The sequence below is a fragment of the Desulfosarcina variabilis str. Montpellier genome (assembly GCF_048565275.1).
GTDB lineage: Bacteria > Desulfobacterota > Desulfobacteria > Desulfobacterales > Desulfosarcinaceae > Desulfosarcina > Desulfosarcina variabilis.
Map to the genome: position 1 here is coordinate 1,383,920 of NZ_CP159846.1, position 57,671 is coordinate 1,441,590.

Annotated in this window: 51 protein-coding genes (1 of these 51 cut by a window edge); 28 read left to right on the top strand and 23 right to left on the bottom strand. The window is 54.8% G+C overall.

What is annotated here, in order from left to right; translation table 11 throughout:
- The first annotated feature begins 52 nt into the window (after positions 1-52).
- Entirely contained in the window at positions 53-1,018 is a 966-nt protein-coding gene (locus Dvar_RS06080) for a hypothetical protein (protein WP_419660810.1), read from the top strand.
- Between the two features lie 101 nt (positions 1,019-1,119).
- Here the strand turns inward: Dvar_RS06080 and Dvar_RS06085 are convergent, their stop codons facing one another.
- The 5 genes from Dvar_RS06085 to Dvar_RS06105 all read right to left on the bottom strand — a co-directional run bounded on the left by Dvar_RS06085 (position 1,120) and on the right by Dvar_RS06105 (position 7,723).
- Positions 1,120-2,562, bottom strand: coding sequence for a diadenylate cyclase (locus Dvar_RS06085; protein WP_419660811.1), 1,443 nt, complete (start codon positions 2,560-2,562; stop codon positions 1,120-1,122).
- Between the two features lie 5 nt (positions 2,563-2,567).
- Entirely contained in the window at positions 2,568-2,990 is a 423-nt protein-coding gene (locus Dvar_RS06090) for a DUF2914 domain-containing protein (RefSeq protein WP_419660812.1), read from the bottom strand.
- Between the two features lie 250 nt (positions 2,991-3,240).
- On the bottom strand, positions 3,241-3,399 hold the full coding sequence (locus Dvar_RS06095; protein ID WP_419660813.1) for a hypothetical protein: 159 nt from the start codon (positions 3,397-3,399) through the stop codon (positions 3,241-3,243).
- Between the two features lie 116 nt (positions 3,400-3,515).
- Positions 3,516-4,682 carry a hypothetical protein gene (locus Dvar_RS06100; protein WP_419660814.1) on the bottom strand — a complete coding sequence of 389 codons (1,167 nt, stop codon included), beginning with the start codon at positions 4,680-4,682 and terminating at the stop codon, positions 3,516-3,518.
- A 38-nt stretch (positions 4,683-4,720) separates the two neighbouring features.
- Positions 4,721-7,723: a PEP/pyruvate-binding domain-containing protein gene (locus Dvar_RS06105; RefSeq protein ID WP_419660815.1), complete on the bottom strand. Its 3,003-nt coding sequence runs from the start codon at positions 7,721-7,723 to the stop codon at positions 4,721-4,723.
- Positions 7,724-7,905: 182 nt separating this feature from the next.
- Between Dvar_RS06105 and Dvar_RS06110 the strand changes: the two genes are divergently transcribed.
- From Dvar_RS06110 to Dvar_RS06165, 12 genes are all read left to right on the top strand, one after another.
- A complete protein-coding gene (locus tag Dvar_RS06110; RefSeq protein ID WP_419660816.1) occupies positions 7,906-9,240 on the top strand; it encodes an MFS transporter in 1,335 nt (444 codons plus the stop codon).
- A 283-nt stretch (positions 9,241-9,523) separates the two neighbouring features.
- Positions 9,524-11,233, top strand: a complete 1,710-nt coding sequence (locus Dvar_RS06115) for an ABC transporter substrate-binding protein (protein WP_419660817.1) — start codon at positions 9,524-9,526, stop codon at positions 11,231-11,233.
- A 24-nt stretch (positions 11,234-11,257) separates the two neighbouring features.
- The gene (locus tag Dvar_RS06120; protein ID WP_419660818.1) at positions 11,258-12,058 is read left to right on the top strand and encodes a vWA domain-containing protein; all 801 of its coding nucleotides are present in this window, start codon (positions 11,258-11,260) and stop codon (positions 12,056-12,058) included.
- Between the two features lie 54 nt (positions 12,059-12,112).
- Entirely contained in the window at positions 12,113-13,684 is a 1,572-nt protein-coding gene (locus tag Dvar_RS06125) for a phosphate ABC transporter substrate-binding/OmpA family protein (RefSeq protein WP_419660819.1), read from the top strand.
- Between the two features lie 49 nt (positions 13,685-13,733).
- On the top strand, positions 13,734-14,594 hold the full coding sequence (locus tag Dvar_RS06130) for a hypothetical protein (RefSeq protein WP_419660820.1): 861 nt from the start codon (positions 13,734-13,736) through the stop codon (positions 14,592-14,594).
- 38 nt (positions 14,595-14,632) lie between these two features.
- On the top strand, positions 14,633-15,844 hold the full coding sequence (locus Dvar_RS06135; RefSeq protein WP_419660821.1) for a toxic anion resistance protein: 1,212 nt from the start codon (positions 14,633-14,635) through the stop codon (positions 15,842-15,844).
- A gap of 169 nt (positions 15,845-16,013) precedes the next feature.
- Complete coding sequence (locus Dvar_RS06140; protein ID WP_419660822.1) at positions 16,014-17,066, top strand: putative urea ABC transporter substrate-binding protein; 1,053 nt, start codon at positions 16,014-16,016, stop codon at positions 17,064-17,066.
- A 175-nt stretch (positions 17,067-17,241) separates the two neighbouring features.
- On the top strand, positions 17,242-18,087 hold the full coding sequence (locus Dvar_RS06145; RefSeq protein WP_419660823.1) for an ABC transporter permease: 846 nt from the start codon (positions 17,242-17,244) through the stop codon (positions 18,085-18,087).
- A 12-nt stretch (positions 18,088-18,099) separates the two neighbouring features.
- Positions 18,100-18,987, top strand: coding sequence for an ABC transporter ATP-binding protein (locus Dvar_RS06150; RefSeq protein ID WP_419660824.1), 888 nt, complete (start codon positions 18,100-18,102; stop codon positions 18,985-18,987).
- 70 nt (positions 18,988-19,057) lie between these two features.
- Positions 19,058-20,092, top strand: a complete 1,035-nt coding sequence (locus tag Dvar_RS06155) for a hypothetical protein (RefSeq protein ID WP_419660825.1) — start codon at positions 19,058-19,060, stop codon at positions 20,090-20,092.
- 204 nt (positions 20,093-20,296) lie between these two features.
- Entirely contained in the window at positions 20,297-21,802 is a 1,506-nt protein-coding gene (locus tag Dvar_RS06160; RefSeq protein WP_419660826.1) for a sensor domain-containing diguanylate cyclase, read from the top strand.
- Between the two features lie 316 nt (positions 21,803-22,118).
- Complete coding sequence (locus Dvar_RS06165) at positions 22,119-23,219, top strand: hypothetical protein (protein WP_419660827.1); 1,101 nt, start codon at positions 22,119-22,121, stop codon at positions 23,217-23,219.
- A gap of 113 nt (positions 23,220-23,332) precedes the next feature.
- Here Dvar_RS06165 and Dvar_RS06170 read toward each other — a convergent pair whose 3' ends face one another.
- Positions 23,333-24,694 carry an MATE family efflux transporter gene (locus Dvar_RS06170; protein ID WP_419660828.1) on the bottom strand — a complete coding sequence of 454 codons (1,362 nt, stop codon included), beginning with the start codon at positions 24,692-24,694 and terminating at the stop codon, positions 23,333-23,335.
- A gap of 444 nt (positions 24,695-25,138) precedes the next feature.
- Between Dvar_RS06170 and bioA the strand changes: the two genes are divergently transcribed.
- Genes bioA through bioB form a run of 4 tightly spaced genes read left to right on the top strand, consistent with a single transcriptional unit; the run spans position 25,139 to position 29,218 of the window.
- Positions 25,139-26,431, top strand: a complete 1,293-nt coding sequence (gene bioA, locus Dvar_RS06175; RefSeq protein ID WP_419660829.1) for an adenosylmethionine--8-amino-7-oxononanoate transaminase — start codon at positions 25,139-25,141, stop codon at positions 26,429-26,431.
- A 3-nt stretch (positions 26,432-26,434) separates the two neighbouring features.
- Positions 26,435-27,631: an 8-amino-7-oxononanoate synthase gene (gene bioF / locus Dvar_RS06180; RefSeq protein WP_419660830.1), complete on the top strand. Its 1,197-nt coding sequence runs from the start codon at positions 26,435-26,437 to the stop codon at positions 27,629-27,631.
- The gene (gene bioD, locus Dvar_RS06185; RefSeq protein WP_419660831.1) at positions 27,628-28,251 is read left to right on the top strand and encodes a dethiobiotin synthase; all 624 of its coding nucleotides are present in this window, start codon (positions 27,628-27,630) and stop codon (positions 28,249-28,251) included. The genes bioF and bioD overlap by 4 nt, the downstream gene beginning before the upstream one ends.
- Positions 28,238-29,218, top strand: coding sequence for a biotin synthase BioB (bioB, locus tag Dvar_RS06190; protein WP_419660832.1), 981 nt, complete (start codon positions 28,238-28,240; stop codon positions 29,216-29,218). Before bioD ends, bioB begins: the two co-directional genes overlap by 14 nt.
- A 115-nt stretch (positions 29,219-29,333) precedes the next feature.
- Here the strand turns inward: bioB and Dvar_RS06195 are convergent, their stop codons facing one another.
- Positions 29,334-29,618, bottom strand: a complete 285-nt coding sequence (locus Dvar_RS06195; RefSeq protein WP_419660833.1) for a hypothetical protein — start codon at positions 29,616-29,618, stop codon at positions 29,334-29,336.
- 408 nt (positions 29,619-30,026) lie between these two features.
- On the opposite strand from Dvar_RS06195, the gene Dvar_RS06200 reads away from it, so the two are divergent.
- The 3 genes from Dvar_RS06200 to Dvar_RS06210 all read left to right on the top strand — a co-directional run bounded on the left by Dvar_RS06200 (position 30,027) and on the right by Dvar_RS06210 (position 33,478).
- Positions 30,027-31,346 carry an outer membrane beta-barrel protein gene (locus tag Dvar_RS06200; RefSeq protein ID WP_419660834.1) on the top strand — a complete coding sequence of 440 codons (1,320 nt, stop codon included), beginning with the start codon at positions 30,027-30,029 and terminating at the stop codon, positions 31,344-31,346.
- 334 nt (positions 31,347-31,680) lie between these two features.
- Positions 31,681-32,298 (top strand): HD domain-containing protein, encoded by a 618-nt coding sequence (locus tag Dvar_RS06205; RefSeq protein WP_419660835.1) that lies wholly within the window; start codon positions 31,681-31,683, stop codon positions 32,296-32,298.
- A 319-nt stretch (positions 32,299-32,617) separates the two neighbouring features.
- Complete coding sequence (locus Dvar_RS06210; RefSeq protein WP_419660836.1) at positions 32,618-33,478, top strand: outer membrane beta-barrel protein; 861 nt, start codon at positions 32,618-32,620, stop codon at positions 33,476-33,478.
- Positions 33,479-33,768: 290 nt separating this feature from the next.
- On the opposite strand, the gene Dvar_RS06215 is transcribed toward Dvar_RS06210, so the two are convergent.
- Genes Dvar_RS06215 through Dvar_RS06225 form a run of 3 tightly spaced genes read right to left on the bottom strand, consistent with a single transcriptional unit; the run spans position 33,769 to position 36,682 of the window.
- Entirely contained in the window at positions 33,769-34,776 is a 1,008-nt protein-coding gene (locus Dvar_RS06215; protein WP_419660837.1) for an ATP-binding cassette domain-containing protein, read from the bottom strand.
- Positions 34,773-35,459 carry a GTP-binding protein gene (locus Dvar_RS06220; RefSeq protein ID WP_419660838.1) on the bottom strand — a complete coding sequence of 229 codons (687 nt, stop codon included), beginning with the start codon at positions 35,457-35,459 and terminating at the stop codon, positions 34,773-34,775. Before Dvar_RS06220 ends, Dvar_RS06215 begins: the two co-directional genes overlap by 4 nt.
- Complete coding sequence (locus tag Dvar_RS06225; protein WP_419660839.1) at positions 35,456-36,682, bottom strand: ABC transporter substrate-binding protein; 1,227 nt, start codon at positions 36,680-36,682, stop codon at positions 35,456-35,458. Before Dvar_RS06225 ends, Dvar_RS06220 begins: the two co-directional genes overlap by 4 nt.
- A 382-nt stretch (positions 36,683-37,064) precedes the next feature.
- Here Dvar_RS06225 and Dvar_RS06230 point away from each other — a divergent pair, with 382 nt between their 5' ends.
- Complete coding sequence (locus Dvar_RS06230; RefSeq protein WP_419660840.1) at positions 37,065-37,271, top strand: TOBE domain-containing protein; 207 nt, start codon at positions 37,065-37,067, stop codon at positions 37,269-37,271.
- A 160-nt stretch (positions 37,272-37,431) separates the two neighbouring features.
- On the opposite strand, the gene Dvar_RS06235 is transcribed toward Dvar_RS06230, so the two are convergent.
- Positions 37,432-37,941: an HPP family protein gene (locus tag Dvar_RS06235; RefSeq protein ID WP_419660841.1), complete on the bottom strand. Its 510-nt coding sequence runs from the start codon at positions 37,939-37,941 to the stop codon at positions 37,432-37,434.
- A 250-nt stretch (positions 37,942-38,191) separates the two neighbouring features.
- Here Dvar_RS06235 and Dvar_RS06240 point away from each other — a divergent pair, with 250 nt between their 5' ends.
- The 6 genes from Dvar_RS06240 (at position 38,192) to Dvar_RS06265 (ending at position 44,174) form a co-directional block, all read left to right on the top strand.
- A complete protein-coding gene (locus Dvar_RS06240; RefSeq protein WP_419660842.1) occupies positions 38,192-38,494 on the top strand; it encodes a hypothetical protein in 303 nt (100 codons plus the stop codon).
- A gap of 182 nt (positions 38,495-38,676) precedes the next feature.
- Positions 38,677-39,909: a cation:proton antiporter gene (locus Dvar_RS06245; protein WP_419660843.1), complete on the top strand. Its 1,233-nt coding sequence runs from the start codon at positions 38,677-38,679 to the stop codon at positions 39,907-39,909.
- Positions 39,910-40,263: 354 nt separating this feature from the next.
- Positions 40,264-41,625: an MFS transporter gene (locus Dvar_RS06250; RefSeq protein ID WP_419660844.1), complete on the top strand. Its 1,362-nt coding sequence runs from the start codon at positions 40,264-40,266 to the stop codon at positions 41,623-41,625.
- A gap of 82 nt (positions 41,626-41,707) precedes the next feature.
- Positions 41,708-42,511 (top strand): methyltetrahydrofolate cobalamin methyltransferase, encoded by an 804-nt coding sequence (locus tag Dvar_RS06255; protein ID WP_419660845.1) that lies wholly within the window; start codon positions 41,708-41,710, stop codon positions 42,509-42,511.
- A 29-nt stretch (positions 42,512-42,540) separates the two neighbouring features.
- Positions 42,541-43,176: a corrinoid protein gene (locus tag Dvar_RS06260; RefSeq protein ID WP_419660846.1), complete on the top strand. Its 636-nt coding sequence runs from the start codon at positions 42,541-42,543 to the stop codon at positions 43,174-43,176.
- Between the two features lie 20 nt (positions 43,177-43,196).
- Complete coding sequence (locus tag Dvar_RS06265) at positions 43,197-44,174, top strand: uroporphyrinogen decarboxylase family protein (RefSeq protein WP_419660847.1); 978 nt, start codon at positions 43,197-43,199, stop codon at positions 44,172-44,174.
- Between the two features lie 454 nt (positions 44,175-44,628).
- On the opposite strand, the gene Dvar_RS06270 is transcribed toward Dvar_RS06265, so the two are convergent.
- Positions 44,629-45,579: an ATP-binding protein gene (locus tag Dvar_RS06270; RefSeq protein ID WP_419660848.1), complete on the bottom strand. Its 951-nt coding sequence runs from the start codon at positions 45,577-45,579 to the stop codon at positions 44,629-44,631.
- Between the two features lie 134 nt (positions 45,580-45,713).
- On the opposite strand from Dvar_RS06270, the gene Dvar_RS06275 reads away from it, so the two are divergent.
- On the top strand, positions 45,714-46,055 hold the full coding sequence (locus Dvar_RS06275; RefSeq protein ID WP_419660849.1) for a recombinase family protein: 342 nt from the start codon (positions 45,714-45,716) through the stop codon (positions 46,053-46,055).
- Between the two features lie 60 nt (positions 46,056-46,115).
- Here Dvar_RS06275 and Dvar_RS06280 read toward each other — a convergent pair whose 3' ends face one another.
- The 11 genes from Dvar_RS06280 to Dvar_RS06330 all read right to left on the bottom strand — a co-directional run.
- Complete coding sequence (locus tag Dvar_RS06280) at positions 46,116-46,814, bottom strand: energy transducer TonB (protein WP_419660850.1); 699 nt, start codon at positions 46,812-46,814, stop codon at positions 46,116-46,118.
- Positions 46,815-46,852: 38 nt separating this feature from the next.
- The gene (locus tag Dvar_RS06285; RefSeq protein ID WP_419660851.1) at positions 46,853-47,695 is read right to left on the bottom strand and encodes an ABC transporter ATP-binding protein; all 843 of its coding nucleotides are present in this window, start codon (positions 47,693-47,695) and stop codon (positions 46,853-46,855) included.
- Positions 47,692-48,918, bottom strand: coding sequence for an ABC transporter substrate-binding protein (locus tag Dvar_RS06290; protein ID WP_419660852.1), 1,227 nt, complete (start codon positions 48,916-48,918; stop codon positions 47,692-47,694). The genes Dvar_RS06285 and Dvar_RS06290 overlap by 4 nt, the downstream gene beginning before the upstream one ends.
- 67 nt (positions 48,919-48,985) lie before the next feature.
- Positions 48,986-49,987: a FecCD family ABC transporter permease gene (locus Dvar_RS06295; RefSeq protein WP_419660853.1), complete on the bottom strand. Its 1,002-nt coding sequence runs from the start codon at positions 49,985-49,987 to the stop codon at positions 48,986-48,988.
- An 8-nt stretch (positions 49,988-49,995) separates the two neighbouring features.
- On the bottom strand, positions 49,996-51,081 hold the full coding sequence (locus Dvar_RS06300) for an ABC transporter substrate-binding protein (protein WP_419660854.1): 1,086 nt from the start codon (positions 51,079-51,081) through the stop codon (positions 49,996-49,998).
- Positions 51,024-51,851 (bottom strand): ATP-binding cassette domain-containing protein, encoded by an 828-nt coding sequence (locus Dvar_RS06305; RefSeq protein ID WP_419660855.1) that lies wholly within the window; start codon positions 51,849-51,851, stop codon positions 51,024-51,026. The genes Dvar_RS06300 and Dvar_RS06305 overlap by 58 nt, the downstream gene beginning before the upstream one ends.
- Entirely contained in the window at positions 51,845-52,552 is a 708-nt protein-coding gene (locus Dvar_RS06310; protein ID WP_419660856.1) for a GTP-binding protein, read from the bottom strand. Before Dvar_RS06310 ends, Dvar_RS06305 begins: the two co-directional genes overlap by 7 nt.
- A 16-nt stretch (positions 52,553-52,568) precedes the next feature.
- Entirely contained in the window at positions 52,569-54,395 is a 1,827-nt protein-coding gene (locus tag Dvar_RS06315; protein WP_419660857.1) for a radical SAM protein, read from the bottom strand.
- A 10-nt stretch (positions 54,396-54,405) separates the two neighbouring features.
- Positions 54,406-56,658: a TonB-dependent receptor gene (locus tag Dvar_RS06320; RefSeq protein ID WP_419660858.1), complete on the bottom strand. Its 2,253-nt coding sequence runs from the start codon at positions 56,656-56,658 to the stop codon at positions 54,406-54,408.
- A gap of 93 nt (positions 56,659-56,751) precedes the next feature.
- On the bottom strand, positions 56,752-57,615 hold the full coding sequence (locus Dvar_RS06325) for a Rossmann-like domain-containing protein (protein ID WP_419660859.1): 864 nt from the start codon (positions 57,613-57,615) through the stop codon (positions 56,752-56,754).
- Between the two features lie 34 nt (positions 57,616-57,649).
- A protein-coding gene (locus Dvar_RS06330) for a methyltransferase (protein ID WP_419660860.1) crosses the window boundary here: on the bottom strand, positions 57,650-57,671 show its end. 1,052 nt of this gene lie beyond the right edge of the window; the window shows 22 of its 1,074 coding nt (coding positions 1,053-1,074); its start codon lies beyond the right edge, outside the window; the stop codon is at positions 57,650-57,652.

Genomic DNA, 57,671 nt, shown 5'->3' on the forward strand with positions numbered 1-57,671 from the left:
GAGAGGCTGAACGTTATGGGGATAGATACGGATCAGAAATAGGAGATTCATCATGAAGATCGCTCAATTGCTAATTGCCTTGCTGCTTACTTTCCCCGGTTTGAGTGATGCGGCAGACGACACGGTACTGCCTGCACCGGTTCGCTCGCAAATCGAAACCCAGGCCCGGGAGATGAGTGCCATGGGTGCCGATTACGAGGATGCCCGCAAGATGCTGACCACGATGCATCGCAATCAGTTTTCGGATGAAACGATCGCACGCGCCCGGCAGACGGTCATGCAATGTGCCAAGGCCGCACTGCCCACCGAACCGGTAATGAACAAAGCCATGGAAGGCATGGCCAAACAGGCCCGGGAGGCGCAGATTATCGCTGCTATGCAAGCCGTACGGAGCCGATATACCACGGCCAGTCGCATGGCCAAGACGCTTTCCAACAATAAAGCCCACACCACGGCCATGACGCACAGCATTGCAGACAGCCTGGCGGCGGGGATGACGGTCAAGGATATGGAAACCCTGACTACCCAGCTAAGGACCCAGTCCCGACAACAGACACGAAGCCAGGCAGAACAGCTGGCCTTGCAAACCATGCAGACTACCCGCACCATGGCAAGACTGAGGATTCATTCTGATGATGTAACCGATACCTTGTGCCAGGCCCTGCAAAACCGCTATACGTATCAGGAAATGAAACAATTGCGTAGTCAAATGGCCAGGCACGCCAATCAGTCTTCGGCGCAGCAGGTTGCCGCTAAACATGCCGGCTCCATAGGCAAGGGCTCAGGTATGGGGAATTCCAGCGGCAGTGGCTCTGGTGGTGGCGGTTCCGGTGGCGGTGGCTCTGGTGGTGGCGGTTCCGGTGGTGGCGGTTCCGGCGGTGGCGGTTCCGGCGGTGGCGGTTCCGGCGGCGGTGGTTCCGGCGGCGGTGGTTCCGGCGGCGGCGGTGCTGGTGGCGGCGGTGCTGGTGGCGGCGGTGCTGGTGGCGGCGGTGCTGGTGGCGGCGGCGGTGGCCGATAACAAGGGACCCAATGCGTCCACCTAACGGATGCGAAGATACAGACCGGTCACCCCAACAGCAGGGCTATCCTCCCGGCCCGGCAGGTGGGGTGCCCGGAGGATTATGAACTTGCCGGGCTCCGCCGTTTTACCCTGTAAATCACATCCACACGGTTCCTGGCACTGTTTTTAAGCTTTAACGATGAAGGCTGCAATACGAGGCCAACCGTGGTTGTACCGCCGGTGGCGATGGTTTCAAGGGAAATTTTTTCCGTGTAAATGGTCTCGATATTTTTGAGCATCAAGCTGGCTCCCACGACCTTGACCGTGTTTGGCACCAGCCTGACATCTTTAAGGATCAAGCTGGGTTCCAGCTTGCCGATCCAGTCCGCTTGAATGGGAAGTATCTTTTCAACGGGAACATCCACGTTGACTACCAGGACCTGAGGATCCACCTGCTTGAGTTTGATTCCCGGCGGCAGGAAGATCGTGTCCCGGGAAATAATCAGGTGGTTGCTTCCGGGCATTGTATTGGCCAGGTTCAGTTTGACCTTGACCTGATCCGCGCGCACGGATTTAAGCAGTGCGCCCGAGCCGCTGAGTTGAAGCTTGACGCTTGAGTTCGAGACATCGAAGATTTCCATGTGGGCATCCCGATTCATAAACTCCACTGGAACCTCGATGTTGATCAGGCTTTCGAGCCCCCGTGCAAAGCTGAACCAAACCGTTGTAATGCTAACCAGGCAGATCATGGCGGCAAGGCCCAATTCCAACGTCTGCCTTTTTAAACCGCGGACTTCCCCATCCTCCCCGGCATGTCCGCGCAACAATTGATCCAACTCGATATTGTCATGAATGTGGATAAAGGATTCGTCTTTGAATACCGTGACATGACCGCGTTCTTCGGAAACCACGATCACCAGGGCGTCGGTTTGCTCGGCCAGTCCCATGGCGGCACGATGCCGGGTGCCGAAATGGGTGGGCAGATCGCTCCTTTTTGACAGCGGCAAAATGGCGGCCACTTCCACGACACGATCTCCCTGGACGATGACGGCACCGTCGTGCACCGGGGTGCCATGCCAAAAAATACTGACCAGCATTTCCCGCGATAACTTTCCCTGCCAGGTGACACCGCTTTGTACCACCCCTTCCAACCCCTTGTTGAGTGGCAGAACAATCAAGGCGCCCAGTTTGCGGCGGGCCAGTTCATAGACGCTTTCCACGATGATGTCTACTGGTGTGCGGACTTGGCGTCGGGGGATGCCCCAAAAAAAAGACTTTAGGTTGCGGGTTTGCAGTACGCCTGCGATTTCATTGCGGAACACAATGATGATGATCAGCGCTGCCACGGCGATAATGCCTTGCATGGCCCAAGAGGTGACAATCAGACCCATATTGACGGCAAGGCGTTCGATCATCCAGAGCATGGCGATGGCCATGATCATACGGATGACATTGGTGCCGCGGAACAGCACGTAAAGGCGGAAAAGGATATAGCTATTGAGCAGGATGTCAGCGATATCCTGCCAGCGCAGTCCACTGAAAAATAGAATCAACGAATCCATTCGGACTAATCCGTGATGCTGAAGCGCAGGGTTTGCATGGCGTTGTCCTGCTCGTCGGTAATCACCACCCGCCATGGCCCCTTGTCGGCATCCCTGAGCTGAACACTGGTAAATGACGCCCAGCTGGGCGGATTGATCGTCAGTCGTTTGACTGTGATCAGGATGTCACTGCGGTACCATTTATGGTGAACAAAGGTTTTCTGGGGCACCGGATCAAATTTTGTGTAGCACGAGACCCGCCCCAGTTGGATAGAAAACACCACCGCCGAATTGATGGGTTCGTAGTTTTGGATGCTTTCGCACATCACCGCCTGGACCAGGATCGGTCGTTCGGTGATCGGCGCGTCCTCGGCATGCGCCGTCCATCCCAGGGCCATAACGATCAGCCCGACCAGGCCATAGTGCATCAATTGTCGTGTGGCTGCCATAAACTTACAGTAGCGCAACCACCTTTTTTTTCAAGAGGAAATTGATTTGTTGATGCCGATTCAGCTATCGCCCATTTGAAATCAAGCCTGAAAGATAATTGGCTCAAAACGGATTGGTGTGCAGATTACCCCTGATCGGCTGATCTATGGCACAGGCAGTGCCACTAACTGTATTGGAAAGCAGAAAAAGGCCGGATAAAATGGGGAGAGGACAGGATAAAAACGGTGTTCGGGGGGGGGAGGCGTAAGCCTATGTTGGATCTTCCTTGCGAAGCAATTCGCTGAGGGTATGCTTGAACAGAATTTCTTCAATGGCTTCCCTATCGCGAAGCCGCCTGATCTGCTTTTCTTCCATCAACCATCCGAAACCCAGGTCGTCGAAAAAGACGATTTCCATTTTTTTGGCCATATGACGGACTCCTTTGAACGGTGGCGGTCCGGACAGGCCCTGCCGCACTCACCGTTGTTGTTCGTTCTATCTAATATCGCCGTTTTCGGGTTTTGCTTTAGATCAAGACGTTTTTATCAGGTCGTCGGATTCGATATGGCGGCGGTCAACATGGGCAACACGGCATTCGCGATGATTTCAATTTCACTATCAATTTGCTGGTAGCGGATGTCGCTGACGTCCAGATAGATTCGTTTTTCGTGGGGAAAAATATCGTTATCCGGGTCGATTTGCATGGCACGGTAAACGTTTTTGCCCAGTACAATCACCACGAAATCGGCTTTGGGGCAGACGTTTTCAATCACCCGGCCGGCATTTTGGGGATGGATTACCATGGGACGATAGGGGGTGATGAAGGCCGGCTCGGCAAGTCGTTCGGCAGCCGGGCCCCTTTGACGACCGCTGCGCTGCAAACCGATTAAAATATCCTGCTTGAGTTGATCGACGAGTTGCCGGTACTCCGGTGATGGCACAACATCACCGTTGGTTGCCTCGAACAACGCGTTCATGGAGGGTAAAATGGCAATGGTTACTGGGGATTTTTTCCCGGTGGGAGTGGTACTTGACACCTGGCGGTAGTTGGCCATCTGGTCGGCAAGCAATGAAAATGTGTCCTGCTGGGCCACACCGATTCGTTTCAGGGTGCTGACCAGAAACGGGTGCTGCATATACTGCAACAAGGCCGGTTCCGACTGCAACACATCCTTGAGAAAGTGAAATTCCCCATCCGTGAGATTCATCTCGGCCAGGTCCGCGGGGTGCGGCGCGCGGCTGCCCGGCGCAAACAAGGCTTGGTGGCGGACCAGGGCGGCCATACCGACCGTTTCCCCGCGCATTTGTTTGTGAATCAGCAGCAGGCGAATGGCCATTAATTCGGCGCAAGGGTAAAGGCTGTCGTGCTCACCGGTGCCTTTGAAAAGGTTCAGGCGGCGGTCGTAGTGATACAGCACCTGGGATAGCCCCAGAATATTGGTATCCAGTACCATCAATTCGGCGCGCAGGGGAACCGGGCCGAACATGCGCTCTTTTACCAGGGCAAAATCAAGGGGCAGGTCACTGCCCCGGGTGGCCCATTCCTGCCGCATCGGCAGGGGGCCGGCTTTGCCAAGGACCACTTCCATAAGATAAGCCATGATTTCACCGGCAACTTGCTCGGAGGCAGTCAGCTTGGTCGTGGGGAGGGCTTTTTGCGCTTTGTAATAAAGGTGCATGGGACTGCAAGCGGCAAGGATTAAAATAGTCACCCATACGCCGATCCTGTTTATTCTGAAACAATGCATGGTCATGGTCGGGCAGGGTCCTCCAATAGAATAACCGCCAGGGATTGCTTTCCATCGCACTTGATTACCAATGGGCGCTGCAGCCGGACATGGGTCAGGTATGGATCGCTTTGAAGAATGGGAAGGCCTTGCAAAATGTCCCAGCGAATCCGATCCCCACCGTCTTCGGTAACGGTCAAATAAGGGATGCCGTTGGCGGTGATATGATGAAAAAAATGAGAGCCGTGGGAAGGATCGGCCTTGAGCGATGCATTGCGGATTTCAACCATGGCGCCCACCTTGCTGATATCGCGCCATTTAACCGGGATTCCCAGCCAGCGATCAAAGGATCCCCATCGCCCGGGGCCCATGAGCAGGTAAGGCCGGTTTTCGGCTGACAACCGTTCGTTGACTTCGGCAATGGCCTTGGCGATGGTCTCTGTGTACTTTGGGTCGAACGTATCGGGGCGCACAAAAACAATGTCTGCCATGGTCTCTTTTCGGCCATGGCCCAGGGCCTGGGTGGAATAGCACACCGCTTCGGCCACATCCGCTGCCGAGATGGCCACGTCCAGGTGGTCTTCACCGGCGGACATGGGACGCATCTGCAAGATGTTGAATGAACCGGGCTTGTCTGCTTGATCGCTCAGGTTGACGGAAAACTCGAATTCAACCGGACATCCCATGCCTTCGCGGCCCAGTGCCAGCAGATCCTTGAGCAGGGCGGGCAGGGGAAAGGTATTGTACTTTAGAAGCGGCGCAAAGGTAAGCACCCGAGGGCCCGGCACATGCACCGTATCCCGGATGCGGTGTTCTTCGGGAACATAGGTACTGGCCAGGCGCATTACCGGTGCTTCGTCGGCCGCTTCGTCCACGTGCCGTTTTTCCACATTGAACCCGCGCTTAAAATAAAGATCATCCGGGATCCCTTCCATTGCCAAGGCCCAGAACGAAGTCTGCGCATTGGTCAGGATATCATCGATTTTGGAGAACTGTGGCAGTACCTGGGGATAGGCGGGGGAAAAGCGCAATGACGGCTCTCCCTCGGGAATGCCCCGTCCAAATCCCATGACGATGCGCGCCACCCCGTCTTCGGTGGTCAAGGGGGCCACCGGGTAAAAATTGTGGGATTGGGCGATGCCCGATATGTCCGGGTAGAAAAAAGCGCCATGCCGGCTGCCCACCAGGCGTTGGATGATGACCGCCATCTGGTCGCTGCGAATATGGTAGGCTGTCCCACTTAAAAAAGTGCGCGGCAACCGGAACCAGGTGGAGGCGTAAACCAGCTTGACTGCCGTAATCAACTGGCGGCAACGCATAGAAAAGCCGGCATGGGTGTTGGGCACCATATATGTCTTGTAGACACCGGTAAACGGATGGTTGTGAACATCTTCCAAAATACCGGAACTGCGGATGGACAGTGGATGGTGAACCGTTTCCAGGTAGCGGCACAACTGGTCTTCAAAAAGGGGGGGCATATCGGCCTGTACAAATGCCGCCGCAATCTCATCATCAGACTGCCTGGCCATGGCCGACGGATCCAGATTGTTATGGGACACAAAGGCGTCGAATCCCTCGGTGGTGATCACCAGGGTCTGGGGCACGCAAATGGTGATGTCCGGATAGCGTTCCTGTAACTGGGGGGTTTTTCTGAGCAAATTGGTTACGAAGGCCAGCCCCCGGGCTTTGCCGCCCAGCGACCCGTTGCCGATCTTGGTGAATTCGGAAATTTCCGGATCATAATCCGTGGATTCAAATTGCACCACAACACCACGTTGGCGCCATTTGCGCAAGGCGTGAATATGATCGATGATAAAGCGGCGAATGGCGTCCACACCGGTAAAATCGGCGGCCCGGGCTTTCCTTAAGCGTGAGGCCAGGGCGATTTCCCCCCGGGCCATGATCCAGTTGGAAAACCGGTTGCGGGTGGCGTGATAGAGCAGCGACTCATCGGGTACCTGTGGTAAAATGGCTTCCAGCGCTTTTAGATTGGCGGCCCGGATGATTTCACTGCCGCCGGGCCGACGGAAAATGAAATCTCCGAATCCAAGGCAGTTCAGGAAAAAGCGGTGCAGCTCAGCCATCAGGGTATCGCTGTTTTTGTCCAGGAAGGTCGCCGGAATCTGCTTGGCCAGTTCCCGGTTGGCAGATTCATTGCTGATCAATAAGACCGGCAGATCAAAAATGGCTTTGCGTACCTCAGAAAGGAAGGTCAACCCCGCATCGGCCGTCAGTCGGCCGTTTTTCGGATAGCGGGTGTCGGAAATGATGCCGAACAGATAGTCCGCGTACTGCTGATAAAGCGCCATGGCCTGCTCGTAATTTTCGGCCACGAGGATTTTGGGCCGGGCACGCATCTTGAGCAGCCGGTGTTCCTGGTTCAGGCTTTCCTCGAGCACCTCCTGGGTCTGATTGACCACCTCTTTATAGATCAGCGGCAGGAAATAAGAAATATAAAGGGGCGAGTCCTCCACCAGAATCAACACCCGCACCATGGCGCTTTGGGTGTCGGCCGCCACGTTGAGCCGGTCTTCCATGCTTTTGATGATGGCTAAAAGCAGTTCCGAGTCACCGGACCAGATGAAAAACTGATCAATCCCTGAGCGATCCTTGCCTTCGGCAGGCGGGTAGATGCCTTTCAGGTCATGGGCCAGGCAGACTACGGGAAGCTCGGGATGGGCGTGTTTGATTTCCAGTCCCAGCGCAAAGACATCCATATCATCCAGATGGGGCATGGCGATGACCAGATGAAAGGCCTTTTCCGCCAGCATGGTCATGGCCTGGGCGGCGGTGGCGGCCTGGGTGATACGAGGCGGTCGGCTAAGGTTCAGGCCGCGATATTCACCTATGATTTTGGATGCCAGGGAGCCGTCTTCCTCCAGAATGTAGGCATCATAGGGGCTGGCCACAAGCAGGACCTCGGTGACCTTGTTTGACATCAATTCATGGAATACTTTAAAGTGAGTATCGAAATCCTCATCCTGGAAGGATACGGGGAGGGTGAACTTGTTGTTTTCAACCGTCATCTGGAAGATCCGATCAGCTTATGGGCCCGGTATTGACGACTTTTTTCCGGTGTTCGTCCGAGAACTTGAAACGCGAGCTTTTGATCAAGGCACTTTCTGGCTGGACACTATACAAGGATACGGTTGGCCCTCTGTTTTTTCAAGAATAAATCGTTTCTGCATAGTGAAGGAGCGTTAACCAAATGTCACCTACCAAAAAAGCGGTCTGGGGCTGGGCCATGTACGACTGGGCCAATTCCGCATTTGCCGTTACCATCATGTCCGGTTTTTTTCCTGTTTTTTTTAAACAATACTGGAGTGCCGGTGTTGACGTAAACCTGAGTACGGCACGATTGGGTGTGGGCAATGCCGTGGCCGGCATGCTGGTGGCGCTGGCTGCGCCGGTGCTGGGCGCCGTGGCCGACCGCGGATCCGCCCGCAAGCGGTTTCTCGCCTTTTTTGCCTATCTGGGCGTAGTCAGCAGCCTGTCGCTTTTTTTTGTCGGTCAGGGCCAATGGATTCTGGCGGCCACGGTTTATGTCCTGGGCGTGATCGGATTTTCGGGATCCATTGTGTTCTACGATGCGATGCTGCCGGTGGTGGCAGATGAAAACGAGGTGGATGTGGTATCGAGCCTGGGCTATTCCATGGGGTATCTGGGCGGCGGCCTGCTGTTTCTGATCAATGTTCTCATGGTTATGATGCCCCATCGCTTCGGTCTGGCCGATGCGGGCCAGGCGGTTCAGGTAGGGTTTTTTACGGTGGGGCTGTGGTGGGGCGGGTTTACCCTGTTTATTTTGTTCTGGGTTCCCGAGCCGTCGGCCCCCAAAAGCGATGCCACACCATCCGGCATATGGATCGGGGGATTTGCCCAACTCAAAGCCACGTTTAAGCGTATCCGGCATATGAAAACCGTTTTTCTTTTTTTATGTGCCTACTGGCTGTACATTGACGGCGTGGATACCATTATCCGCATGGCTGTGGATTACGGTATGAGTATAGGCTTTGCCGCCAACGATCTGTTGCTGGCCCTTCTGATCACCCAGTTCGTGGGCTTTCCGGCAGCCCTGGTGTTTGGCCGGCTGGGAAAGCGCTGGGGGCCGCGCCGGGGCATTTACATTGCCATCGGTGTCTACGCGGCTGCCACCTGTTTTGGTGTGACCATGACCCGCAAAGAGGAATTTTACATCCTGGCGATTATTATCGGACTGGTGCAGGGGGGTATCCAGGCCCTTTCCCGGTCCTATTATGCACGTCTGATCCCGGCGGATAAGCCCGCTGAATTTTATGGATTCTATAACATGCTGGGAAAATTTGCCGTGATTATCGGCCCGCTTCTGGTGGGCGGGGCGGGACTGTTGATGCGCCATGTCCTTATGCCGGACAATCCCACCGCTGCGGACATGGCCCGGGTGGGCAGCCAGGCTGCGCGGTGGAGCATCGCCTCGGTATTGATCCTTTTTGTTGCCGGTGCCGTGCTGCTTTATTTTGTGGATGAGGAAAAGGGCCGGGCACAGGCAGCCAGGCTGGAAGGTTGAAAGATCCAATTTGCTTGACGGATACATAAAATAATTTATGGAATTTCCCTTTTGCCCGAAAAAAAAGGTAGCCGTGCCGCCATCAACCGTCGACGCCACGCGTTGACAATTCAGGCGGCCTTCGATACATCATAATAAAAATTACGGATACATCAATCGTCACAACCCATTTGAAAATAAAGCACATCAACCAAGCACCAGCACCACCGACCGATGGCACTTCGTCAACCAAAGACGGGGATTGCCCACTTCAAGCAAGAAATCGATGCCCATGGAGGAATATATGAAACCGATACGATGCGGAAGGGTCTGCCGTTATTTGTTTTACAGCCTGATTTGCACCCTGCTTTTCTGGAGCACGGCGGCGGCCGTTCAGTCCCCCCCGCTGGCCACGCAAATCAAGACCCCGGTGGGGGACGTCAAATCCGGCAAACAGCTTACCGTCCCACTGATTACCTGGGGCGGGGATATGGCGACGATTCTGGCTAACGGCAACAGCGCCCGGACCGCCGATGGCAGTATCTTTGCCAAAAAGGGGCTTTCCTTGAACCTGGTCCGCCAGGATGTCTTCAGGAATCAGGTGGAGAGCTACATGCGGGGGGACAGTCCGTTTTTACGCGGCACCATGGGGATGATCAACCTGGCGGCCGATGTACTCAATCGTGATCCGCGTACCAAACCGGTGATTGTCTATCAGTTAACCTGGAGCAGTGGCGGCGACTGCCTGGTGGTCAAGGAAGGCATCCGTTCGGCCAAGGATCTGAAGGGAAAAACCGTTGCGCTTCAGGCCTATGGCCCCCATGTGGATTATCTGGCTAAAATATTGAAAGATGCCGGGCTTTCCATGAACGACATCAATATCCGCTGGACCAAGGACCTTTCCGGAACCGCCGATACGCCGGCCGAGGTCATCTTCAACAAGGATGTGGATGCGGCCTTTGTGATTATCCCCGACGGCTTGATGCTGACATCCAACGGAACCGTTGGGACCGGTGCCGAGGGGTCGGTGAAAGGTGCCCGCATCATGATCTCCACAAAAACGGCCAATCGGATCATTGCCGATGTCTACGCCGTGCGCAGCGATTTTTTTCAGTCCCATCAGGATCAGGTTCAGGCGTTTGTGCATGGTCTGTTGCTGGGAACCCAGGAACTCAAGTCGCTTTTTAGCAACAAGCAGAAAAATCTTGCCGGCTATCAAGCGCTTCTCTCAGCGTCGGCGTCCATCCTGCTGGACAGCCCCCAGGCAACGGCCGATGCCGAAGCCTTGTACGGTGACTGCGAATTCGTCGGATTCAGAGGCAATGTCAGGTTTTTCGGCGATGAGAAATGGCCACGCGGGATGGCGCATCTGGTGGATGAAATCCAGTCATCGTTTGTCACTTTCGGGCTGCTTGGCAAAAAATCCCCCCTGGATCAGGCCCGGTGGGATTACGATGCCTTGCGGGCCGGGCTCTCGGGTATCGATGATGTGGCGGCACCGCGCTTCAAGTCGGCTGCCGTGGCCCAGGTGGTGGCCCGAAAACAGGCCATGGGAACGCTGGGGGAGGGAGAATTGTTCAGCCTGGAAATCAATTTTCAACCCAACCAGAATGACTTCCCCGAGGATCTTTATGCGGATGGGTTCAAGCGTATCGTCGATCTGGCATCGACCTATGGTGGGGCCGTGATTACGGTCGAGGGGCATAGTGATCCGCACAAATATCGCCGTCTGGAACAAAAGGGCGCCAGTCCTGTTCAATTGAAACGCACCAAGCAGGCCGCCAAGAATCTGAGCATGAACCGGGCCATTGCCGTTCGTGACAGTGTGATCCAATTTGCCACGAACAAAGGCGTGCCCCTGGATCAGAGTCAGTTCACGGTCATCGGCCATGGCATTGCTCAGCCCAAATACCCAAAGCCCCAGACCAAGGAAGAGTGGTTGAGCAACATGCGGGTGGTGTTCCGAATTATCCAGATTGAAGCCGAGGATGAGGCGTTTGTCCCCTTGGATTAACCAGACGGATCAGCGGAGGACCCAATGACAAGCAAGTTGTTTCTTCTTTTTTTTATCGGATTGACGCTCATGGTGGCAGGCTGCTCCGACGAGCCGCCTCCTGCCAAAAAGGCCGCTAGTCAACAGCAACCGGCCCCGTCTCCACCCCCTGCGCCTGCGCCTGCCCCAGCGCCAAAGCCGGCCGCCCGATCCGCTGTGTGGCCCTTTTTGTCCGAGGATGCGCCTGTAGGCGGCCTGGCCGAGAATTTGACGGCCAAAAACTATCTGCTGATTTTCGACGGCTCCGGCAGCATGCAGGACAAAAAGTGCTCCGGCAACAGTCAGAAAATCGAAGTCGCCAAAAAAGCCGTCACTGCCTGGTCCAAGAGCATACCGGCCAATGCCAATCTGGGCCTGTTTGCTTTTCATAACCTGGGGACCTTGACCCTTCCCCTGGCCACCGGCAACCGCGATGCCTTCAACCAGGCCATCGGACAGATCCAGGCCGGCGGCAAAACGCCCCTGTCAGACGCCATCATCTATGCCTACAACACATTCACCGAACAGGGGCAGCGCCAGTTGGGGTACGGCGAATACACCATCGTGGTGGTTACCGACGGTTACGCCAATTCCATCTCCCGACTGAATGATGTTGTGGGCAAGGTGTTGTCCCGGTCACCGATCATCATTTACAGTATCGGTTTTTGCATCGGCGAAGAGCACTCGTTGAACCAGCCGGGACGAACCATCTATAAATCGGCGGACAATCCCGAGCAATTGCAAAAGGGGTTGCAGGAAGTCCTGGCGGAATCGGAATCCTTTGACGAAGACGCCTTTACAAGGTAACCGTCCGCCATCCGTAAACGAATTCAATACACAGACGTTTAGGAGTTTTCCCGAATGAACCGAAATGTCGTGGGGGCCCTGTTGCTGGTGGTCATCGTTGTTGTTGGCGCCCTGGCGGTCAAGTTTTTGCAGCCTTATTTCGAAAAGAGCGAGCAGCGGGCCACCACCGATGCAGCCAAAACAAAAGGCAAGATCGTCGTGGCGCTGGACAACTGGGTGGGGTATTTCATCCTCCGGTCTCCGGAGATGGAAGAGGCCATGCGCCGGACCGGCTATATCCTGATCTGCGAGGACGACCAGGCCGACTATGCCCGCCGCATGGACCGTCTCAAGGACGGCGAGATCGATCTGGCCGTGGCCACGGTGGATTCGTTTATTCTCAACGGGAGCCCCAGAAATTATCCGGGGGCCATCGTCATGGTCATCGACGAGTCCAAAGGCGGGGACGCCATTTTGGCCCGTGCGGACAAGGTGGCCGGTCTGGATGCGCTCAAGGGCGCGGACGATATCCGGGTGGCCTTCACACCGAACAGCCCGAGCCATCATCTGGCCAAGGCCGCCGCCGACCACTTCAGCGTGCCGGAGCTGCTGCCTCGCGGTAAATTGCGTATGGAAACCAGCGGTTCGGGGGATGCCGTGGACAAACTGCTTGCCGGCCGCACCGATGTCGCGGTGTGCTGGGAGCCCGACGTCTCGCGGGCCCTTGGCGAGAAAGGCATTGTCAAACTCTTGGGGACCGAGGACACCGAACGCCTGATCGTGGATATTCTGGTGGCCGGGCGAAAGATCCTCAAAAAGAAACCCGAGGTGGTCCAGCTTTTGATCGGCACCTATTTCCGGGTGCTGAAAAAATACCGGGACAATCCGGATCTTTTAATCAAGCAGGTCCGCTCCGAAACCGGATTGGGCAAGGATGCCGTCGCGGCCATGCTCAAAGGTGTTGAATGGGCCAACTTCAGCGGCAATTGCGAAAAATGGTTCGGCATTTCCGCACCGGGGCAATTCGCCGACGAAGGGCTGGTGGATGCCATCCTGGCCAGCGCCGAGATCCTGGTGAATGCGGGCGATTTTTCCAACACACCGATTCCGGACGACGACCCTTATCGATTAGTCAACAGCCGTTTTTTGAGCACCATTTTTTCCAAGGGATTGGCCGGTTCGTTTTCTACGGCCGGTGGCAAAAACAGCGGTTCGGGAATTGTCAATTCACTGGAAGCCCCGTTTTCCGCCTTGAGTGACAGCCAGTGGAACCGATTGAAAGAGGTGGGAACCCTCAAGGTCGATCCCATCGTATTTCAGCAGGGCACCTCGCAGCTCGATACGATTGCCAAAAAAGTGATCGACCAGGCTGTGGAGCGGTTGAAGCACTATCCCAATTTTCGGATTATCATCAAGGGACATACGGACGTGCGCGGGGATGACAGCCAGAATAAGAAACTCTCCAAGGAACGGGCCGATGCCGTGGCCCGCTACCTGCAAGTTGTTTATAACATCGATGTCGACCGGTTGCGCGTACTCGGCTACGGCGGCAGCCAACCCTTGCCCCAGGCGCCCGGAGAATCCCGCCGGACATGGATGTACCGACTGCCCCGGGTGGAAATAGTGTTGGCACGGGAAGATTTTTAAGCGCCCGTTTGAGAAACCCTATAGCCTCAGCTAGGTACTATTTATTATAATGGATGCACAACCAGCAGACCAGCGTGTGGAACCTCCTCATACCAGCGATTATCTTCCCGCGGCAATTCAGAAGGCCGTGGTTCAAAGCGGCCTGAAACATCCGGTGACCATCTATTCCATCGCCCTGGGCATCAGCGCCGGCGTGGTGGGCAGCCTGTTCGATGTATCGATGCTGCTGGGCACGGCCATCGGCCTGACCCTGCTCGGGCCGGTGTGGGCCGTGCTGCAGATTTTTTTCAGGCATGAGGCCGTGGGCAGCCGCTATCTCGACTCGCTTCATCAAAGGCAGAAACAGTACGAGATCCAGCTGATCGATAATATTGAGCGTGGTCTGCGCTCTTGCGCCGGGGTCGTCGGGCTCGACCGTACCGCCGCAACGGGCATTGCCCAGCTCAAGAGCATCCGGATCAAGCTGGACAATGTCAAGGAGCTGCTGGGAATGAAACTGCGACCCAATGAAATCACCTACGGGCGGTTCATGGGGGCCGCGGAACAGGTCAGTCTGAGTGTGCTGGACAATCTGAACACCGTGGCCGGTATTCTGAAAAGCGCCACATCCATTGATTTAGCCTATATTCACGGGCGGCTGCGGGAAATCGATGAAAACCCGCAGTCCGGCCCGGAAGCGCTGGACCAGCGCCGGTCGCTTGAGCAGCGCCTGGATCTGTGGAACCAACAGATCAAGAAAATCGACCGCTTGATGGCCGGCAACGAAGCCGCCATGACCGAGATGGAGACCATTTCCGCAGCCATCGCCCAGTGGCCCCAGGACCGCAAGTTTTCAAACAGCGACATCGAATCCGCCATCGCCCAATTGCATGCCCTGGCGACCCAGGCGCATGATTACGAAAACCTGTAATACCTTGAATCCCGATCAAAATTATAAAGGAGGAATAAATGACGACAACCACCAGCCAGGAACTGGTTCTGGCCGATCCGCTCGCCATACAGCAGGACGTGGGACTGGTCGATCCCCAGGCCATATCGGTTCCGGATACGCCCGATCCGCAGCTTGACCAGCAGGCCTCTGCCTTCGTGCAGGCCATTTTGGGCCTGAATCCCGAGGATCCGGCCAATTTTGATGCCTGGCAGCAGAATAAGGTAGCGGTGGAGCATCTGGGCAGCAAAAGTCAAAAGGATGCCGCCCATCGCTCCGCCATGCTCAAGGAACCCATCAGCAAACTGGCCGCCAGAGGCGAGGACGGCGGGGAGGTGGCAAACGCCCTGGTCAATTTGAAACTGAAGGTCGAAGAACTGGACCCCGGCCAGTTCGACTTTAAAGCCGGTTGGTTTTCCCGTACCCTGGGATTCCTGCCGGGCGTCGGCACGCCGCTGAAACGGTTTTTCACCCGCTTCGAATCCTCGCAGACCGTGATCGACGCCATCATGCGCTCCCTGGAAGAGGGTAAAAAAGTGCTGCAACGTGACAACGTGACCCTGAACCAGGATCAGAAAGCCATGCGCGAGTTGACCCACCGCCTGCAAAAAACCATTGAGCTGGGCATGCTCATCGACCAGAAAATTGACTACGCCCTGGAACGGGAAATCCCGGGAGAGGATCCGCGGCGGCGGTTTATCGAGGATGAAATCCTGTTTCCCTTGCGTCAGCGTATCCAGGACCTTCAGCAGCAACTGGCCGTCAATCAACAGGGCGTACTGGCCATCGAGATCATCATCCGCAACAACAAAGAACTGGTCAAAGGGGTCGATCGTGGCATGAATGTCACCGTCAATGCCCTGAACGTGGCCGTTACCGTGGCGCTGGCGCTGGCCAACCAGAAAATCGTTCTGGATAAAATCGACGCGGTCAACAAAACCACCAACCGCCTGATCGCCCAGACCGCCGCGCAATTGCGCACCCAGGGAACCGAGATCCACAAACAGGCCAGCAGCACCCAACTGGACATGGAAACCCTGAAAAAAGCCTTCGTGGACATCAATGGGGCTCTGGACGATATTTCCGATTTCCGTAAAAAAGCCCTGCCCCAGATGGCCCAGAGCATTTTGGAGATGGATACGCTGACCAAAACCACGGAAGCCGCCATCCTGCGCATGGAGAAGGGCACTCAGATGGAGCCGGTGTTCTCCCTAGACATCGACGCATCCTAATTAGTATCCATCCAGAAACGGCGCCTCTCGCCCGATTTCGGCGTTGGGCAGCAAATCCAAATCCTCGAAATATTAACTATATGTCTCCGGTTTGAATTCGCTGCCCGCCTTGAACTCAGGCGAGATTCACCATTTCTGGACAGACACCAAAAGGAAGGGAAGATCCGTCATGATGAAGAAAATGATTCAATGGAGTGGGGTTCTTTTTCTGCTGGCCGTGGTGGTCATGCCCCCGATGGCGCTGGCGGAGAAACGTTACCGGGTGGCATGGTCGCACTACACGGGCTGGGAGCCCTGGGAGTACGCCCGCAGCAGCGGAATTCTGGACAAGTGGGCCACCAAATATGGCATTAAGATCCAACTGGATCTGATCAACGATTATATTGAAAGCATCAACCTTTACACCGGCGGTGCCTATCAGGGATGCGTGATGACCAATATGGACGCCTTGACCATTCCTGCCGTGGGCGGGATTGACTCCACCGCGCTGATCGTCGGGGATTTTTCCAACGGCAACGACGGGATCGTGATGAAAGGCGGCAATCAGGTCGCACAGATGAAAGGACGCCGGGTCAAGCTGGTGGAACTCTCAGTGTCCCACTATCTGCTGGCCCGGGCCCTTGGCATGAACCAGATGAAGGAACGGGATGTTAAACTGGTCAACACCTCGGATGCCGATATTGCCGCCGTGTTCGCCGCCGACAAGGATGGGGTCGTCGTGACCTGGAATCCGCCCCTGATGCAGTGCCGGAATGAGAAGGGCGCCGAGCTGATTTTCGATTCCAGCAAGATTCCGGGTGAAATCATCGATATGATGGTGGTCCGCACCGATTCGCCGGACGAGTTCAAAAAAGCCCTTGTGGGCGCATGGTACGAAACCATGGCGGTCATGTCGGCCAAGAGCAAGGCCGGTATGGACGCCGTTGCCGCCATGGCCGACTTTGCCGGCGGCACGGTGGCCGAATTCAAGGCCCAGTTGCGCACCACGGCCATGTTTTACAAAGCCAGTGATGCCGTGGCCTTTACCACCGGTGAACAGCTCAAGCAGACCATGGCCTATGTTCGTGATTTCTCGTTCGACCATGGGCTGTTCGGCGATGCCGAGTCCAAGGATGCCGTGGGCATTGCCTTTCCCGACGGCACGGTGCTGGGCAATAAATCCAATGTTCGTCTGCGATTTGATGCGGGCTATATGAAAATGGCGGCGGACGGAACCCTCTAAGAGACTGTTTGATGAATCCGTCTCAGGCCCGCTAACGGCGTTGGAAACTGTCTCAAAATGCTCACATATTACATATATGCTCCGCTTTTAAGCCACTTTCCGCCTTGTTATCGGGCCTGATCCAGACTTCTCAAACAGCCTCTAAGGCACCAGTCCAGGTGCGAGGAAAACAATCATGATCATGCAATCCAAACCACCCAAATTCTTGGGCCTGCACGCCGATCCGCCGACCGGATTGCGGATTCTGCTGGCGGTATTGCCGTTTATCCTGCTCTTCTCCGTCTATCTGGTTGCCTCCAATATGCGCTACGCTGAAAATCCCCAGGATAAACTACTGCCCACGGTGTCAAAAATCGGCAAGGCCTTTAAAAAAGTAGCCCTGGAAACGGACCGGCGCAGCGGCACCATTTTGCTGTGGAGCGATACCCGCGCCAGCCTCAAACGGCTTGTTATCGGCATGGGCGCAGCTGCCGTCGTCGGTTTTCTACTGGGACTCAACATGGGGATGCTGCCGGGGCTCAGATACCTTGGCCTTTCGTTTGTCACCTTTATCGCCAATATACCGCCCCTGGCGATCCTGCCCATCCTCTTCATCAGTTTCGGCGTGGACGAAGTGGGCAAAACCATGCTCATTTTCCTGGGGACGTTTCCGCTGATCGCCCGGGATATCTATCTGGCCGCCGGCAAGATCCCCAGGGAAAACATCGTCAAGGCCCTGACCCTGGGCGCGTCCCAGCCCGGTGTGATCTACCGGGTGGTCTATCCACAGATCATCCCGCGACTGATCGATACGGTACGGCTTTCATTGGGGGCGGCCTGGCTTTTCCTGATCGCTTCGGAGGCCATCGCGTCCCAGGACGGATTGGGATACCGTATTTTCCTGGTCAGACGGTACCTGTCCATGGATGTGATCATCATTTATGTGGCCTGGATTACCGGATTGGCCTATTGTCTGGATTTAGGTCTGCGCTGGTGGGTCGCTTATCGCTATCCGTGGTACAACCCCACATCCGACGGGTAAAGGACAACCGACATGCAAACCTTCCAGAACGAGTACCTGCTCTATCTCGAAAACGTGACCAAGGCCTATGGACGGAAAACGGTTTTAAATGACATTGATCTGGCCGTGCGGGAACATGAGTTCTGCACCGTGGTGGGGCCCAGCGGGTGCGGCAAGTCCACCTTGTTGCGGCTAATATTGGGACAGGAACGGGCCAGCGGCGGGCAACTGCTGATGCAGGGCCGCCCCATTCAAACCCCTGGTCCGGACCGGGGGATTGTTTACCAGCGCTATTCGCTTTTCCCGCATCTGTCCATTCTTGATAATATTTTGCTGGGCAAGCGGCTGGGCCTGCCGTTTTTCAAGGCCCTGGGCGGTAAAAAGGCCGATCGCGAAGAGGCCATGCATTACCTGGACAGCGTTCAATTGGCCGACCATGCCCATAAATACCCGCATCAGCTTTCCGGCGGCATGCAGCAACGGGTGGCCATTGCCCAGGCGCTGATCATGAGACCCCGAATTTTGATGATGGATGAACCGTTTGGTGCGCTGGACCCGGGAACCCGCGAAATGATGCAGATTTTAATCCTTGAGCTGTGGGAACGCCATAGCATGACCATTTTCTTCGTTACCCACGACCTGGAGGAGGCCGTTTTCCTGGGAACGCGGATTCTGGTGCTTTCCCAGTTCTATACCCATGAACGAGACGATGCGCCGGGCGTCACCATGGGCGCCCGCATCGTTGCCGATTATCCGCTGCAGCGGGATAAGGCCCCCTCCACGACACTCAAGGCCACCGCCCAGTTCGGGCAGTTCATTCAGAAAATCCGCGCCGAAGGCTTCGATCCCGAGTATCTGCAACAGGCCCGGTCGTTCAACCTCAATCATCCCGATTCATTTATTACCTTTGCCGATTCGTGAAAACGCAAGGCATCAAGGCATCGCGATCCAGCGTCTTAAACATTCCGGCAAGGGGAAGGAGAACCTTTACATGAGTACATCCGATACCGTCAAAAGGCAGATTATTTACGGCAACGACAAAGCCGGCAAGACGTATGCTTTCAACCAGAACCACGACCCTTCACAGATTGCCCAGATGTGGTTTCAGACCTCGCCCGAGGGATTGGTGCTGTTTGTGGTTTTCTACACCCAGGCCTGTCGCTGGTCACGCTGTCTGGGGTGCAATTTGCCGTCCAAGGTGTCCCAGGAGCATGTCGACTACCGATCGTTGATGCAGCAGGTGGACAACCTGTTTGCCGATCCCGAGGTGCAGCGGCGCCGGAATGCGGTCCGCAAAGTGATCCTCAGCAACAACGGATCGGTGCTGGATGAAGACACCTTGTCTTCCACGGCGCTCATGTATCTCATCGCCCGGCTGAATCAATATTTGCCCAATCTTTCCATGCTGTGCATGGAATCCCGGCCGGAGTACGTGGAAATCGCTGAATTGGAGTTCATCTCCCGGGCCCTGGCCGAGGGCGATACCCCCACCAGCCTTGAGATCGCCATCGGGTTCGAAGCCTTCGATGATCATATCCGCAACGATGTTTTCGACAAGGGCCTGACCCTCAAGGTTTTTGAATCCCTGGCCGAAAAACTGGCCCGCTATCATTTCTCGTTAAAATGCTATTTTATGCAGAAACCCGTACCGGGAATCAGCGACCCTGACGCCGTGGCGGACATTCATAACGCCATCGATTATCTGAGTCGCGTTTCCAAAGAATTCGGCGCCACCATCAACATGCATCTCAATCCCACTTATGCAGCCACGGGCACCGCGCTGGAAACCGCCTTCAAGGCTGGTGATTATCTGCCCCCCCGCCTTGAGGATGTGGCCCGGGCAGCCGAAGCGGGCCGGGGCAAGCCGCTTTCCATCTTTATCGGCTTGTCCGATGAAGGTCTGGCCGTCCCCGGCGGTTCATTTTTAACGCACGACAATCATTGGATGATCGACCCGCTGGAAGAATTCAACCGAACACAGAATTTTGATATCCTGAACACGATCACGCGCACTGCGGCGAAATAGCCATGTGGTGATAATGTAAGATTTTTATTAATCTTTGGTAATGTCAAAGAAACAGTCAAGGAAACCGTTGACCCGATTCATGCATATCCGGTAAAAAGAACCGTTTCTCAGATATTGGTACGGTACCAACGTCAGGCGCTTGTAATAAGCTGGATGGTTAAATAAATCCTGACGCATCAGGCCTTTTTTGCCAAGGAATCGGTGATGCCGGAAAAATCCCACAAAATTGAAACAGCCATTTCAGAAATTGATGCCCTGCGCCAAGAGCTGGCGCGTCTAAAAGGTATTGAACAACGCTGCCAAAAGGCCGAGGAGGCCTTGAGGGCCTTTGAAGAACGAACCCGGTTGATTGGTGACAGTGCGCCGTTGGGAATCTTCATTGTCGATATGCAAGGCGGGATTACCGGCATCAACCGAAAAATGCGCCAGCTTTTTGCCTGGCCGCCTGACCAGGATCTGACAACAGTAAATATCATGGCCTGTGAGGCCCTGGCCGATTCAGGGATTCGCACGGACATCGCGCGTTGCATCGATCAGAAACGACCGGTCGTTGCCGACCATCCCCACATCGACCCCCAGGGGAACCCGATCCATTTACGTTACTATCTCAGTCCCATATCGGACAGTGATAACGTTGTTACCGGTGTCCTGGCCATGGTAGAGGACTATACCCATCTCAAACGGGCTGAGGAGGCGCTCAGGGACAGTGAAAAGCGGTATCGTCAGTTGTTTCAGTCCGCCCCTATCGCCCTGATCGAATGGGATGTCAGTGATCTAAAAGAACATCTGGAACAGCTTCGGGCCGACGGCATTTCCAATTTCAGGCAATACCTGGACCAGCAGCCCCAACAGATCCATCATTGCTGGTCGCTGATTAAAACGGCCGACTACAACCAGGCGTTTTTAAAATTGATGGGTATCTCCGTCCATGAGCTGCCCGACGGTGCGTTTCTTCCCACCGACGCGGAAGAGTTCCGGCATATGGCCCGGGAGGTCATTCTGGTTGCTGCCGATGGCAACCCGGCTGTCGAGCGGGAAGCCGCGCTGGTGACCACCAGCGGTGAGCGGAAAATCGTGCTGGGAAAATCACTGGTCGTTTCCGGCCACGAAGAAACCCTGGAACGGGTGGCCATCGCCATGGTGGACATTTCCGAGCGCAAAGCCGCGGAAGCGGCCCTCAGGGAGAGCGAGCGCCGATTCCGGGAGCAGGCGTTCCGGGATGGCCTGACCGGTTTGTACAACCAGCGCTACCTGTATCAAGCGCTGGATAAATGGGTCGAGCACGCCCAAGACACCGGTACGCCGGTGTCGGTCATCTTCATGGATATGGACCATTTCAAACGGGTCGTGGACACCTACGGACATCTTAATGGCTCCCGTGCCATCCTTGAGGTGGCACGTTCCATTGACGGCTGCCTGCAGCAGCCGGCTTTTGCCGTGGCCTATGCCGGCGATGAATTTGTCGTCGTGCTGCCGGGGATGGATATGGATCGGGCCCTTTTAAAAGCCAATGAAATCCGTAAGACGGTCAGGGATACGGTTTATGTCCTGGACGCGGGCATTGAAGTCAGACTCACGGCCAGCTTTGGGATTGCCACACTACCCGACCACGCCACCGACCTGAATGCGCTGATCGCCGCCGCCGACCAGGCCCTGTTCGCCATCAAGGAAACCGGTAAGGACGCGATCGGGCGGTTTCAAGCGGATTAGCGCCCCCTGGGTGTAATTGAGACGTCTCCTCATTTCCTCTCGTTTCGAAATACAAAACGCCAATCTCTACTGCAATTGAAGTGCCAGGAAAAGTTTGAATAAACTTATGCCAGGCATAAGTTTAATTGCTTTGACTTGCAGTCAAAGCTTTTCCTAAGGATAGAAGTAATCACCCTTTTCTGTTTTTCTTCAAAAATGAGCACCATCAAAAATTCGAATACATTTGAAACGCCCGGTTTCGGTGGGCGTCTGTCCCGGCGGTGCAACGTTTTGGAATGGTATTGATTACTTTTATTCAAGGAGAGGAGGACGCTTGATGGATGAACAAAAGATTGGGATTGGCCCTAACGGTTCGGTATCAGGATTGCTTCAGCTGCTTTTACTGACAGTCATTGGTATTTTTGTTTTTGTCTACTTGGTGCCATTGGACATCGCCATTTTAAAGATTATGCCTGCCACGCTGATGATGCTTGTCGTTTTGGGGCACCTTTCACTGCTTGGCGACAATTTTCCCTTTTCTCCACCCGGCGGCGGCTGGACGCCTCAGAAATCAAGGGTTATGGCCGGTCTGGGAATGACGCTGATCTGGGTATTGGGCACCGCGGCATTGCTGGCGTTTTTACTCTACGTCTATCCGCGCTGGCCTATGGGCCCGCTGTATCTATGGTTCGGCGTCATCGCTTTCTGGCTGACGCTTTTATATGGAATCAACTGGAATGGGTGGCCGTTTAAGGGAACCCTTCATCCCTGGGCGACCATGGCGGTCAGTTTCGTAATCATTCTGGTATTGTCGATTATTATCTGGAGTACGTTGACCAATCTCGATGGAACGCCTTTTGCCGAGACGCCGTCGAATCACCACGGGCCGCTCAATGCAGATTGGCTGACCGGTTTTCTGGTTTGGAGCATTGCCTGGTTCTTCATTTTCAATCCGGTGTTCACGACCCAAGGTTGGCCTTTTCTCAATCTTGGACATCCCGGAGGCGCCATTGCTCAGACCATTACGGCCCATGTTTTAGGGTATGTATGCTGGACAGGTAGTCTGGCCCTGGGGCTCAGCCCGAGCTTTTCTTTTGCCGCCGTTGCCTCGTCAATCATTTTCTGGGCACTGGTTTACTCCTGGCACCTTCAGTTCTGGGGGATTACCCGGTTGACCTTTTTCAAGAGAGCCATCAGTGCGCTGGTGATGCTCAGTGTCTTGATTACGGCCTGGATTCTTATCCTGAGACTGCTGCTTGCGCCGGCGGCCACATCCCTGGCTGCGGCCAATATACCGGCGGACATCAATATCCTCATCATTTATGTAAATTTGTGTATCGTCGGCCCGGCCTTGATTGCCCACAATGCATTTTGGTTGCGTTGGCCGTTGACCATCCCGGAACCTCCCGGGACGCCTCCTCCCGATGTACGCGCCTGATTGCCTGAAGTGTACTTAGGATTGAAAAAAAGGATGGCTTCATCTCATACGGTGTGACGTCATCCTTTAGTATCTTTATATCTCGACCGGGTGCTGCTGTTTCCGGCCTGTGACTAGATAACGCGGATGTGCTGCCAGCGTCCCTGCCGAAATCGCCAGAAAGAAACCAGAAACAGAAATATCACATAAACGGTCAATGTGATCCAGCAGGCGACCAGACCCAGTTTCAGATAGGCGATAACGATCGACAGCGGAACGATCATCACGAATATCGTTCCAACGGCCATGCTCCACATGATAAAGCGTGTGTCGCCGGCGCCTTTCAACACACCGATAAAGGTAAAATAAAGCGCGTCAAAGGCGATAAAAACCGCCATGGTGCGCAGCACGGCAGTTGCATGGTCCAGTATCTGGCTGTAAGCCGGATTGCCGGCCTCGGCGGCCAGGAAAAGCCCCAAGACCTGGCGGGGTGCGAGAAAAAAAATGGCATCAAGGCAAACAATGTAGGTCATGAGCACATATATGGTCTGCCGGGTGAAACGACGGGCGGCCGGTACATCGTCGCGTCCCAGCGACTGGCCGACCAGGGTGGACAGCCCCAATGAAAACCCCACCGCAGGCATGAAGGCGATGGACTCCAGGGAAAAGATAATATTGCTGATGGCCAGCTCGGTCTTGCCCAGCCGGCCCACGGCAAAGATAAAGAAGGTGAAGGCAAATACATCGATGGTGAACTGAAGCGATGCAGGCACACCTTTGCGCAGGATTTGCAGTGCCAGCCGGTTGTCAAATTCGCGCCGGGATAGCACGCCGTAAGGCTGGTCATTGGCCTTGTTGAAGATCAGCAGGGCATAAAAAAGCGTGATCAGCGTCCAGGCGCCCACCGTAGCGATCCCGGCGCCCTGTATGCCCATTTCCGGAAATATCCAGGCGCCGTTGATCAGGGCATAGTCCAGCGGGATGTTAAACAGCATCCCGATCACATTGACGATCATCACCGGCCTGGTCTGACCCCTGCCTGAAAAAAAGCAGGACAGGGCAATCCCCGCCACGTGAATCCCGCCGCCCCGGCAAAGGATGCGGAAATAGCTGCACTCCAGTTGCTGAATCTCCGGCGGGTGGCCGCCCAGGCGAAAGATCGGTTCGGCCAAGAAGGACACACCCGTCAACAAAATGGTCGCCAATGCCGAAAAATAAAGCCCTTGCCAGATGCAGGGGCCGATACGCGCCGGTGCCCCGGCGCCGGTATATTGGGCGATGAAGACGTTCAGGTAGCCGGCGACCCCGGTGAAGAAGGTCAGGATGAGAAATGTGGCCACCCCGGCGGGCATGGCCGCGGCAATGGCGTCCAAATCGTAATTGGCCAGGAAGACCCGGTCGGTAAATTCCATGACCGTGGTGGCCGCCATGGATAGAACCAGGGGCAGGCTGACGGAGAACAGTTCTTGGTAGCGATGGCGGCGATGATGATTCATGGTGGCCTTTTCTGGTTGCGGCTGCTTTTGATGAACCCGCCACCCTTAAACCATTCTTACCCTGATTGCAAACCGCCTGCCGATTCTTTTGCAATTGTAATTGTGGAGATGTTCAGCGTGGATTTCATCGATCGATAGTAAAAAATAATGATCGATTACGATTACGAGCACGAGCACGAAAAATGCCAATGCCTGTCGTGCTCGTGCTCAGCGAAGCGGTGCTCGTTATCGGAATGTTCGATATGGCATAATTACAATTGCTGCCGATTCTTTTGCTCTGATTGTCTGCCCCCTTAACGGCCGTGAGAAACGTGGCAGGCGCCCGGGCTAAGAACATTATTGCCGAAACCATGACCTAAGTCCCGGCAACTTCCTGTTGACGAACAGAGAATATTTGGTTAACCTCTGCGGAAATTTTAGTTAACGAATTGAATCGGGAGCGCAATGAACCAGCAGATACGAGATCTTCTCACTTTTGACAGCGCCCATATCTGGCACCCCTATACGTCGCTGGAACGTCCGCTGCCCGCCTATCCGGTGGCGTCGGCCAAGGGGGTACGCATACGGCTAACAGACGGCCGTGATCTCATCGACGGCATGGCATCCTGGTGGTGCGCCATCCACGGATACAACCATCCTCGATTGAACGCGGCCGCCAAAGCGCAGATGGAGAACATGGCGCATGTCATGTTCGGTGGGCTGACCCATTTTCCGGCGGTGGAACTTTCCCGTCTGTTGGTGGAATTGACCCCGGAAGGGTTGGAGACGGTGTTTTTATGCGATTCGGGAAGCGTATCCGTTGAAGTGGCCATGAAAATGGCCCTGCAATACTGGCAGGCCAAAGGAGAACCGCAGAAAAAACGCTTTGCAACCATCAGAAACGGCTACCACGGCGATACATTCGGGGCCATGGGTGTCTGCGACCCGGATACAGGTATGCACTCCCTTTTTTCTGGTTTTCTCGTGCAAAATTATTTTGCCGACGCGCCCCGCATCACCTTTCAGATGCCTTGGGATGAATCCGATATCCAGAGTCTTACGGATATCCTCGATATGCACGCCCAGCAGACGGCGGCCATCATCCTGGAACCCGTGGTTCAGGGCGCCGGCGGGATGCGGTTTTACCATCCCCGGTACGTGGCCCGGGTAAGACAGCTGGCCGACCAGTACAAGGTGCTCTTCATTGCTGACGAGATCGCCACGGGATTCGGCCGCACCGGGAAACTGTTTGCCTGTGAGCATGCCGGGGTCTGCCCCGACATCATGTGCGTGGGCAAGGCCCTGACCGGCGGCACCCTGACCCTTGCTGCGACACTGACAACGGCCGACGTCGCCCGGGTGGTCGGCTCCGGTGATCCCGGGGTGTTCATGCACGGGCCGACATTCATGGGTAATCCGCTGGCCTGTGCCGTAGCCGTGGCCAGCACGAGACTGCTACTGGAATCTGACTGGGAGCAAAAGATCCGGTCCATCGAGGCCCGCATGCGGGAGGGGTTCGCCCCGATCGCCGGCCTGCCCCAGGTGGCGGACGTTCGCGTGCTGGGCGCCATCGGCGTGGTCGAGATGAACGCTCCGGTGGACGTGGCTCGCATGCAGGCATCTTTCGTGGCGGCGGGGGTGTGGGTCAGGCCCTTCGGAAAGCTGGTTTACATCATGCCCCCTTACATTATTTCCGATACCGATCTGGATCGGCTGTGCGCGGCCATGTGCCAGGTCATCGAACGATACGAGCCATGAGCGATGAAAAATAAAATCTTCGGCCAGCCGCCTGGTACCGACAAATACGGATTCATCGACGCTGCCATGCAAAAGAGAAAAGATGGGCATTTGCTGCGCAGCCTGCGGCCACTGGTTCCCATCTCGCCAAGCGAGGTTGATGCAAACGGACGCGCCCTGGTCAATTTTTGTTCCAACGACTACCTGGGGCTTTCCAAACACCCTCGGGTTATCGAGGCCGCCAAAGATTATGCCGACCGGTTCGGCGCCGGTGCCACAGCCTCACGGCTGGTGTGCGGCAGTTTCTCCTGTACCCACGATCTGGAGAAAAAGCTGGCCGGGTTGCTGAATGCCGAGCGCGTGCTGGTATTCAATTCCGGTTTCCAGGCCAACACAACAGTGATTCCGGCCCTGGCCGACCGGGACTCGCTGATCATTTCCGACAGCCTCAACCATAACAGCATTATCCAGGGGGCCAGATTGGCCCGCTGCACGGTACGGGTGACCGCCCACAACGATGTGTCCGCCGTGCGCCGCATCCTGGAAGCATCAAGAAAACGATATCGCCGGGTGCTTATCGTCACCGAAAGCGTTTTCTCGATGGATGGTGACCGAGCCGACATCGGTGGTCTGGCCGCGCTTGCAGGTGAATTTTCCGCGCTTTTGATTGTGGACGAAGCCCATGCCACCGGTTTACTGGGTAAGCGCGGGATGGGGGTGTGTCCGGGCAAGTCGGTGGATCTGGTGGTCGGCACGCTGGGAAAGGCATTGGGGGCCTTCGGGGCATTCGTTGCCTGTTCCGAAAAAATGGCCCGATACCTTATTAATTATTGCACGGGGCTGATTTATTCCACGGCCCTGCCGCCGGCCGTGATCGGGGCCGTGGATGCAGCGCTGGATCTGGTTCCCAGGATGCACCGGGAAAGAGAAGAACTGTGGGCAAAGGTCCGCTTCCTGCGCCGGCAGATCAAGCTGGCGGGGTTCGATACCGGCCTTTCCTCCACCCAGATTATTCCCGTCATTGTCGGCCAGGAGGATCAGACCATGGCTCTGGCCGCGTACCTGGAACAAAACGGGATCATGGCATCGGGCATTCGCTTCCCCACGGTCCCGGCCGCCATGGCCCGCATCCGGCTAACCCTGTCGGCCGCCCACAGTTGGGCGCAGATCCGGCATCTGGCGTCGGTCATCCTCGACTGGAAGGCGTCGGTGGCCGCATGAACAGCAAAACGCTTTTCATTACCGGTACGGACACGGGGGTGGGTAAAACCCTGGTGGCGGCGATTCTCATGGCCGGGATGAAAAGTGCGTGCTACTGGAAGCCCATTCAAAGCGGACCGCCGGGGGATACGCGAACGGTCCGGGAGATGACCGGCCTGCCCGGGGATCGTTTTCTTCCGGAAACCTACCGGCTGAGCCATCCCTTGTCTCCCCATGCGGCAGCCCGGCGCGAGGGGATTCGCATCCGCCTGGACGACTTCCGTATCCCGGCGCAGGCCGAGGGATTGGTCGTGGAGGGTGCCGGCGGGATCATGGTGCCCATCAATGCAAACCATCTGATGCTGGATCTTGTCAAAAAGCTCGCTTTGCCTGTGATCCTGGTGGCCCGCAGCAGCCTGGGGACTATCAACCACACGCTGCTCTCGTTGGACGTGCTGAATCGAAACGGCCTTGAGGTCATCGGTGTGGTCATGAACGGCCCCAAGAACCAATCAAATAAAAACGCCATCGAGACTTACGGACGAGTACGCGTCATCCTTGAAATCGAACCGATGCGGAAGATTACCCGGGACGCGCTGGCCAAACACTTCAATGCAATGCAATGGAATGGCTGTGAATAAACAACAATGCCTGGATATAGCGGCGGCCATTATCGATGGAAATCCGCCGGACGATGAAACATACAATGAGCTGGCCCGCATGCCCGAACAAGATGTTTTTGCCATGCTGCCCGGGGCGAATGCCGTTCGTGAACATTTTTTCGGGCAGAGGGTGCATCTTTGCTGCATCCTCAACGCCAAATCAGGCAAATGCGCAGAAGATTGCGCCTTTTGTGCCCAGTCGGTTTACGCAAAGACCAACGTCCCGGTGTATCCGCTCATGGACGGCCAAGCGATTCAAAAAGGAGAACAATACGCCACAGCTAATCGTATCCACCGATTCTCCGTGGTCACTAGCGGTGGCCGTTTGTCCGAAAAAGCGGTGGGGCGACTGGCAGGTGCCATCGCCGATCTGCCCAAGCAGGATTTGCGCTTCTGCGCATCTTTAGGAACCCTGGGATCCTCGGATTTCGAGGTGTTGAAACAGGCCGGGATTACGCGCTACCACCACAATCTGGAAACCGCCGAAAGCCATTTTGAAAAGATCTGTACCTCTCATACCTATGCGGACCGCGTTAAAACGATCACGGAGGCTAAAAAAGCGGGAATGGCGGTTTGTGCCGGTGGTATCTTCGGGATCGGAGAATCTGACGCGCAGGTCCTGGAATTGGGGGTGGCCTTGCGGCGACTGGATGTGGACGCCGTGCCGGTGAATTTTTTAATTCCCGTTGCTGGAACCCGCTTGGAGAAAACGCCAGGGATTTCCGCCTTGCGGTGTTTGAAAATCATCGCTCTTTTGCGCTACCTTTTATTCGATAAACCGATCCTCGTTTGCGGCGGCCGAACGACCAACCTGGGATGCTATCACGACCGTGTATTTCAAGCCGGTGCCTCGGGCATCATGACCGGCAACTATCTCACGGCGCCGGGCTGCGAGCCTTCCGACGATCACCGCATGATTCATGAATTGGGGCTCATTGCCAAATAATCGTAACCCGGCGGCTAAATCGTCGGTACAGCATTATGCTATACCGATGACGTCTCCTTTGCGATGAACCATACAATACAGCCAAAATTTCGCACTATCTCGTTTTGCCACGCTTCTATGATTGGGGGGGCGGATCACCCGGGCCGCCATCTTTTGGTTTGGCCTCCTCTTTGGTGATCTCGCCATCACCATTGGCATCCAGCTTATCGAACAGATCTTCAGGCCCCTTGAATTCATCCTTGGTGACCTTGCCGTCATTGTTCACGTCATCCTGCTCAAAACCGCCGCCATTGGGCGGCGGGCCCTGACGGTCTGCAAATACCAATGTGTTCAAGCCGAATAACAGCATCACCATCATGATTCCACAGACCAGATACCTGCCGATTCCACCTGTTTTCATGCTATCTCCTTTTGATCAACATTTTTGATGTTCCGGGATTTTATAGTTATCCCGAAGGGGTATAGATACCTTCCGAATGTGGAAAAAATATGGAGGAATGATATATTTGCCGGGTAAATTGACTATTTGTGTTTCCGACGCTAAAAGCAACCATTATGATAGAGACAAATGTTATCGACGACAGCTTTCATCATCAACTGAAAGCCTTCAAACCGGGAACGCGGGATGAGGGCGCAGGAAAAAAATAATTACCCCATCTTGCTTGTCCTTGCGCCCGTCTACGGCGTTCCATCCGTCGGCACAGATTCCAGATATGCACCGGCGGATGCGCCTTGCAGGCGAACACCAATCCGACGCAATCTGGTGTAATTATTTTTTACCTGCACCCTGAAACGCTAAGGAGAAAGCATGAAACCGAAGGGGGGCATTGCGGTAGGCATTATGAAAATAACCGTTGTATGTCTGGTTGTCCTTTTATATGCCTCAATGGTTTTCGCTGGCGAAGGCATTCATTTGGGCATGGATTTGGGCATGCTCAAACCCCATGACGACTTGGTGGCAGAGACTTTTTCCGATGATTTTTACATTGATGGATTCTTGGGATATGAAAGTGCGATGGGGCTCGAAATACGTCTGGGATTGGGCCACTATTCAGAATACAGTCATCACCCGGACGATGAAGGGTTCGATACGAAAATCAGCATCACGCCCCTGCATGTGGATCTGATTTACAATTTTTTTCACCGATCAAAGATCAGACCATTTCTTGGGGGTGGGGTTGGGGCTTATTTTTATAAGTTCAGTGATAATTTTGCCGGTACCATTGAAGATGAAACCGTTTTTGCCCCCAGTCTGGCGGCCGGCGTCAATTTTGAGATTCATGAACGCTTTGTTGTCACGGTCAAGTACGCCCGCCATTTCATCCCCGCCATACCGGAGATCATGTTCAGCGACACCAATGATTTTGAAAGTTCGGTTTTTACCATCGGGTTTGCATTCAACCTGACACCAGTACATCAAAAGCACCCTTCCAAACGGGCTGCATCGCCCGTGGGCACGAGTTCCTCCAGGTCCTATCGATACACTCAAGCCCAGGAGTATCTGTTGGTTAGAATCGAACAGGCAGAAAGGGCACTTGAAAACAAGGAAGCAGAAAAACAGCAAATCGAGACCGATATCGATGCGCTTTCAAAAGATCAGGACAATCAAGCCGGATCCGACGATTCGTCCACTCCATCGTTGGACCGACTGACCGAATTACAACAAAAGCTGTCCGCGGTTGAAAAGGAGATTGCGGAATTGGAAGACGAATTGGATGCCTTGAATGAAAAATGGGAATTGATCGCCTATGATGGAAGCCCGATTGTGGAACATATCTATTACCTGAGACAGCACTGTTCCGATTCTCCCTGGGGGTTGAGGTGTCGCTATGGCTATTTCTACTATCTGGGGCAACCTTATGGTCCCGACTACTTTTACGACGGCTATCATCACCATCCACCCCACCATGAGCCTCCCCAACCCACACCGGAGCAACTGCATGAGTATATAGAAAAGAGAAAGGAACATATTCGTCGCTACAAGGATCGCAAGCCGATCGGGCAAGACGTGAATTCCGGGGGGCAGCGGACCCGTGAAGAGGAAACGCGGAGGGAGGCGCCGCAACCGGCTGAACCGGGTCAAGATGAGAAAACGAAACATATCGAACGGTATCTGAACCGTAATTAGGGGCTTTTTCCATCAACGATCTCACGGTGTCGGGCTGTCATCCCCCGGGCAATCACGCAGTGATCCGATGCCGGATGTAAGAGCCTGCTTTGTAAATCCGTCTAAGGCCCGCTAACGGCGTTGGAAAGTGTCTCAAAATGCTCACATATTACATATATGCTCCGCTTTTGAGCAACTTTCCGCCTTGTTATCGGGCCTGATCCAGACTTCCAAAGCAGGCTCTAAGAGCGGGCCATGCACGCGAAGAAACAAAAATCAATCCAAAGGCGATTGACCTGTAAAAAAAACTTCTTGAGTTGACTACTTGTTTTACCGACGCTAAAAAACAACAATTATGGTAGAGAAAAATTTTATAGACGGAACCTTTCATTTCTCGAAGATCGACCCTGCCTATCAAGACATCTTCAAGGCGGCGATCCCTTATCTGGAAACCAGGCAAAATCTGATCCACACCTTCATCGTTTACCAATATGCAGGCCTGCTGTTAAGGCATGAGCCCGGTGCGCCGGAGATTATCTTGCCCGCCATTATTTTGCATGATGTCGGGTGGTCGGCCATCCCGGAACCGGATCAACTGAAAGCTTTCAAACCCGGAATGCGCGATGAAACGCTCAGGCGAAAGCATGAAATCGAAGGGGTTGTCATTGCGGAAGGCATTCTGACGACGCTGGATTGTTCAGAAACGCGAATCCATAAAATCACATCCATCATCGATGGCCATGACACCACCTACGGGGCCAGATCGCCTGAAGACGCCGTGGTCAAGGATGCCGACAAACTGTGGCGATATTCAAAGGTGGGCTTTGGTATCGACATTGAGCGATTTGATTTTTTGCCCAGGGGTCATTTCGGCTATCTCGTGAAAAGCATTGATCGCTGGTTTCTAACGCCCAGCGGCCGTGCCACCGCCATTGATGAGATAAAAAAACGAGAACTTGATTACGGATTATAATTGATGTCGGTGATCAATATATACCGACAGCTACGACACCTAAAATGTGAACTTTCTGTAACTTTCTGTTTGCTTGGATACCTCGGGACTTGTGCAGAAGGGGATGCATTTTTTAAGAGAGGAGGTTAGAATTTAAAAGAAAATACTGATGGTTAGGCAGATGGATCAGACCTTACGGCGATGATGGTATCCATTTTGCTCTCTTGAGAACATTCATTGGATGTCGTTTCCAATACGGAAGTTCGATGTCGTGGAGCGTGCGTCAGCCGATCTACGGATTGGCCCCTGACGGTTTCTCCAGGTTTGAAGAGGAGGCAAAATGAGAATAATCGTATTGTGTCTGGCTGTGCTTTTGCATTCCCCAATGGTTTTAGCCGCCGAAGGCGTTCATTTGGGTGTGGATTTAGGTATGCTCAAACCCCATGACGATTTGGTGACAGAGACCTTTGCCGAAGATTTTTTCATCGATGGTTTCTTGGGCTATGAAAGCGCCATGGGACTCGAGATCCGTCTGGGGCTGGGGCACTATTCGGAACACAGTCACCATCCGGCCGATGAGGGGTTCGATACGAAAATCAGTATCACGCCCCTGCACATGGATCTGTTCTACAATTTTTTCCCTCGATCAAAAATCAGGCCCTTTCTGGGAGGTGGCCTCGGAGCTTACTTCTATGCGTTCAGCGATAATGTTGCCGGCACCATTGAAGACGAAACCGTTTTTGCCCCCAGTCTGACGGCAGGCGTCAAGTTTGAGGTCAATGAACGGTTGGTCATTACGGCCAAGTACGCCCGCCATTTCATTCCCGCCATACCGGAAATCATGTTCAGCGATCCCAATGATTTTGAAAGCTCTGTCTTTACCATCGGGGTTGCGTTCAACCTGACACCGGGGCCAGAAAAGAGATCTTCCGATGATTCCGACTACTTTTATAGTCGGCACCGTCATTACTATCCACCTCACTATGAGCCGCTCCATCACCCAAGGTCACGGCAGCGTGGGCACACAGAAAAGAGAAAAGAACATGTTCGTCGCTATGAGAATCGCGAGCCGATCGCCCAAGGCAATTCCAGGGCTCGGCAGGCCCGTAGAGAGGAAACCCGAAAGGAGAAGTCACAACGGGCCGAGACGGACCAAGATGAGAAACAAAAGCATATCGATCGGTATCGGAATCGTAATTAGTGCCTTTTCCAATGTTTCTTTTTCAATAATTTCCCATCTCATTTTTTCTTTTCTGCGGTATAGTTTCCGAATCATTGGGGTCTCGAATGGATTTGCCGATTCTGGCTCGATGTTATTTCGGAAACAATTGAAGATGCAGGATAACTGGGAATAGCGGACCCGTTTGGTACATGGATTGTTGCCCTGTACGTATTTGCTTCCGCGTCCAATTCTTTACGATTTTACATAATCCCGTCTATCACAACATTTGGCAGGGTTTGCAAACGCAAGGTTAAATCCTGCTTTAAACATCATTCACCAATGGCAACGATCCGCTCCCCCATCCGGATCTGGTGACGCAGATGGGCCAGCCGGGCATCCAACCGGTCGAGCTGGTCAAGGACGGTTTTTTCTTCTTCCGTGGTTGCAAGCATTGCAGCGATGCCCCCGTTGTGAATGATCAGACGCCGACTGCCCGACAGGGCCAGCAGGGGATCGTGGGTGGCCATGAGAACGATCTTCTCTTTTTTGACTAGCAGGTTCAGGGCCTGGCGGCGATCGACCCCGGCGTTTTCGATTTCGTCGATCAGCACGATGGGTGAAGCGGAAAGGCAGGCCACATCGGCGATCATCAGCGCCCGGGACTGACCGCCCGACAACGCGGTGATCGGTGTGTGGCCGTCAAAAGGCTCGCCGGCCAGGCTCACGGCGGTCGACAGGATCTGGCGCACCACCTCGTCCACGTCTTCCACCAGGCGGCTTTCGGCGTGCAGCATCAGAAAATCATGCACCGACAGATCCATGACAAAATTCATGTTCTGGGAGAGCTGGGCCACCAGGCGATGCTCACCGGAAAGGCGCTGGGTTTCATCCGGCGTCTGCCCGTTGATCAGAATCCGGCGGCCCGAAGGGGTATCGCCCTGGGCGAGGCATTCGATATCGGACAGCAGCAGGCTTTTACCGGCCCCCGTGGGTCCCACCACGGCGATGACCTCGCCGGCCATCAGGTTCACCTGTGCGTCTTCGGGATTTCCGTCCTTGTCATGGCCGCCGATGATCGTCACCTGCCGGATGGCGGTGTCCAGCTTCGTTTGCAATTGCCGCATCTGGTCGATAAACGCCAGAAATCGGTCGACCAGGGTGGTTTGATCGAGGCCAAGCGCCTCCAGGTGGTCCGGTGACAGCGTCCGCAAACTATCCGCAATCGTCTGGTCTTTATCCATCTCCGGCATGTTGCAGGCGGAGAAAAAATCAGCGGCATAGGGGTGCTCGGTCAAAAGGCGGGCCACGGACCAATTGAGCAGGGCAGGGCCTTTCATGACAGATCCATCATCTTGAGGTTGCCCACCTGGCAGTCCGGCCCGATGCGGGTTTCGCCCAGACAATAGGAGCACAGGGCTGAGGGCATGGAGAATCGCAGCCGGGCGTCCTGCAGGGTATCCACATCGCGGGCTGCTTCCAGGTGGCGCTGAACAAGCAGACTGCCCTGACCGGTCAAGCCGTTGACCGGCAATACGGCGGCCTTGGGGTTGACCTGTTTGACCCGGAAGGCAAAGACTTCGCGCTCTGCCTGGGAGACGATGTCGCCCTTGGTGACTACCACCACATCGGCGGTTTTGAGCATGGGGCCGATCTTGCGTGGCGTGTTGACCCCGGAAAGGTTGTCCACCACACAAACAGCCAGAACCTTGCGGATATGCGGCGAACAGCGGTTGCACAGGCCGGCGCTTTCGCTGATCAGAAGATCCAGGCCGTTTTTTCTCCCCCACTGGACGCAGGCGTCGATATTGGTGATGAAAAAGTGATCCGGACACAAGGCGCCGGCCAATCCGGTTTTAACCGGAATGCCGGCCTGCTGGTAGCGCTTTTCGTCATCGCCGGACAGGCAGTCGAATTTGACCACGCCGATGTTGATGCCGGCCGTGCACAGGCCCTCGGCGGCCCGCAAAATCACCGAGGTCTTGCCCGAAGAGGGGGGGCCGGCAACCGTGACCAGCTTCATACCGCCCCGCTTCGTCTGACGGCCGGCAGGAAAATTTTATCGATGGCGGCGTTGGCCGCCTCCAGATCATTGGCGCGAATATAATCCCAGCCGATCCACTTCAAGGTAGCACCATCGGGTATCCGGTTTTCTATGGCAGGATAAGGCGACGGGAACAGCGCGTCCACGAAAATCCGGGCCAGTTCCTGGCCGGTCAGATAGTCGGTGATCGGCTTGAGCGCCGCAGCGCGCTGTTTTTTGACCAGCAGGGTCACCGGGCTGGCCAGGGCGCCGTCCTCGGGCCAGATCCGCTGCACGTTTTTTCCATCCGGAATCTTATGGGCGAAGAAATCGGGAATCACGTACAGGGCCGCCGACCGGCCGCTGCCGGCGGACTTGACCATCTGGGCCGGATGGCGGCCGTCATAGACGTTGCGGGCCAGGGCCTCGATCCCCGCATTGCCGTGTTCCTTGTAAATGGGCAGCAGCACGGCATGACAGAAAAAGTTCTCATTGCCGCGCAGGGTGATGTCACGCCTCCAGACCGGATCGAGCAGGTCGGCCCAGCGTCTTGGCAGCGGGCGGTCGCCGACCTTTTCCAGATCGGCCACGATGACCAGCGGGTTGACGCACAGGATCGTGTACTCGTGCATGGGATCGGCGATTCCCGCATCGGCGAACAGCCGGTTGGGTGCCTTTTGCATGACGTCAACAAAATGGCCCGGCCGGATAAACCGATCGTAGAAGTTATGATAGTAAAAGGCATTGAAATCGGCCGAGACAATGATATCGGGCAGGTCGGCAACGGTTTTGACATGGTTCACATACGGGTAGTAGGAGTGCTCGTGATTGAGGTTGCTCACCACCGAGTAGTTGACCTGCTCACCATGCTGGTTTTGCAGATCGTTGATGAACGCGGCCAGGGCCCTGGCAAAGGGGACCTTCAGCCCGCAGGTCATCAGGGCCAGTAGATGGGTTGGGTCGGTCTCATTGGCATTGAGCTCGCTGGGCGCGTCCAGTACGGTCTCCTGCTGCTCGGATTCGTAAAGCAGATTGAGAAAATTCTCGGGCGCCACACCGTGACCTAACAGGGCGGTTTCCAGGGTGAGAAAAGGACCGATCAAGGGAAGGTTTTCCTCATCCACCAGTTTGCCCAGGCCATGGGCCGCGAATACCGAGCGGGTCTGCGGATAGGCCTCGATGAGTCGGCTCAGGCGCATATCGAGTTGAATTTTAGGGGGCATACATACCTCATAAACAGATGCGAATAATCGGGGCCTTCATCACAACTTCTCTTTCTTTTTTAATACACAGCAATATGAATGCCAATCTTGAAGCGATTTGCAATCTGTGGATATTTATGGGGATTTTATAGTTAGATCGAAAAAAGAAAAGGCCGCAATGGAATTAAACAACAAAAATGTGAAAGTATTACTTTCGTTTTTGTAACCAATGCATAAAAATGACGTGAATAAAAGTCGATATGTTTGTTTGGAATTTTAATCGTTTGAAAAAATTATAAAAACAGTTTTTTTCTTGCCTTATTTCCGATAGCCGATATAGTTATTTTTATAGTCCCACCAATTTCCATTTCAAATCCTATTTTACCAATCTAGGAGGTGTATTATGGCCCTTAGCGCAAGAAACACTCTCAAAGGTAAGATCAAAGACGTGAAGAAAGGCCAAGTCATGGCGGAAATCACTGTCGAGGTCGCCAATGGCGTCGACGTCGTTTCCGTAATTACTACCAACTCGACCGACAGATTGGGCCTTGCCGTCGGCAAGGAAGTCGAGATCGTAATCAAGGCAACCAACGTATTGATCAACGCATAATTCCCCTGATACCAGTCACCCGAGCAGGGTACGGTTGGATGGGCCTCGAGTGACTGGTTATTTTTTTTACCACATAACACTGGCCCGTTGACCAGTCAAATTATGCTATCATTTTGAAAACAGATGTTAGCTATCGTTCTCTGGAGAACCGTATTCGGTGCTAATGGCAGGCTCCAGCCATCCTGGGCATGAGCCTGTGTTCAGTATGACATACAAGCAGGTGGTGGTAGACATCGGACAGGTAGACCACACCGACAAGTTTGCCACAGTCCAGCACCGGTAGGCGGCGATACTTCTTTTTTACCATCCGATCCAGCAACACCATGATGTGATCATCTGCTGATACACTGACCACGTTGCAGGTCATAATCTGGTGAACCCGTTTTCCCCGAACGTTGCCGATCAATAGATCTAATTGCCCCTCCCATTTCAACTGTCGGCTGTCGATCCCGAAATTCAGATAATCGGGCCGTAGGTGATAGAGCAGGTCAAACATGGTCACCACACCGCACAGCCGTTGCATGCCGTCCACCACCATCAGGCTGACCGTTTTGTACCCGGTGTCCCTTACCACGCCATTCGAGATTTTATAAATCGCATCCTCAACAGACGCGTTCGGATCGATGGTGTCGATCTCCCGAACCATAATGTCTCTGGCACATAAAGTCATAGCTTCCCCCCTTTAGCTAATGATGAATTTTTATATAAAGATGCCCTCCTTTGTTGGGTCGTCGTTTTAGGACCTGCTGACGAACCTGTACAGGTCTGCCTCCTTTACAGGTTCATCAGCGTCGGACTCTGCGGTTATCAATATGAATTGAATGTTGAAAAATAAAAATCAATTAAACGACTGAACTCTACTCAGTTATTTGAATCATGTCAATGAGATTTAGCGGAGTGAACAAAAGACGGTAATGGCAATGACGGATACTGATTCGGCTTTGAACATCAACAGGTCGGCAGACCGGGTATTTGCGGCAAAACGGTCCAAATGCGCCAGTGCCTCGTCATATCGTTCCAGGCGCTGGCGGGCGACGATCAGGTTGCTTAAGGCGGGATTCATCCGTGTGATCGGCAAGGATATCGAGGTACCGGTCGATGGCCTGACGGGGCAGGTTTGCCTGAAGGTTCAGGTCGGCAAGCAGACGTTTTTCTTCATCGTGTACCAGGATTTGATAAAAGACCTGGGCGGCCAATTGCTTGATACGGCCCTGCGGTCATGATAGGTTACAGCTATAGCACTCAAGATAATGTTTTTGGGCGGCGTTATCGGTCGTCGCGGTATTGATTATACAGATTCCTCCCTCTGGCCTTGCCAAAAACATTATCTTAAATACGATAAAAGACAGACTTCGGCACTATTGGTTCCACAATGTTATGGGCTCTGAAGAACGAAGGGCAGGCCATGGAACTTATCGACATTTTCGCCCTGCTGATTTCGCTGACAGCTTTATTCAGTTATCTCAACCACCGCTTTATCGGTCTGCCGACTACCATCGGTGTGATGTTTATCGCCATGGCGGTTTCCCTGTTGCTGATCCTGCTGGACGCGTCCGGATTCCATCTGCGGCAGCAGGCCCAGGTGATGGTGGATGGCATTGATTTTGATAAAACCCTTTTGCAGGGGATGCTCAGTTTTCTCCTTTTTGCCGGCGCGTTGCATATCAATCTGGATGACCTCTTGTCACGCAAATGGAGTATCGCTATCCTGGCCACCTTTGGTACGCTAATGTCCGCCCTGCTGGTGGGTGCCTTTGCCTGGTATGGACTGAAAGCCTTCGGGCTTGAGTTCTCTTTTATCCACTGCCTGCTTTTCGGTGCCCTGATTTCGCCCACCGACCCCATCGCGGTTCTCAGTATTCTCAAAACCACCGGTGCGCCCAAAAGCCTGGAAATAAAAATTGCTGGGGAATCTCTGTTCAACGACGGTATCGGTGTCGTTCTTTTCCTGGTGGTCCTGGAAGTAGCCACCGGCACGCACGCACCGAGCGCCGGCCATATCGGCAGTCTGCTGCTTCAGGAGGTTATCGGCGGCGCCGGTCTGGGATTCGGAGTCGGCTATCTGGCCTTTCGCATGCTCAAAAGCGTGGACAACTACCAGGTAGAAATCCTAATCTCCCTGGCCCTTGTGACCGGAGGCTACACCCTGGCCGACAGATTGCATTTTTCCGGGCCCATCGCCATTGTTGTTGCCGGTCTGCTCATCGGCAACCATGGCCGCTTGTTCGCCATGTCCAGTCAGACGCGCCATCAACTGGATACTTTCTGGGAACTGCTCGACGAAATCCTCAATGCCGTTCTATTCGTGCTTATCGGCCTGGAGATCCTGATCATCACCTTTACCTGGCACGTTCTGCTGCTGAGTCTGATGATTATTCCCATGGTGCTGGCTGCGCGCTTTATATCCATCGGTATTCCTATCACCCTGCTCAGCCGGTTCAGAACCTTTTCGCCTGGCGTGGTACGCATCCTGACCTGGGGCGGCCTGCGCGGTGGCATTTCCGTGGCCCTGGCACTTTCCATTCCGCCGTCGCCGCAACGGCCCATCATCCTGACCTTCACCTACATCACCGTTCTCTTTTCCATCCTGGTCCAGGGCACCACCATCAAACCGATAATCAACAAATTTATGAATTAGCGCAATATTACGATATAAAGTAATCGCGTCCCTTTTCCCACACCATCGTATAAATTTATAACATATTAGAATAAAAGCCTTAATTACATCTTCAAACGATTGGCACAGGCGTTGCTCAACAGGTCGCTTGTCGTTGTTGGACGTTTGTCCACCGTCGACGTGTTTGCGCCACGTTAAGTGATACGAAGTGCGTGTCCTTCGGGAAAAAGTCGAAAACCATGCATTTCGAGAAATTTTGCCTTGTCGGCATCGATAACCCGGCGCATCCGTCGTTTTCACAAGTTAATTGTTTTTATTCGCTAAAACGCAACCCAACGCACGGGTGGCGGAGAACAGGGAAAGGGGTAAGTTAAAATGGAAGAGAAGCAGAAACATCTGAAAAAGACGGTCATCAATCTCTACGGACTACCGTCGTTCGGATTTAATCTGTTGGTCAGCATGGAGATATTTTTTTTCGCCGCGTTTCTGACCGATTATGCAAAAATCCCGGTGGCCATGGCTGGAACCATTCTCATGGTAACCAGTATCTTCGATATTATCTGGGTGCCCGTCGCCGGTGTGATTCTGGAAAAAAGCAGTATGCAGTGGGGCCGATACCGATCCTGGCTGCTCATCGGGCCGCCTCTGGCCGCGCTTTTTTTTACCCTGCAGTTTGCCAAAATCGGCGATCCCACTACCAATGCCATTTTAATTTCGATCGGCTTCATCGTATCCCACCTGGTTTGGAACATTTTCTATGCCGCCCACATCGCCATGAATAACTCCATGACCACCATCCGTGAGGAACGCATCTCCATGGCGTCCAACCGGGGGATGTTCAATGCCCTGGGCGCAATCACCTTTTCCATTATCGGTGCCAAAACGATTCAGCTCCTGGGAAACGGGAATCAGGCCATGGGATGCACCCTGACCGTTGTGGCGACGGGCATTTTCATGGCCCTTTGCTACTGGACCCTTTTTGCTCTCACCAAGGACTATGCCTACCATCCCAATGCCCAGGCCGCGACCGATAAAAAAGACAAAATGCCCATTGGCGAAATGCTCAAGCAAATTATCGTCAATCCTCCCCTGATCGGCCTGATGCTTGCGGAATTGGGGCGCTACCTGGGTCGCTTTATCATTTTCGGGCTGGCCTTTTATTACTTCAAATATGTGATCGACAACCTGGGTGCCATCTCGATCTTCTTTACCGGGTTGAACGTCGTTTGCTTCTTCGGTGCCATGGCCACGGCTCCTCTGGCAAAAAAATTCGGAGAGCGTAACACGTATATCCTTTCACTGAGCATATTCATCATCGGCCTGCTTCTGGTCTGGATCCTGCCGATGAACGCCACTTCCTTCATGATCGTCATGTTCGTTGCCTATCTGGGCTATGGCATGCCCGACGCCCTTGGCGTTGCCATGTATTCGGCAACCGTCGATTACGGCGAATGGAAGACCGGTAAAAACGCTCGGGGATTTATCATGTCCCTGATCAGTTTCCCCATCAAGACCGCCATTTTCGTCAGAAGCGTCATTATCACCAGCATCCTGGTTTCGGCTGGATATGTGGCGGACATGCAAGCCACCCCCGAACTGATCCAGGGGATCAAAAACGGAATCGCCCTGGTTCCGGCGCTGTTCATCGGAGCGGGGTTGATCATTATCGTCTTTTTGTATCGGCTCACGCCGGAAAAGCAAAAAGCGATTCAGGAAGAACTTGCCGCACGCAGGTAAAAGGCAACCAATTTATAAGAACGACGGCAAAAGTTCGGACTAACACACAAGATTTTTACGATTAACGACAGGAGATGCCATCATGATCATTATCGGAGAAAAAATCAACGGCGCCATTCCGTCGGTGGCCGAGGCCATCCAGAAGCGGGATACGGAATTCATTAAAAATCTCGCCAAATCCCAGACCGATGCCGGGGCCAGCTTCATCGACGTGTGCGCCTCGACGGATGTATCGGTGGAAATGGAAACCATGGCCTGGCTGATCGACATTGTCCAGGGCGCCACGGATACGCCCATCGCCGTGGACAGCCCCAACGCCGAAATCTGTGCGGAAGCGATCAAGCTGTGCAACAAGCCAGGCCTGGTGAACTCGGTTTCCATGGAAGGCAACAAAATCGAATTGGTGTTCCCCGCCATCGCCGACACAAAATGGGAGTGCGCCGCACTACTGTGCGACGATACAGGCATCCCCAAAAGCGGCGAGCAGCGCCTGAAGGTTTTTGCGGATATCATGGTAAAGGCCGAGGAATACAACATTGCACCGTCCCGGTTGCACATCGACCCACTGGTCGAAATGCTTTGCACCGCCGAGGACGGCATCAACACCGTGCTGGCCGTGATCCGGGAGATCAAGGCCCAATACCCCGATATCCACGTGACCGGCGGGGCCAGCAACATCTCCTTCAACCTGCCGGCCCGCAAATTCGTCAACCAGGCATTTCTGGTTCTGGCCATGGGCGCCGGCATGGATAGCGCCATCATCAACCCCCTGCACAAACACATGATGGGGTTGATTTACGCCACCGAAGCGCTGATGGGCATGGACGAGTATTGCATGGAATACATCAACGGTTATCGCGAGGGCCTTTATGGCCCGGTGAAATAAATTTTCAAACATCAAAAGGAGGTCCAATAATGGCTAAAATCGAAGAAGTTAAAGCAAACGTCGAAAAGGGGAAGACCAAGCTGGTTCCCGGGTTGGTTCAAGACGCACTGGATGAGGGGAACCCGGCAGGCGACATCCTTCAAGCCATGGTCGAGGGCATGGGCGTGGTGGGTGATCGGTTCTCGTCAGGCGAAATTTTCGTTCCCGAAATGCTGATGGCCGCCAAAGCCATGTCAAAGGGGGTGGATGTGCTCAAACCCCATATGGCCGGGAGTTCTTCTACCAGCCTGGGCACCTGCGTCATTGGAACGGTAAAAGGCGATCTGCACGATATCGGTAAAAATCTGGTGGCCATGATGGTCGAAAGTGCCGGTTTCACCATGGTGGACCTGGGCGTTGACGTTCCGGCGGAAAAGTTCATCGATGCCATCAAAGCCAACGAAAATGTCACCCTGGTGGCCTGCTCCGGTTTGCTTACAACGACGATGCCGGCCCTGAAAGATACCGTGGCCACCCTGAAGTCCTGTGGACTGAACGGCTTCAAGGTCATTGTCGGCGGCGCGCCGGTGACAGAAGCATTCGCCGATGAAATCGGTGCGGATGGTTACGCCCCGGACGCCGGCAGCGCGGCGGTCATCGCCAAGGATTTGGTAAACGCGGCCTAACCCGAAAGGAGGTGGATAACATGCTGACAAAAAGACAAAATCTTCTGGAAACGATCAACGGCGGGAACCCCGACCGGTTCGTCAAACAATACGAATTTATGGAAATCATCCTCGAGGCCCCCAAACGCATCCGGCCGGTAAAAGGGAAAACCATCCTCAACGAATGGGGCATCACCTACGATTGGCCCGAGGATCAACTGGGCCCTTTCCCCGTTCACGATGACGAACATCGGGCGCTCAAGGACATCACCAAATGGAAAGAGATCATCAAGGTGCCCACCGTGGAATTCTCTGACGAAGCGTGGGCTCCGGCCGTCGAGCATGCCAACGCCGTAGACCGCGAGGATAAGTTCGTCGCTGTATTCTACGCTTCCGGAACTTTTGAAATGACCCACAACCTGATGGGCATGGAAGACGCCATGATGGGCCTGTACGAAGAGCCGGAATGCATGCACGAGCTGATCGAATGCCTCACCGACTATGAGATCCGCTATGCCGAGCAGATCATCGAACGCATCCGGCCGGACGCGTTGTTTCACCATGACGATTGGGGCGGACAGATTTCCACTTTTCTCTCGCCGGACATGTTCAAGGAGTTCTATCTTGAGCCATACAAGCGCGCCTACAAATTCTGGAAGGACAACGGTATCGAACTGATCGTGCACCACAGCGACTCCTATGCCGCCACCTTGGTGCCCGACATGATCGACATGGGTATCGACGTCTGGCAGGGCGTCATGACCACCAACAACACCCCGGAATTGGTCAAGCAATATGGCGAACAGATTTCCTTTATGGGAGAACTGGACAGCGGCCCCCTGGATGTTTCCAACTGGAGCAAGGAAGCCATTTATGAAGCCGTGGAAAAAGCCTGTACGACCTGTGGTAAACACTACTTCATTCCCTGCTTGACCCAGGGGCTAGGGATCAGTTCCTTCCCTGGTGTCTATGATTGCGCCAGCGAAGCGATCGACGAAATGAGCAAAAAGATGTTCTAAGAGCCTGTTTGAGAAGGCTGGATCAGGCCCGATAACAAGACGGGAAGTGTCTCGAAAGCGGAGCATATACGTAAATATGTGAGCATTTTGAGACACTTTCCAACGCCGGTAGCGGGCCTTAGACGGATTTATCAAACAGGCTCTAACAGCCAACCGCCATGTCCCGGCTTGACCCCTGTGGTCGACCACCCCTGACAACGCCTCACCACATTCAGTGGTGAGGCGTTTGCGTTTCGTCCAGTGCACGTGGGCCAGGGCTTGCGGCACAGTGCTTGTTAGGGTTCGCGCAAAAATAAATTCACAAATTGTCAGTGTTCAGGCGCCCGCTCAGCAAGGCGCGAAGACAAAGGAATATCAGGCATATTCCGTGTTTTCGCAACGCCGCTGAGCGGGATGGATGGACGCTGAAAATGTGAAGTTATTTTTGCGCGAGCCCTTAGTTTATGGGAAGATGTTAAGAACCGAGAGCGTACAGGTCGGAAAGGAAATGGGTTTGAACAGAATGATTCGAGGGTATTTTCCTTTCTGAATGCAGAAATAATCGGTCATGAACTGTTTTGTTGTCCCTGTTTGGATAACAGGATATTTTAGCCCTCAGTTCTTTGAGCAGCTGGGGGATAGAGGATACTTTCCCCCATTTACACTCACAAATATCGATGATGCCATCCTGCCGGTAACCGACGATGTCTATTTGAACATCTTTTCCCCAATATTCTCCGATTTCATACGCACAGGTCAGGCCTTCCCGTTGATATAGATGGCTAAGCGCCTCTCTGCACAGCGTTTCATATCCTGCGCCGAAGTAGGAATCCAAATGGGGCTTGATCAGGTTTAAAAAAGCACTCTTTTCCTCCATTTGATAAATGGCCGATCCATTGGGGTAGATAAAGCGGAACCAGAAGCGTAAAAGCGGGTCGTGGAGTCTATAACGAACCTGCTTTGGATTTGGCTTGGAGCCTGTTAAAGGATAGTGCTTGATGATGTAGCCAAGTTCTATGAGGGTGTTCAGATAATAGGTCAAAGCCCTTTCATCGATACCGGTGAGTTTTGACATTTCCCGATTGGTTACAGCCCCGGTGGAAAGGGTCGTCAAAATACCGAAATATTTTTTCAGCTCTTTTAATTCTTCGCGCAAAAGAAATTCCGGTTCTCTGGCCAGCGCGGAAAATTCATTCAGAAAATTATTCCTGATATTTATATCGATTGAGGCCGTCTGGGAAAAAAAATTAAGATAGTAGGGAACACCGCCACAAATAGAAAAAACTTTAGCTTTGTCTGTCGCAGACCAAGTTGGATGAAACTCGGCCGCCTCAAGATAAGAAAACGGTTTTAGAAATATCTGTCCTGCCCGGCGACCAAACAATGGACTTTTTTCTCCCAATACCTCCTTTTCCATAAAGCCCATATACGATCCGCACAGGATTAAGCATACTTTGCAACCATCGCCCCAATTGTTATCGATAAAGGATTGAAACACAGAAGGCAAAACAATCTATGTCAAGTTGACATTTGTCAAAACTAATTTTGACAAAATAAAATTTGTTTAATCTACATATTATTAATATTGGCATAGTCGGATACGCCAGAAGATCCAAACCAGACGGATCCCAGCTTTTAGACCTTCGGCATGACGCCCTTGCCAAATCCGGTGTAAGGTATGAACACATATATAATGACAGCGCTTTAGGCAAAAAGGATGACCCCTCCGGACTGGCCAGTTGTCTGAAAGCGTTGAGGTCGGGAGAGGTTCCTGTCGTGAGGACGTTTGATCGTCTCGGCTGCGATTTCAAGCACCTAGTCCGAACTTCACCACACGCTTCTGATGACAGGATGGAAAAAAATGCCTGCGATTACCCTGGCTTTGATAGCTACCAGGATTGACGTGGAAAAACGGCGATGATTTCGGCTAACCGACCACCCACCACCGACCACCAATCACGGTTACGATTTAAGATGAAACGTAACCGTCGTTTCCGCCCAGGTGTTGACCGGCATGCCCTCCACCGTGCCGGGTTTGAAGCGCCAGCCGGAAACGCACTGGGTAACACTGCGGTCGAATACCTCGGGCGGGCAGGCATCGACGATGGTCACACGTTCCACCGTACCCCGGTCCGTGACCACGAAACGAACCTTGACCCACCCCTCTACGCCCATTCGCTTGGCCTGCATGGGATAGACCGGTGGAATACGCGACAGGGTGATCAGGGGCCTATCCAGATCACTGACATTGAACACATCCGGCAACCGGAAATTGCCGTGGTCGATCGACGCCATGGGCGGCATGGCCAGGGTTGCCGGACCACCGCTCAATTTCGGATTGATTTCAAAGGGCAGATTCAGGTTGGTTTGGGGCATCTGCAGGGGTGCCGCATCCGGCAGGAGCTTTGGTTTTTTAGGGGTCGCCGGCGGCGGTGGGGGGGAATTGCGTGTCACCGGTATATCCGGCCGTCGCATGCGGATTACATTGATCTGGGCCGCTGGTGGCGATGAACGGGGAGACGGTGTCTCCAAGTGGAGCAGCCCGGGGATCACACAGAAAAGTATTATCGTCATCCCCAGCGCCGCAGCGCCACTGGCAAGCCATGAAAAAATCCGTCTGCCACCACTTCCCACAACGTATTCTGTGTCTAAGCGGCCCACCTTCATTTTCCTCCATGGATATTTTTAGAGCAAATCGGTTACCCGGCGACCCGCGTAAGCCCGACAACCGCCCCTCCCGATGGAGGGGAACCCGCGCTGCGGGATTGCCTCAACGCTTCGGGAACACAGATCCGATAGCCGCCATCCAGACTGCGTACATCCACCTGGGTGTTATAGAGGCGGTAAAGGTTGGTACGAGAAACAACCTCGCTGGTGTTGCCGTCGGCGACAACGCGTCCGTTTTTGAGCATGACCACGCGATCGGAGATCCACAGCGCATGATCCGGGAAGTGGGTGGTTTTGATAAAGGTGTACCCGTCCCGGGCCAAATCGGCGATGCGGCCTAAAAGCCGGATCTGGTTGCCGTAGTCCAGGCCACCCACTGGTTCATCCATGATAAAGATATCCGCTCCCTGAACCAGGGCACGGGCGATCAGCGCCAGTTGCCGCTCTCCGCCGCTGACCGCCGTGTACGCCCGCTCCTTGAGATGGCCGATGGAGAGCCGTTCCAGGGCCTGCATCGCGATGGTTTCATCGTCTTTGCCATAGCGGAAGAAAAACGGTTTATGGGGCATGCGTCCCATCAGGACAACATCCAACACGCGGTAGCCAAAGGAGGCGCGATGGACCTGCGGTACATAGGCGATGCGCCTGGCTAATTGTTTTGGGGCGATGGTCGCCACCGGACGGTCTTCCAGTCTTACCTCGCCTTTCTGCGGTGCGAAAAGACCCAGCAAAACTTTGAGCAAGGTGGTCTTGCCGCTGCCGTTGGGGCCCAACAAAGATACGATTTCTCCCGGCGCAAAGGACAATGAGATGTCGTTCAATACCGGGCGGTGCGTGTAGCCGTAAGTGACTTGATTGACGGTGATCAGGCTCATCGGCTTCTCCTTTGATAAACGGCCGGCAAAAAGATTCGGTCGATCTCATTATTGGCGGCTTCCAGGTCATTGGCGCGGATGTAGTCCCAGCCCAGCCATTTCAGACCGGCGCCCACCGGCAGACGATTGGGGGCACCGGGGTGGGCGGCGGGAAAATAGGAACCAGCGAGAACTTTAGCCATTGGCTTGCCGGTCAGACAGCGGGTGATCGGCTTGAGACGGGCGGCTTTCTCCTTTTTGACCAAGAGGGTGATCGGGCTGGCGATGGCTCCGTCGGCCGGCCAGATGATCCGCACGGCCCGGCGGGCCGGTATCTTGCGGGCGAAGCCGTCCGGCATCACGTAAAGGGCCGCCGAATGGCCGGTGCCGGCGGTTTTGACCATCTGTGCGGGATGGCGGCCGTCAACCACGTTGGCGGCCAGCGCGCGCATGCCCGCGATGCCGTGGTCCTTGAAAATCGGCAACAGGACGGCGTGGCAGAAGAAATGCGGATTGCCTTTAAGAATGATGCTGTTTTGCCACTGGGGATCGAGCAGATCCGCCCAGCAACCGGGCAGGGGACGACTTCCGGCAGCTTTCAGGTCGGCCACGATAACCAGTGGATTGACACCGATGATCGAATAGTGCCGCCGGGGATCGCTGATGCCGGCCCCGGTATACAGCGCGTTGGGGTTTTTCTCCATGGGGTCGACAAAATGTCCGGGCTGGATGAAGCGCCGGTAGAACCGATGGTGGAAAAACGGATTGAAGTCCGCAGACACAATGATGTCGGGCAGTGCATCGATGTGGTCAATGTGGTTGACATAAGGGGTATAAGAGATCTCGTGATTCAGGTTGCTTTCCACAGTGTAGTTGACCGGCCGCCTGCAGCGCCCATTGGACTTTTTAATATAGCCGGCCAGGGCCCTGGCGAAGGACACCTTGAGGCTGGATGGCAGCAGAGTGAGCAGATTGATTGTTCCCTGATGCCGGGCACGGGGCCAGCTTCCGGCGTTTAGGGGGCTTTCCTTCCGGCAGAAATCATTCAGGAGCTGAACAAATGGATCTGCAGCCACACCGTGGCTGACCAGGGCGGTCTGCAGGGTGAGAAACGGGCCGACCGCACCCAGGCTGACTTCCGTGACCAGCCGGCCCAGCCCATGGGCCTCGAAAACGGTCCGGGTGTTGGGAAACTGTTCAAGCAGACGATCGATTCGCATATCGGGATGGATAGATAAACTCATTTTTTTCCTCCTGCGGTTGACCGTTTAAGGGGTCGGATTCTGATTTTGATGCATTGACTTTTCATGATCAGTTCCATCCTTTCTTGGTTCTGCGCAGCACAAAAGCGAAAAAAGGAATGCCCACCAGGGAGGTGAGGATGCCGATGGGAATTTCAACACTGAACAGCAGACGGGCGATGTTGTCGGCCAGCAGTAGATAGATGGCACCGATCAGGGCCGTGGCCGGCAGAAGGATACGGTTGTCCGGTCCGACAATCATCCGGGCGATGTGAGGAATCAGAAGACCCACCCAGCCGATCATACCGCCCAGAACCACGGTCAGGGCACTGATCACGGTGGCCAGGAAAATGAATATAAAGCGCAGTAAACGCACGTTGACCCCCAGGGCGCGGGCCTCTTCATCGCCCATGCTGAGCACGTTGAGATAGCCTGCCAGTAATATCAGGATGAGGACGCCGCCGACCATGGGGCCGCAGGTGAAAAGAACCGTTGCCCGGTCCACGGCCGAGAGGCCGCCCATGAGCCAGTAGACAATGGCGGGCAGTTGCTCGTAGGGATCGGCCAGGTATTTGACGACCGACAGCAGCGAGGTGAACAGTGCGCCGCTGATAATGCCGCCCAGGATCAGCATCAGCAGCCGATCTCCCCGATTGAGGGCAGACAGCCCCAGGGCCGCCATTACGGCGATCATGCCGAAGGTGAATGCACTGGCCTGGACCGCCCACCAACTGGTGGCCAGGATCATGCCCACGGCCGCCCCGAAGGAGGCACCGGCCAGCACCCCCAACAGCCCCGGCGACACCAGGGGATTGATGAACATGGATTGAAAGACCGCGCCGGAAACCGATAGCCCCGCGCCGATCAGCATGGCTGCCGTGATTCGCGGCAGCCGGATGTCGACGAGAATGTTTTTGAGGATTTGCCCCTCGCGTGCCGACAGGTCCGGGGCAGGGGAAAAGGGCAATCCGATAAAGCCGGCCAGATCGGCCAGTTCCACCGGGTAGCGTCCCAGAGTAAGCGACACCAGGGCCGTCAGACCGGCAACTGCCGTGAGGATCGGTATAACCATGGAGCGCTTCATGGCTTCAGCAAATCCTTAAGCGCGGCGTCATCCAATTGCACATTGAGAAAAAGCTGGAAAAAGGATCGGGTCTCGGCGGCCAGATCGATGGGGTAAGCTTGCGGGTAGAGCGTGTGCATGGTCCACTTGAGGCCCAACAGGCGCATGAAGGAGGGCGGACGGTCGAACCAGTTGAAGGGGCGGGTGGGGATCCGGTAAACACGGCCGTTTTGTACGGCACGGATGTTCTGCCACTTCGGGTCACCTGCCATGTGCGCGAAAAAAGCCTTCTCATGAGAAACGATCACCTGGGGATCATAGCCCAGGACCTGTTCCATGGACACTTTTTGTTTGCCCATGCGGGTGCGCTGAACGCAGCGATGAACATTCTTACCCCCGCTCAATTGAATCAGTTGGGCGTGAATCGAGGCGTTGCACTCGGTGCTCAACCCACTCGCATCCTCAGCATAGTAGACCGATACCCGTGATTTTTCAGGGATGCCGGCCCGCACCCGCTCGGCATCGTCAAGAACCGTTTGGGCATACCGGCCAAGGCTGCGGGCCCGGTCTTCACGGTGGAAGAGGTCGCCCAGAAATGCGAAGGCCCTGGGATAGTCGGTCAACTGATCCAGGGCCATGTAAACGACTGGAATCCCCATTGGCTCCAGGGCCTGGGCCATTTTCTCGTCCATGGCCGAGAACGTCCACCACCAGACCAGAATAATGTCCGGTTCAAGGGCCAGAAGGGTTTCCAGGTTGGTCGTGCGTCCCTGGCCGAACCAGCCGCCGATCACGGGCTGGGCCACAAAGCGCGGGTCCAGGTAGGGCGTATCGGCGGGGGTGACAGGCATGTTGAGCCCTGCCACCAGGCCCGGGTCCATGGCATAGACCATCAGCGTGGCGGGTGGTGAGGTGCCGTAAACTTTGTTGATCACATCCGGAACGGTAACTTTGCGCCCGGCCATGTCGGTGATCTGGCGGGCCTCTGCGGAACTGCAACCGACGGTCAACAGGAGAAGAACAAAAAACAATCGCTTTGTCACCATCAATTGACCGAGAGACCGGCTGATATTGAGCGGGCAGTGGAGAAGAATGCTTGCCATGCGTCTTTTGTCTCCTTCTTGGAATGGTTGTCTATAATCTGCCGGCCGCTGCGCAATGTTTCCCGCAGACGCGACATGTCTCTTTCCATGACGGCCAGTTTTTCCATCATGGTGTTTTCCAAAGGGGTGTTGCGATAAAGCTTGTGCATGCCTCCATTTTTCATGATCACCCGGCGTCCGGCCATCAGCATCAGGGTCGGATCATGGGTGACCACCAGAACGATTTTGCCGTGCGCCGAGAGGATCGCCATGGCGCTGAGGCGATCGATGCCGGCATTTTCGATTTCATCGACCAGCACCACCGGCGCGCGACTGATCAGGGCCACGTCACCGACCATCAGGGCCCGCGCCTGTCCGCCGCTGAGCGTTGTCAGGTTGTCGTCAAGGGATACGGGTTCGCCGGCCAACTGGTTGGCCACCGCCAGCACCGTGCCGATTACGGTTTCGGGATTCTTGATGGCCCGGACTTTGGCGTGCCGGTATAAAAATGCCTCGACCGTCGTGTCGATGATGAAGTTCATCTTCTGAGAGACTTCAGCTACCAAGTGGTGAGAACTGCCGGTGGACAGGTCTCCCTCGATCAACACGCGCCTGCCGGTGGGGGAATCACCTTCCCGGTACTGCTCGATGTCGGCGATCAGCTGGGTCTTACCCGATCCGGTCGGTCCCGCCACGGCCAGTACCTGGCCGGGAAAAATTTCCAGGCGTTGGATCGACTCCGTGTGGCCGTCTTTGTCCAGGCCGCCTATGATGGTTATTTTTTTCAGCATGCTTCAGGTTCCCCGAATTCGATTTTTTTGATGTTACCCATTTGAAACGATTCCCCCACGATGGTTTCGCCCGCACAATAAGAGCATGTAGCGGCCGGCATGGAATATCTCAGGGCCCTGCCGCTTATCTTCTCAATCGGCCGGGTGGCGAGGATGGCCCGCTTGAGGGTCAGGGTGCCCTGGCCGGTCAGTCCGTTGACATGAATCACCCGGGCCGCCGGATTGACCGTTTCCACGGCATCGCGAAACACCTCTTTTTCGGCCTGGGACACCATGTCGCCCTTGGTGATGGCCACAATGTCCGCCGTGCTCAGCATGGGGCCGATTTTTCTCGGGGTCTCCAGGCCTACCAGATTGTCGATGGCACAGATGGTCAGACAGCCCTGTACAGCCGGGGCGCAGCGGTGGCAGAGTCCGGCCGTTTCCAGAATCACCACCCCGGCCTGTTGCCCTTTGGCCCAATCCCAGACCTCCTCCAGGTTGACGGCATAGAAATGGTCCGGGCACAAATAGTCGCTGAGCCCGACGGCCACCGGTACGTCAAGACGGGCGTAGCGCTGGTCGTCCGTGGTCTCCAGGCAATCGATCTTGCAGGCCGCCACCCGTATCCCGTCCTTCTTGAGGTGTTTGATGCTATGCAGCATGGCCGATGTCTTCCCGGAGGATGGCGGACCGGCAACAATGACAAAACGTAGGGACAAAACCGTTGACTCCTTATTAAAGCGAAAATGCCAATGCCTTGGTGGCGTTTTCCTTTTCCTGCCAGTGCCAGTTGGCCGCCGGCTTGGCAAACGAGCGGTTGACCTGCCGGGCAGAAAAATCAAGATGATAAAAACGTCGGTAAAAGTTGCGGGCCTCGGCCATAACATCGAACCGGCAATGGCCCGGGTGGAAGACACTGGCCATGTACATCAGCCCGAGGATCCAGCGCGGGCTGCCAAAATCCCAGCCAGCCGCCGGATGAACATAGACCCGGCGGTTTTTAACCGCATCGGCGGTGACGCCCAGGCGGTGGCATTCATCGATAAAGTCATCCACCGAGTTGGAGAGAAAGGCGGAGATGAAAATGATTTCGGGATTCAGTGCGTTGAGTGCACCGGCGGTAATGTTGCGGCCGGGCCGGCCACCCGGTGGCAGTGCTTTGTTGAGGCTGACTCCGCCGGCCACTTCCACCAGTTGGTTCTCCATGCGTCCGCCGTTGATATAAAACAAGGGCTTGCCCATGGCATAGTAGACCCGCGGCCGTCGCCCCGCCATGGTCAGATCGGCTGCCAGGCGCGCCAATCGATCCTCCAGATAACCGGCCAGGTCTTCGGCCCGGTCGCCGGCATCCGCCTCGCGTCCCAGCTCCCGGATGGCTTGGATGTAGGATCGGGGATGCTGAATAATCTGGTGCAGGCTGTTTAATCCGCCCTCGGCGAGTAGATTTTCCCAGGCGCGTACCACCACACCGGTCTGCGTAACCCCCATGGCGATGAGCATGGCCTCGACCATTTCCATGGCCCGGGTGAGGGGGTAGCCGCCTTCGAAATCTCCTTCCTGGTACCCCTTGGGAGCCAGCGAACCGACAATGGGCAGATAGTGGGGGCAGGCAGGACAGCTGTTGTCGTCGGGCAGTCCGTCTTCGGGCAGTTTTAGCTTGGCCCCCATGGGGCCGTAGAATTCGCGGTAAAGGACCACATGGCCGCACTTGGAACAGCGGGTGTGGAGCAGGTCGCTGCCCGGCGTGTTGAACAGATAAACGTAATGGAGAATTTTCTGAAGGCGCCGGCAAAAGGCTTCGGCGGCCCGGATGGTCGGTTCCGCATCGATTGCCGCTGCTTCAAAGGGCAGAAAACGCATGACCTGCAAGGGAATGCAAGGTGACAGGGAGCGGATATGCCCCGCTAAGTCTAAAAGTTCGGCCTCGTTATCCCGGGTGAGAATACAGGATATCTCGACGTGCACACCGGCCTTGTGCAAGGCAGCCAGGTTTCTGAGCACCGGATGAATGCCCTGGACCCCGCAGGCCTGGTAGGCTGCGTCGGTAAAGCCCTTCATGCCGATGTTGATAAAATCCAGAAATGGCATCAGTTGGGTCAAAGACTCCGGGGTGAAGTAGGCATTGGAAGAACAGCCGACTTTCAGTCCCCTTGCGCGGGCCAGCTCGGCAATGCGCAGGAATCGGAAAAAAGCGGCCAGGGGGTCGTTCATCAAAAAAACGATGCCTTGGCATCCGGTTTCCTCGGCCATGGTAATCACCTGCTCGGCGGTAAGGCGTTTGAGGGCGCGGCTGTCCGGGGTGATTTCACGCACGAGAACCGTTGAAATGCAGCCCGGGCAGTTGAAATTGCAGCCGGTGGTGGTGATCTGGAGAAATTTTGCCCCTGGATGAAAATGCAGGATAGGCATAGTTTCGATGGAGATCGGGCAGGCCACCAGAAATTGATCCGGGTAGCGTTCCACAATATTGCCCTGCTTTAATTCATAAAGCCCGCAGGCGCCTGGCCGCCCCTGATCCAATCGGCAGCGTCGTTCACAGATGGTGCAGTTTTCGTTAGTCATGATTTCCCTTCTATATATCGTACCGCAGGGCGACGAAAAACGTCCGCGGCGCACCGACGGTATAGGTCGTGTCCTGGCCGATGGAGGCGTCCGAGGCTGAAATATCGGAGATATATTCTTCATCCAAGAGGTTGGTCGCTGAGACCGAGAGGGTCAGCGCCTGCCTTTGGGTCAGTTTGAAAGTTTTGGCAAGGGCCAGATCCACGAGAAAATGGTCGTCCAGCGTGTACTTGTTCTCAACGTCAACATACCGTTCGCCCAGATAACGGATGGCCGGGGTGACCCGGTAGCCGTTCTTTTCCCAGTCCAATGAGAGGTTGACCATCCATTCGGGGACGTCCGGGATCTGGTGTCCGTCGGATTCGATGATCGAGCCGCCGGCCGCTTCGAGATTGCTGGTGAATTCATACTGGGTGTAGGTTACCGCCGTGCTGATGTTCAGCTCCGGCGTGATCGTATATCCAGCTGCCAGCTCTATGCCGTAGGACTGGGCTTCGGCCGAGTTCTGGGTGTAGGTCATGTCGAGCGTGGGGTCGTAAAAACTGCCGCCCACGTTCTTGACCAGGGAGTAAAAGGCCGTGGGTGCGATGAATCCCCGGTTAAAGGAGATGTTCGCACCCAGATCGAAATTGTCACCGGTTTCCGGTTCGATGCTGTCCCAGACGGCCTGCAGCTGGGTATCGCTCAGGCCGGCCTTTTGAAGTGCTGTGATCTGCTTGCCGAGGCTGTACTGGGGCGTATTGTAGGTCCTGCCATAGCTTGCCCGGAGTTGGATGCTGTCCAGCAGGCGGTGGGTGATGCCGATATTGGGCAGGAAAATCTCATGGGTCTGACCCTCCACATGCAGCTGAACATCCGGATCCAGCGCCAGCGCCTCTTCATACCCGACATCGGGAAGATCCGTGGTATCGTAACTGGTCAGATCGGGCTGGGTCAGCCACAGATAACGCACACCACCGGCCAGGGTGGTGGCTCCGAATGTCTTTTCGGCCGTGACAAAAGGGCTGCTGAACTTGTGGTTGTCCACTTCCACCAACCGTTCCCAGCCCAGGAATTCAAGGCCGTCCGTGGAGCGGTTTTTTCTGGAGGTGGGTGGGCCGGGCGCCTCGTCTTCCTGGTACCAGTAGCCGGCCTTGATCTCGCCTTGGTTAATGGCATAGCTGTACTCGATCACGCCGCCCATGGTGTCGTGATCGACAAACCAGTCCACTACTTTGTCTTTGCTTCCCAGGTACCAGAATCCTTCATCGTGCAGATAGTAAGGTTTCACGGTAATTGCGGAACTCTCTGCGATCGGCACACGAATTCTACCGAAGACTGTGCTGGTTTTAAACTCCTGGTGGTTGTAGTCATAGTATTTGGCGTCCGTGGCGCTGTCGCCGGTCAGGGTGGTGTTGTAGTCCACATATCGGTTGGCAGATAGATCCAGGCTCTGCTCATAGGTGAGCCCTTTGTAGTTATGTTTTTTATCCTCGTTGTGAACCCCGTAAATTTCCCACTGGACGGGCTGGTCGGATGTGCCCGACAGCCCCACGGCAACGTTCTTGCGGCCGTCGGGTGAATCGCCTTCGCCTTTCCATTTGTCGGCTTCGGTGTATGACCCCGAGACAAACCCCTTGGCCGCCTGGCCCATGTTGCCGGTGTCCACGCGCAGGTAAGTGCGTGTGAAGGCGTCGCTTCCCAGGGCCTGCTTGAGCGTGCCGTGGGCGTCGTCGGTTGGCCGGCGGACATGCATGTCGACCATGCCGTTATCGCTGCCATATCCGAAACCGCTGTCCGCCGATACGGCACCCTTGGAAAGGGAAATGGATTGGACATTCTCGAGATCCATCATCGTGGACAGGCTGCCACCGGGTCCGATGCCCTTGAGCGGCAACCCTTCGACGGTTTCACCGATGTTGCGGTCCGATTTGCCGCGGATCCGGTGCGACAATTCCATGCCAAAGGCATCATTGAAACGGATGTCCACACCGGGCTGCATGGAAATGGCTTTGTAGGGGCTGATCTGATCCATGCCACCCTGGACGTCAATGGTGTCGCGGCCGATGGTTTCCCTGGTCCCGACCGCCGAATTTGACGGTGTGATGGTTGTTGATTGCTCCTTTTCATCGACCACATCCACTGGCGGTAGGGTCTGGATTTCCGCGTCCGTTTGGGCTGCTTCCTGTGCATGGCTGTCGTTAAGCGCTGAAAAGAATAACATGACCACCAATAAAAAAATGGCAGACGTCCTGCTCGAGTTCAGATATGCGCGTGTTCTCATGTGGATCCCTTTTTCTCAAGTCGCTTCTGATTCCTTTGTCGTATCAGCGTGAGTACGTGTCATTGCAATGGAACAATTGCTGTTATTGGTGGTTTAATTTATATGTTTTTCAATGACCAGCCGCTGGGCTGATTTTCCGTAAAAATGGTAGCCGGAGCCTGCCTCGGTCAGGGTACCCAGCAGCCGGTCCGCGTCGGTTACCACGATGCCTCCGATGGAGACGATGCCGCGCTCGAAAAATGCCTCCGGCAGCATGCTGGCCGTGGGGCCGACCAGTATGGCCTCGGCGCCGTCTTTCATGTGGCCGAGAATGTCTTCGAGGGTATTGTTGATCAAGGTGGTACCGGTGATGATCAGAAGATCCGCGTCGGCAATACACACGGCGGCCTTTTCCTGGGGTTGGAAAAATTGCATTTCGTCGGGCTTGAGCGTGCGCGAATCCTTTTCCAGAATGGTAAACGGTTTTTTGCGTTGTTTGAGCATTTTGAAATAGGGGACCAACGCACCGATAACAACGACGTTGGCATCATCATCGATGGTTCGATTCTCGACCGGATCAGCGCCTGTGATCAATCGGTATTCTGTGGGTGGTTGAGCGCGCCAGCAGGTGGCGGACAGGGCGTTGAGGACGGCGATGCCCAGGGCTTTTTGCAGCGGTCCGCCGTTTTGCATGCGCTGGATGTAGTATCCTACCGGCTGGCCGACCAACTTTCCTGAATTGGGCATGGCGCGGGCCGAGCTGGGACAGCAGACCGCCTCGGGGATTTCCTTGACCGGCGTGAAACAGATGCCGCCCTCGCCGTTGGATAGTTTGATGCCTGAGAAGAAGATGCCGATCACGGCGCGCTCAATGGTTAAAAGATCCATTTCCGGGCCCAGCATGGACCGCAGACGATCTACCGTTTTCATCAACAGGGGATTGGACGGTTGTGTTGAAGGGGATATTGGTTCGATCATTTTCTAACACGCTCTTTTCTTTTTGAGAGTTGCATTAACCGCAGCAGCACGACGGT

Excerpts from the sequence above, each read along its gene's own strand:
- Dvar_RS06325 (WP_419660859.1), bottom strand. The coding sequence starts at position 57,615 with ATGATCGAACCAATATCCCCTTCAACACAACCGTCCAATCCCCTGTTG.
- bioF (WP_419660830.1), top strand. The coding sequence starts at position 26,435 with ATGAAAAATAAAATCTTCGGCCAGCCGCCTGGTACCGACAAATACGGA.
- Dvar_RS06195 (WP_419660833.1), bottom strand. The coding sequence starts at position 29,618 with ATGAAAACAGGTGGAATCGGCAGGTATCTGGTCTGTGGAATCATGATG.
- bioB (WP_419660832.1), top strand. The coding sequence starts at position 28,238 with ATGGCTGTGAATAAACAACAATGCCTGGATATAGCGGCGGCCATTATC.
- Dvar_RS06265 (WP_419660847.1), top strand. The coding sequence starts at position 43,197 with ATGCTGACAAAAAGACAAAATCTTCTGGAAACGATCAACGGCGGGAAC.
- Dvar_RS06160 (WP_419660826.1), top strand. The coding sequence starts at position 20,297 with ATGCCGGAAAAATCCCACAAAATTGAAACAGCCATTTCAGAAATTGAT.
- Dvar_RS06155 (WP_419660825.1), top strand. The coding sequence starts at position 19,058 with ATGAGTACATCCGATACCGTCAAAAGGCAGATTATTTACGGCAACGAC.
- Dvar_RS06115 (WP_419660817.1), top strand. The coding sequence starts at position 9,524 with ATGAAACCGATACGATGCGGAAGGGTCTGCCGTTATTTGTTTTACAGC.
- Dvar_RS06110 (WP_419660816.1), top strand. The coding sequence starts at position 7,906 with ATGTCACCTACCAAAAAAGCGGTCTGGGGCTGGGCCATGTACGACTGG.
- Dvar_RS06235 (WP_419660841.1), bottom strand. The coding sequence starts at position 37,941 with ATGACTTTATGTGCCAGAGACATTATGGTTCGGGAGATCGACACCATC.
- bioD (WP_419660831.1), top strand. The coding sequence starts at position 27,628 with ATGAACAGCAAAACGCTTTTCATTACCGGTACGGACACGGGGGTGGGT.
- Dvar_RS06145 (WP_419660823.1), top strand. The coding sequence starts at position 17,242 with ATGATCATGCAATCCAAACCACCCAAATTCTTGGGCCTGCACGCCGAT.
- Dvar_RS06210 (WP_419660836.1), top strand. The coding sequence starts at position 32,618 with ATGAGAATAATCGTATTGTGTCTGGCTGTGCTTTTGCATTCCCCAATG.
- Dvar_RS06295 (WP_419660853.1), bottom strand. The coding sequence starts at position 49,987 with ATGGTTATACCGATCCTCACGGCAGTTGCCGGTCTGACGGCCCTGGTG.
- Dvar_RS06125 (WP_419660819.1), top strand. The coding sequence starts at position 12,113 with ATGAACCGAAATGTCGTGGGGGCCCTGTTGCTGGTGGTCATCGTTGTT.
- Dvar_RS06245 (WP_419660843.1), top strand. The coding sequence starts at position 38,677 with ATGGAACTTATCGACATTTTCGCCCTGCTGATTTCGCTGACAGCTTTA.
- Dvar_RS06095 (WP_419660813.1), bottom strand. The coding sequence starts at position 3,399 with ATGGCCAAAAAAATGGAAATCGTCTTTTTCGACGACCTGGGTTTCGGA.
- Dvar_RS06130 (WP_419660820.1), top strand. The coding sequence starts at position 13,734 with ATGGATGCACAACCAGCAGACCAGCGTGTGGAACCTCCTCATACCAGC.
- Dvar_RS06255 (WP_419660845.1), top strand. The coding sequence starts at position 41,708 with ATGATCATTATCGGAGAAAAAATCAACGGCGCCATTCCGTCGGTGGCC.
- Dvar_RS06220 (WP_419660838.1), bottom strand. The coding sequence starts at position 35,459 with ATGAAGCTGGTCACGGTTGCCGGCCCCCCCTCTTCGGGCAAGACCTCG.
- Dvar_RS06170 (WP_419660828.1), bottom strand. The coding sequence starts at position 24,694 with ATGAATCATCATCGCCGCCATCGCTACCAAGAACTGTTCTCCGTCAGC.
- Dvar_RS06230 (WP_419660840.1), top strand. The coding sequence starts at position 37,065 with ATGGCCCTTAGCGCAAGAAACACTCTCAAAGGTAAGATCAAAGACGTG.
- Dvar_RS06205 (WP_419660835.1), top strand. The coding sequence starts at position 31,681 with ATGGTAGAGAAAAATTTTATAGACGGAACCTTTCATTTCTCGAAGATC.
- Dvar_RS06240 (WP_419660842.1), top strand. The coding sequence starts at position 38,192 with ATGACGGATACTGATTCGGCTTTGAACATCAACAGGTCGGCAGACCGG.
- Dvar_RS06320 (WP_419660858.1), bottom strand. The coding sequence starts at position 56,658 with ATGAGAACACGCGCATATCTGAACTCGAGCAGGACGTCTGCCATTTTT.
- Dvar_RS06200 (WP_419660834.1), top strand. The coding sequence starts at position 30,027 with ATGAAACCGAAGGGGGGCATTGCGGTAGGCATTATGAAAATAACCGTT.
- Dvar_RS06140 (WP_419660822.1), top strand. The coding sequence starts at position 16,014 with ATGATGAAGAAAATGATTCAATGGAGTGGGGTTCTTTTTCTGCTGGCC.
- Dvar_RS06300 (WP_419660854.1), bottom strand. The coding sequence starts at position 51,081 with ATGGCAAGCATTCTTCTCCACTGCCCGCTCAATATCAGCCGGTCTCTC.
- Dvar_RS06080 (WP_419660810.1), top strand. The coding sequence starts at position 53 with ATGAAGATCGCTCAATTGCTAATTGCCTTGCTGCTTACTTTCCCCGGT.
- bioA (WP_419660829.1), top strand. The coding sequence starts at position 25,139 with ATGAACCAGCAGATACGAGATCTTCTCACTTTTGACAGCGCCCATATC.
- Dvar_RS06165 (WP_419660827.1), top strand. The coding sequence starts at position 22,119 with ATGGATGAACAAAAGATTGGGATTGGCCCTAACGGTTCGGTATCAGGA.
- Dvar_RS06085 (WP_419660811.1), bottom strand. The coding sequence starts at position 2,562 with ATGGATTCGTTGATTCTATTTTTCAGTGGACTGCGCTGGCAGGATATC.
- Dvar_RS06290 (WP_419660852.1), bottom strand. The coding sequence starts at position 48,918 with ATGAGTTTATCTATCCATCCCGATATGCGAATCGATCGTCTGCTTGAA.
- Dvar_RS06225 (WP_419660839.1), bottom strand. The coding sequence starts at position 36,682 with ATGCCCCCTAAAATTCAACTCGATATGCGCCTGAGCCGACTCATCGAG.
- Dvar_RS06135 (WP_419660821.1), top strand. The coding sequence starts at position 14,633 with ATGACGACAACCACCAGCCAGGAACTGGTTCTGGCCGATCCGCTCGCC.
- Dvar_RS06215 (WP_419660837.1), bottom strand. The coding sequence starts at position 34,776 with ATGAAAGGCCCTGCCCTGCTCAATTGGTCCGTGGCCCGCCTTTTGACC.
- Dvar_RS06150 (WP_419660824.1), top strand. The coding sequence starts at position 18,100 with ATGCAAACCTTCCAGAACGAGTACCTGCTCTATCTCGAAAACGTGACC.
- Dvar_RS06105 (WP_419660815.1), bottom strand. The coding sequence starts at position 7,723 with ATGACGGTTGAAAACAACAAGTTCACCCTCCCCGTATCCTTCCAGGAT.
- Dvar_RS06260 (WP_419660846.1), top strand. The coding sequence starts at position 42,541 with ATGGCTAAAATCGAAGAAGTTAAAGCAAACGTCGAAAAGGGGAAGACC.
- Dvar_RS06315 (WP_419660857.1), bottom strand. The coding sequence starts at position 54,395 with ATGACTAACGAAAACTGCACCATCTGTGAACGACGCTGCCGATTGGAT.
- Dvar_RS06090 (WP_419660812.1), bottom strand. The coding sequence starts at position 2,990 with ATGGCAGCCACACGACAATTGATGCACTATGGCCTGGTCGGGCTGATC.
- Dvar_RS06250 (WP_419660844.1), top strand. The coding sequence starts at position 40,264 with ATGGAAGAGAAGCAGAAACATCTGAAAAAGACGGTCATCAATCTCTAC.
- Dvar_RS06305 (WP_419660855.1), bottom strand. The coding sequence starts at position 51,851 with ATGCTGAAAAAAATAACCATCATAGGCGGCCTGGACAAAGACGGCCAC.
- Dvar_RS06120 (WP_419660818.1), top strand. The coding sequence starts at position 11,258 with ATGACAAGCAAGTTGTTTCTTCTTTTTTTTATCGGATTGACGCTCATG.
- Dvar_RS06285 (WP_419660851.1), bottom strand. The coding sequence starts at position 47,695 with ATGAGCCTGATCACCGTCAATCAAGTCACTTACGGCTACACGCACCGC.
- Dvar_RS06270 (WP_419660848.1), bottom strand. The coding sequence starts at position 45,579 with ATGGGCTTTATGGAAAAGGAGGTATTGGGAGAAAAAAGTCCATTGTTT.